This window comes from Dyella tabacisoli, from assembly GCF_003350925.1.
Taxonomy (GTDB): Bacteria; Pseudomonadota; Gammaproteobacteria; order Xanthomonadales; family Rhodanobacteraceae; genus Dyella_C; species Dyella_C tabacisoli.
In genome coordinates, this window is sequence record NZ_KZ857173.1 from 288,358 (window position 1) to 345,690 (window position 57,333).

Below are 57,333 nucleotides of genomic sequence, written 5' to 3' on the forward strand. Positions count from 1 at the left end.
GCATCAGCAGCAGCAATAGCGGTGCCAGCAAGCCGACCTGGTCGTAAACCGGCAGCAAGCCGATCGCCAAGGTCGGCAAAGCCATCAAAAATACGCTAAGCGTAAACATGCGCTTGCGCCCCAGCCGGTCGCCGAAATGGGCCATCACGATGCCGCCCAGGGGACGCGCCAGATAACCCGCGGCAAAGATGCCATAGGTCTGCAATTGAGCCAGCCATGGCGCCGTGGTGTGCGGAAAGAACAATGTACTCAGCGGTATCGCGAAAAACACGAACACCACGAAATCGTAAAACTCCAACGCACCGCCCAAGGCGGCCAACGACAGGGTTTTCACATCATGACGCGAAAGCGATCGGACAGAACTTGCAGGTGACGTTGTCAGCGTTGCGGCTTGCGTCATGCGTGAAACCTGAAGCATTAGCTGGAGGAACCACGAACATACACCAAGGCACCTCTTATACACAGGGCGTTTCAAAGCCTCGTGGTTTTGTTAGCCTAGCGACGCGCTTGGGACTGGATGCCCATACGTCGGGGGTACGTAAATCTTTTCCGGCATTCCATTTCATCCGTCTAAAGGAGACTTTCGATGAGCATGGGCAAGCGTTTCACGGCCGAATTCTTCGGTACGTTCTGGTTGGTCTTTGGTGGTTGCGGCAGTGCGGTCATCGCTGCCGGCTTCCCAACTCTGGGTATTGGCTTTGTAGGCGTCGCACTCGCCTTCGGCCTCACTGTCGTCACCATGGCTTATGCCGTCGGCCATATTTCCGGCGGACATTTCAACCCAGCCGTCACTGTGGGCCTATGCGCAGGCGGCCGTTTTCCGGCCAAAGACGTTCTGCCATACATCGTGGCCCAGGTCATTGGCGGCATCGCTGCCGGCGGCGTGTTGTATCTAATCGCCAGCGGCAAAGCGGGCTTCGACGCCAGCGCCGGCTTCGCCTCGAATGGCTATGGGGCACATTCACCGAGCGCAGTAAACGGCGTGGGTGGCTATTCGATGCACGCAGCGATCCTGATCGAACTGGTGCTCACCGCGTTTTTCCTGATTGTGATCCACGGTGCTACCGATAAGCGTGCACCAGCCGGTTTCGCACCGCTGGCCATCGGCCTTGCGCTTACCTTGATCCACTTAATCAGCATTCCAGTCACCAATACCTCGGTAAACCCGGCTCGCAGCACCGGCGTGGCGATATTCCAGGGCTCCTGGGCGCTAGAGCAGTTGTGGTTGTTCTGGCTGATTCCGCTGATCGGTGGCGTGGTGGGTGGTTTGATCTATCGTCATTTGCTCGAAAGCAAAGACTAGAGCCCCCCTCCCCAACCCTCCCCTGCGAGCAGGGGAGGGAGTTTGAATGAGGCGAGCTTTTGGCTCGGCTGGGAAGGGGTAAGGATTTGCGAAAGACGTGGCTCTCAGACAGCAACCGCAGCATCGCTTTCATACAATTCAATCGGCAAACCATCGGGGTCGGCAAAAAAAGTGAAGCGGCGACCGGTGTATTCATCGATACGCACCGCCTCACAGGCAACCCCGCGCTGCTGTAATACCCCCACCACGGCATCCACATCCGGCACGGCAAACGCCAGGTGCCGCAGGCCCTGCGCTTCCGGTCGTGACGGACGCGGCGGCGGATTCGGAAACGAGAACAGCTCCAATTGCACGCCGGGGCTTACTTCCAGGTCGCATTTCCACGACCCACGCGCCTCCCGATAAACCTCGCGTACCACGCGCAAACCCAACGTTTGCGTATAGAAGGCCTTCGAGCGCGGATAGTCCGAGCAGATCAACGCTACGTGATGAATCGCAGACAGCAAGGGCTTGCTCATAGACATCTCAGGTGCGGCAAATCAAGGCGTTGCAGCATAACCCCACCGCCACGGCCGATCGATACGGCCGCGCATGGATTTCACGTCGCCTGCTCAATCGGCTTGTTAGTGTCCGGCGGCCACAGACTCCACCAGGGGGAAGCACACGGACTGTCGGCATCATCGGTGCCGTCGCAGGACGGCGCCATCTGCAGGTGCATGGGCACCACGCCATGCACAACCACGGAGGATTACGGCATGCGACGTTTCATTTTAATGTTGGCATTAAGCGTGGCCACCAGTGTGGCCCAGGCAGCGACAGGGGTCGCGCTGGTGCATGGCACCGGCAATCAGACCGACGCGGCGAACAACTACTGGCAAGCGGACATGCTCGCCGGCGTCCGCAGCGGCCTCAGCGATAGCAACAATCTGCTGGTGGTCAATTGCGATTTCACCCAGTACATGTGGGACAACCGCGCCGCCGGCTGCCTGGCTCAGCAGTTAACCGATTTCATTGCCGCGCGCAACATCGACAAACTGATCGTCATCACCCATTCCAACGGCGGCAATGTCATGCGCTGGATTCTTTCCAATCCAACTTATGACGCGCGCTATCCCAACATCATCAGCCGCATCACCCGCGTCAATGCCATCGCGCCGTCCAGTGCCGGCACGCCATTGGCCGATGCCGTCATCAACGGCAATGTCTTTGAGACTTCGCTCGGCTGGCTGCTCGGCTATAAAAACGATGCCGTACGCCAGCAGCAAACCGGCTGGATGGCCACCTACAACCAGCAAAATCTACTCGGCACCAGCGGTCGGCCGGCCCTGCCTACGCCGTTTCGCGACGCCTACGGCAGCGACGTGGCCGCCGCCATCTGGAACGGCGACAGCTACTGCGGTGGCTATGCGCAAAGCGTGGGCCTGGCTATCACGCAAAACTGGCTCGATAGCTGCTCTGATGGCTTTATCAACTGCACCAGTGCATCGGCCGCCGGCAGCGTGTGGTTCCAAGATACTCAGCTCACCGATCACGGCGCCGTGTTGAATCACAACCAAAGCCGCCGCGCCTGCTTCGGGCTGCAATCCATTCTCGGCAACGACATCAAGAAGGGGTAAGCGCTATGCGTATCCGTACTCTCACCCTGGCGCTGCTCGCCGGCAGCGTGTCGATGTCCGCCCTGGCCGCCAGCGAAAACCTGTTGCCACCGCAATCCGATGACCTGGTCCCTACCCTGACCCGCCCACGCACGACAGCGATGGCTAGCGTAACCATCGCCGGCGCCGCGTCCGCGCCGCAGATTCATGTCGAGCATCAACCCATCCAGGTCAGTTGGGCGCTCGATTCCAACGCCACTCTCGAAGCCACGCCGCAACCCGCCAGCCAACGTAGCCGCGAATATTGGACCGATGTCACCAGCGGCGATCTGCAACGCGGCGTCGAACTACCCTTAAGTGCGCCTGGGGCCATCATTCGACTCAGCCCAGGCCAAGGCAGCGGCCAGGTTAACGCTGCCGATGTACAACTACAGCTCGGCGGTCAAACCTTGAACGGCAATGCCGCGGCCGGTCATATCGCCGATGCCGACGCACTCAAGGCCGCCGGCATGGATGTCGCCGACGCTTCGGTAGCGATGCAACTGCGCCCCGAACTCGGTGCCGGGCACGCCACCCTCAAAGCCGCCCATGCACGCGGACGCTACGTCGTGCAGGTATACGAGCCGCAAAGCACACTCAGCCTGGAGGCACATACCAATCGTGCCGAACTGCTGCTGGGCAACAGCATCCAGGTGACGCTGAGCCTGCAGGAGGGCGATACGCCAACTCGCTTGCATACCGCAGGCGGCTACCTACGCGCACCCAATGGCGACACCACGCTGCTGCGTTTTCAACAGCAGGCCGACGGTCGTTTTGTCGCGACCGCCACACCCAGCAAAGAGGTTGCCAACCCAGGGCTATGGGAGGTGCAAAGCTTCACCCTTGGCACCGATGCCAAGGGTCAGGACGTACGCCGCGATGTCACCAGCACATTCGCCGTAGCCGCGCCCAACGCGCGCTTTACCGGCGCAGCCGAACCACGGCGAGCCAGCGATGGCGGCGTAGAAATCGCCTTGGCGGTCGATGCTAAAAATGCCAGCCGTTACGCCGTATCCGGTGTGCTGTATGGACGCGGCGCCGACGGCCAAATGCATCCGGGCGCTTATGCACAATCCGCCGCGTGGCTGGCACCAGGTACCGGGCAGATAGGCTTGCATTTCGATGCCAAAAGTACCCGCAACCTGGCGCCGCCCTATGAACTGCATGACTTGCGCCTGCAAGACCAGCCAGCGATGGGCTTGGTCGAACGGCGTGCGATAGCCCTGCGCTTCACGCTGTAGACGCAACGATCTTGATGGGCCATGGATGGCCCATCAACCAGCATGCTTGTGCATCATGCCGTTACGAAGGGAAATGCCAATACATCGGCAATGGCATCTGTGCCAGCCAGACACATCAATAAACGCTCCACCCCCAGCGCTACCCCGGCGCAATCGGGCATGGCATCGAGCACGCTAAGCAGCGGCTCATCCATTGGAATCTCCCGCAGCCCGCGCGCACGGCGCAGCGTATTGTCGCGTTCGAAGCGTCGGCGCTGCTCGGCGGCATCGTTCAACTCGTGATAACCGTTGGCCAATTCGTAAGGCCCCAGATACAACTCGAAGCGCTCAGCCATGGGCGGCTCACCCGCACGGATTCGCGCCAGCGCACATTGGCTGGCCGGGTAGTCGTGAATCAGCGTGATGCGGTCGCGCGGAAATGCCGGCTGCAACTTATGCGTAATCAATAAATCCAGCCAATCGTCACGGCCAAGATCGCTGGCGTCGATCGCATATTCCGCCAATGGCGCACGCAATTCGTCGAGACTGGCATGCATCGGGTCCAAGCCCAGCTCATCAAGAAACAACTGGCGATAGCTTTCGATCACCACCTCGGCACGCCGCCCCATCATGGCCAGCGCAGCCTCGACCAAGGCGATGGTTTCCTCCATCAACTGACGGTGATCCCAGCCGACGCGATACCACTCAAGCATGCTGAATTCAGGATTGTGTCTGCCACCGGCCTCACCGTTACGGAACACTCGCCCCAACTCGTAGCAATCGCCAATACCTGCGGCGAGCAAACGCTTGAGCGGATATTCCGGCGACGTACGCAACCAGCGTTCGCGCGCACCCGCATCCACATGGCCGCTGAACACGGTGCTGAAACTCTCGATGTTCGGGTCGGTATTGCCCGATGCCGACAAGATCGGCGTCTCTACCTCAAGCACGTTGCGCTCGGCAAAAAATGCGCGGATAAGCGCGTAAAGGCGTGCGCGTAATTGCAATTGCCGCGGTAATGAGACGGGGTGTTGCATAACGATTGCATCCAATGACGCTAACGCGCTGGCTTGTCTCCCTCTCCCCCGGCTACGCCGGGGGAGAGGGCTGGGGTGAGGGGGAAGCTCTTCGCCGAGCTCTCGCACAATCGCTTCAAGCACATCATCTGTACGCAGCAAGACGTCATTGTTCCAGAAGCGCAGTACGCGAAGGCCTGCGGCCTGCAAACGATCTGTTCGTTGCTGATTATAATGGTGCTGCTCGACATGCTGGCTACCATCAAGCTCGACAATCAGCCGCTGAGCGACGCAACAAAAGTCAGCAATATAGCCCTCTACTCGATACTGACGGCGAAACTTGTGGCCCAGTTGATCGGCACGTAGGTACGACCAAAGCTTTGCTTCGGCGTCCGTCTGGTTTCTACGCAATTCCTTCGCGTATTCCGTCATACCTGCCCCCTCACCCAACCCTCTCCCCCGGCGTAGCCGGGGGAGAGGGAGTAACGTCATCGTTGCCTCTAGCCTTCATGCTCGGCCAACAGCTCAAGCAGGCGGGCTTCATCCCAGACTTCTACGCCCAGCTCTTGCGCCTTGTCCAACTTGGAGCCGGCGGCCTCGCCGGCAACGACGAAGCTGGTCTTTTTGGAGACCGACCCCGATACCTTGGCGCCTAATGCCTCCAAACGCTCCTTCGCCTCATCGCGGCTAAGCGTAGGCAAGGTGCCGGTCAACACAATCGTCTTGCCTTCCAGCGGCGCGCCGACGGCAGCGGCCGCCTGCGGAATCGCTGCCAACAATGTGTGCATGGCAGCCTCTGCCTCGCGCAATGGCCCAAGCGTGGATGCATCGGCGAGATAGGTGGCCAGATGCATCGCGGCGGCCTGCGGCAAGCCGGCCACAATCCATTGCGCCGAGCCGGCGTCGATCAGCGACTGCAGCGTCGGGTAATACTGGGCCAGCAACTGCGTGCTCTTGGGACCGAGCTTGCTGACCTTCACCATGTCCAGCAGTACCGCCAGATCCAGCTTGCCGCGCAATTTCGGCGAGGGCATGGTTTCATCGCTGAAGCTGATACCTGCCGCCAGCAGCGCATCGACTACTTGTTGATTGCCCGCCTGCGCAAAGAAACCGGCAATCGAACTGGCCACCTCGCCACCGATATCCGGCAGCACGCGCAAAATGGGCTCTGGCGTGTTCCGCACGAAGTCGAGTCCGCCCAACCATGCCGCCAGGGTTTTAGCGGTGCTCTCGCCGATATGCATGATGCCCAGCCCGAACAGAAAGCGCGGCAGCGTGGTGCGCTTGCTCGCCGTAATCGCCTCGATCAGGTTTTCCGCCCATTTGGTGGCGATTTTGCCGGCCTTGACCGTCTCCGGGGTGCTGCCATCGTGCTCATCGGCACGACGTTTCATTTCAAGAAAATCATCCAGGCTCAGTCGATACAAGTCGGCCGGCGTATGCACGTAACCGAAATCCACCAAGGCATCGACGAAGCGCTCGCCGAGGCCATCGATGTCCATCGCGCGCCGCGCGGCAAAGTGGATCAACGCTTCTTTGCGCTGGGCCGCGCAAACCAGGCCGCCGGAACAACGCCACGCCGCAGCTCCTTCTTCGCGCAGCAAGGCCGAGCCACAGACTGGACAATGTGTCGGCATCGTCCATGGTGTGGCATGGGCGGGGCGCTGTTCGGGCATGACCCGCACCACCTCGGGGATCACATCGCCGGCGCGCCGGACAATCACCGTATCGCCAATGCGCACATCCAGGCGGGCCACTTGATCGGCGTTGTGCAAGGTCGCGTTGGTCACGATGACCCCGGCCACTGGCACCGGCGCCAAACGCGCCACCGGTGTCGCCGCGCCGGTGCGGCCGATCTGAATTTCAATGGCCTCGACCGTGGTGGTCTGTTCTTGTGCCGGAAATTTATGCGCAATCGCCCAGCGTGGCGCGCGCGAGACAAAACCCAGTTCACGCTGGCCGGCATAGTCGTCCAGCTTGTAGACCACGCCGTCGATGTCATAAGGCAAGGCATCGCGCTTGGCCCCAATGCGCTGGTAATACGCGATCAGCCCCGCAAAACCGCTGGCCGTGCCGGCTTCCGGCGATACCGGAAAGCCCCAGTCACGCAACTGTTTAAGCGTTTGCGAATGGGTCGAAGGCAGCTCTCCGCCCTCCACCACCCCCACCGCGTAAGCGAAAAAGCTCAGCTTGCGCTTCGCGGTAATCGCCGGGTCCAGTTGCCGTAGCGAGCCGGCGGCGCCATTGCGTGGATTGGCCAAGGTCTTTTCATCGGCGGCACGGGCACGTGCATTGAACGCCTCAAAATCTTTGCGCAGCATGATGACTTCGCCACGCACTTCCAGCACCTGCGGCCAGCCTTTGCCACGCAGCCGTAACGGAATCGCGCGCACCGTGCGCAAGTTCGCGGTGACGTCTTCACCGGTTTCACCGTCGCCACGTGTTGCGCCTTGCACGAAGATTCCATCCTCATAGCGCAAGCTGATCGCCAGGCCGTCGAGTTTGGGCTCGACCGAAAACACCGGCTCGCGCCGGTCCAGCGTCTGCTCGACGCGCCGCTCAAACTCGGCGACCTCATGGAAGCGTTCGCGATCGGTGTCGCCGACTTGCTCAAAAGCATTGCCCAGCGACAGCATTGGCCGCGCGTGACGCACTTCGGCGAAACCGCCCTGCGCACGCGCGCCGACACGACGGGTCGGTGAATCGGCTGTCGCCAACTCGGGGTGCGCCTGCTCCAGCGCTTCGAGCTCACGCAGCAGGCGATCGTATTCGGCGTCGGTGATGTCCGGGTCATCGAGTACGTGATAGCGATAATTGGCATGTTCGATACTCGTACGCAGCGCAGCGGCGCGCTGGCTATCGGCATCGGTCGGGTGTGGGCTCATGCGATCTCCTCGTCTGCGCGAAGTTTAGCGATTCAGCCGCCGACTTGAGCGATTGTCGACCGGGGTTATCCGGGCAAGCAGCCAGGCATCGTGCTAGCTTTCGCGGCGGGGTTCGGTGCTTCCATCCAGAGGTGCGCTGCCATGTTTGCTCCGCCGAGCAGGGGGGCCACAGTTAAAAGTGGCTCTGATCGTGTCCAGACGGGTCGTCCCGCTGCCCGGCAACGCACGGTCTTGCGAACCGCGCCCGATGAGTACCGCACGCCTGAGATAAATCCTGAGGCTCGCCTGGCGCCTATTCTGTCCAGAGATCTCTCTGAAGTCCCGGCCTTCCCGCCCGACGATCCTCGGCAACCGCAAGCCTTTAAAAGAAGTCCGATCCATGCTCTTCAGGAGCCGCTGCGGATCGCCCCGCCGGACCATCCCGCCGAGCGCCAAGCCTCGCAAATCGCTCACTTGGTTTCGGGCAGTGCACCAGCGGCCGAAGTAATCGCGCCTACCCCTGCCATACCCGCTGGCGTCACCGCTGCCCTGGCCGGTAACGGCCGGCCACTGGACCCGGCCGCGCGGGCGTTCTTTGAGCCACGCTTGCAGCATGACTTTGCCCAGGTCCGCATTCACGACGATGCAAGCGCGGCACAATCGGCTGAAAGTCTTAACGCCAACGCCTATACCCTCGGCCATCGCATCGCCTTCGCTGCCGGCGCCTACGCGCCCCACACCACCCAAGGTCGTGCCTTACTGGCCCATGAGCTGGCCCACGTCACCCAATCGGCGCAGCTCGGCCCGCAGATGCTGATGCGCGATCCCACGCCCCCTATCGCTGTTGCCAACCGCTTTTGGGACGCCGGCAAAATCAAACAACGCGTACAGGCCCTAGACACCACGCCGAACAAGGAAATTTCCAAGTTGGCGCAAGGTAGCGATCTCTATGGCAACCAAACCCTGGCTTGGAGCTCGCGCCCTACGGGCGGCACCAAGACCGATTGGCAAATCAACATCTCGTTCGACAAGACACTCGACCCGAGCGGCTCGATACGCGGCAGTACCATCACCACCGATGTTTCGGCCGCCACCGCCACCGCGCCGGCGGTCAAGCTGATTACCATTCGACTCAATCCCGACGCGAAACCTACCCCCGAAGAAGTCACCCTCTTACAACCGCTCAAGGATGATAAAGAGAGACGTCATCGCACAGTCGCCGTAACCCTGCTACATGAGCTTATGCACGCACGCATCGCGATCGGTCGCGTGGCCGATGCCTCGGGTAGTACACCGGCCTCCGATACGCTGGACTCATTGGATAAAGCAAAACAGCAATCGATCACCACCGCTTCGGCCGAGCGCGCCACGATAGTCGGGCAAGTCGTGGCGCTGGTGAAGTTCGGCGATAAAACCCTGCGCGCAGCAGCGACAACAGCCAGCCCATACACCACGCCAACCATCATCGACACGGATGCAAAAATCCGCGCTTTCGCCAATGCCACGCCAGACGATATGGTCGAGGAAAAATTTGCCAAACAACGTTCCAGCACAGCCGAGGGTTTGAAAACGGTCACCAATAATGTGATCGCCGACGCCTATGGCGATAAGGTCGATCGAACCATTCGCAGTCTATTCCCGCAGCCCAACAGCCTGGGGACCATTCAACTTTTCACCAACGAGGTGCAAAACCTGAAAACCATGCTTGAGAAGTTCTTCGACGCCATCGACAAACCGGCCGGCACGCCTTCTACCCCGAGCACATCCGGTTCGGCCAATCCGCCACCGCCACCGACGGCCTCCGGTAGGAGCGCAACTCCACCCTGAACCCGACCCAGCCGGGCTGGCCTGGCGAACGACTCAAATTAGGTAGCTATGGTATCGAGCGGCACAACGGCGCAGAATCCTGCAGAGATGGGGAGGGCAAATCATGCGCAATCGACGATTCGCAGCGCTTCTGCTTCTAACTCTGGGCTCGACTGCAGCCTATGCCGGCGGCGGCCCATTCGGCATTGACCATCGCCTCCACTACGACAATAGCGGCATCTGGAAACGCAGCGATCAGCAGATCTTGCTGTATGGCACGGTGTTGTCAGTCGCCGGTGGCGCCCTGGCCTTGGGCGATAACGACAAGCTGGGCGATACCCTTTGGCGTTCAGTGGACTCGATAGTTATCGCCAGTGCGGGCGCGCAGGCCATGAAATGGACCTTCCAGCGTGAACGCCCGTCGCAAACCGACAACCCGAACAAGTTCTTCAAAGGCATCCACGCGCAAAGCTTCCCCAGTGGCGAGGTCGCCACCATCTCCGCGGCGGTCACACCGATCATGCTCGCCTATGGTGACGATCACCCGGTGGTCTATGCCCTGGCCCTGTTGCCAGCCTACGACGCCGTAGCACGCATGAAAACGCATGGTCACTGGCAAAGCGATGTCCTGGTCGGCGCAGCTATCGGTGTCGGGGTGGGTATATGGGCAGAACATCGCCAGTCGCCGTTGATTCTCAGTGTGCTGCCCGGCGGTTTCAAAATCGGCTTCGTGCACCGTTTCGATTGATTGAACCGCACGCCCTTAAAGGCGGAAACGCTGTGCCGCGCAAGCCGTGGCTAAAATGCGCGAATGGAAAACGACAGCTCATCGAACCTAAGCAATACAACTGACGGCGATATCGCCTTCGAACTCCCACTGACCTTGCGCACCAGTCGCGGCATATTCATCGGCGGCATCCTGATGTCCGCGATGTTTGCCGCGATATCGCTATGGATGTATATGCACAACAAGGAATGGCCGGCATTGGTCGGCACCCTGTTGTTTGCGCTGTTAACGCTGCTCTTTGTGCTCGGCTTGCTGTACCCGATAACACTGCAGATCGACGAGACCGGCTTTACGCTCAGCAGGCCCCTGAGCAAACGCAAAACCGTGGTTACCGTTTGGCAGCATATCGAACAGTTCGGCGTCGTGAATATCGGCCGCCCCTATGTCGCCTACCAAGTCACCGAATCGAGCGGCCGGCGCCGTATCCCGGGTGGGTACATGCTGCCGGCCTTCGCCGGCATGCCTACACCGGCCCTGGCGGCACTGCTTGAGACGTGCCGCGAGCACTTTACGGCCACGGCGCAGGTTCGCTCTTAAGCTCAGCGATGCGGATGCCCTGATGTCTCTGCCGGCAGGCTGATATCCAGTACATGCAAACGACGGTGCTTGCCGTCGGGGGTCGGCCAATCGATGTGCTTGCCTTTGCGCAAGCCCAGCAGCGCGCTGCCTACCGGCGCAAGAATGGATACCGTACCGGGCTTACCCGCGTTGGCCGGGTAAACCAGGGTCAGCGTGAGCCGCTCATTGTTGCTCTCGTCTTCAAAGGTAACCGTGGAATTCATCGTCACTACATTGCGCGGCATCTCTGCCGGCTCGACTACATCGGCTCGATCCAACTCCGCGCGCAGCGAGGCATAGCCATCGGCCTGGGCCGGCGGCATGCGCTCCAGCAGCGCCTCGATACTGTCCATATCGACGCTGGAAACAACGATGGTTGGCTTGATGCTCATGACGAATCCTGTCCCTTTGATGCGCGGACGCGCTTGCTGCAAAAAAGTGCGCGCCGAGACTATTGTCCCGGCGCGCCGATAGAAGTTGAAACCAAAAACGAAACAATACAGACTTTGGGGTCGTCGCCTCCGAAAAGCAAGCCGGACAAGCGTTGATTTGCGACCTTCGTGTCACTCGCGTTGCGCTGCAACGCATCACCGGATGATGACGGTAATTCCACACGGTGGACTGGGGCGCGCGACTTACATACAGCATGTAAACGGCTTTACGCGACGATCGTAAAACAGGTGTTAAGGCGTATGATATGTAGGCCATGCCTGAAGACACCGCCGCTATGGAGGTACCCGCCTCCGCTTCTGCCGACGCCAATCTTGGCCCCGCAGCCACACCGCCACTCACACCTCCTTCACACGAACGCCATAGCGGCTTGATCTGGCTGATCGCCGCGGCGTTTTTCATGCAGGCGCTGGACTCCACCATCGTCAATACCGCCATACCGGCGATGGCCGAAGCACTTCGCGTGACGCCGCTGGGCATGCGCACGGCACTCACCAGTTATGTGCTGACCCTGGCGATTTTTATCCCGGCCAGCCCCTGGCTATGCGACCGCTTCGGCACCCGCCGAGTGTTTGCCGCGGCCATTGCCGTCTTCACCATCGGTTCGCTGTTATGCGGCATGGCGCAAACGCTGCCGCAACTGGTCGGTGCGCGCGTACTGCAAGGCTTTGGCGGTGCCGCGCTCATGCCGGTGGGGCGGTACGTGCTGGTGCGCAGCATCGACAAGCGCGATTTTGTCTACTCGATGAGTACCGTGGCCACGGTCGGCTTGCTCGGCTCGGTGCTTGGCCCCTTACTCGGTGGCGCACTGGCTCAATTCACCTCATGGCGACTGATCTTTCTTATCAACGTGCCGTTCGGCATCATCGGCTTTTGGCTGAATCAGCGGCACATGCCCGATTACCGGCTTGAGCGCGCCAATCGCTTCGATCTTGTCGGCTTTTTGCTGTTCGCCGCCGCCTCGGCGATGCTGCTCACCGCCGCCGAGCTTGCCAGCGACGACCACGGCCAATGGTTGCAGATTGGCCTGAGCAGCCTGCTCGCCGTGCTTATAGGCGGCATCTATGTCTGGCACAGCCGCCGCACACCGCATCCCGTGGCCGACCTGAGCTTGCTGCGCATTCGCAATGTCTGGGTTGCCTTGGCCGGCAACCTGTTCACCCGGCTCGGTGTCTCCGGCATGTTTCTGTTGCTGGTGCTGTTTCTGCAGGTCGGCTGCGGCTGGTCGCCGCTGATGGCCGGCTTGATGATGGTGCCGCAGGCGGTGGGTTCGATCAGCGCCAAGTGGGCGATCAATAAGCTGCTGGGCCACTACGGTTATCGTCGCCTGCTGCTTGGCAACACGATGATTGTCGCCGTATTGCTAGCCTCGTTTGCCTTGCTCGGCAAGGGCTCGCCGATGTGGCTTATCTCGTTGATGATGTTTATCTACGGCAGCTTCATGGGCTTGCAGTACACCGCCATGAACACGTTGATCTACCACGATCTCGACATCAAGCACGCATCGATGGCCTCGTCGATGTCTTCGACCGCGCAGTATTTGTCGATGAGCTTCGGTATCGCGCTGGCCTCGCTATTGATGGGTGCGCTGCTGCACGGGCATGCGCATGAGGACTATGTGGCCGCCTTCCGTTGGACCGTACTGCTACTGGCCGTAGCGACTGCCGCGGCAAGCAGGGTGTTTGCGCAATTGCGGCCAGACCGGCCATAGCCCCTCGCATTTGAATCGCGTCGAGCGCAGGAAAGAGCTTGAGCATGTAGGATTCAAGGCATTGGCTCGCTTCCAAAGACTTTACACATGCATCACGCCAGCGACATCCTGCTTACCCTCTTCATTGTCTTCGTCGCCGCTCAAATCGGCGGCGAGATCGCCCAGCGATTGAAATTGCCCGGCGTGGTCGGCGAGATCGCCGCCGGCTGCGTCATCGGTCCCTCGGTGTTGGGCTGGATCACCCCCGAACAAGTCGCTACCGGCACGCCTCTGGACGTACTGGCCGAAATCGGTGTCGTGCTGCTGCTGTTCTCGGTGGGCTTGGAAACCCGCCTGGAAGATCTCAAGCGCGTCGGCAAAACCGCATTCCTGGTCGGCGTGCTAGGCGTATTGATACCGTTCGGCATGGGCAGTTTATGGGCGCATAGCGCGGGGTTCGATTGGGGTAAATCGCTCTTCGTCGCAGCGGCCTTTGTTGCCACCTCTGCCGGCATTACCGCGCGCGTGCTGCAAGAGCTGGGTGCCCTGCAGCGCACGGAAAGCAAAGTGATCCTAGGCGCGGCGGTCATCGACGATATCCTTGCCATGTTGCTGCTAGGCGTGGTGGTGGCCGTGCAAGGCGGCGAAGGCTTCAACCCGATGAGCCTGCTGATGGTGCTAGGCGGAGCGATCGGTTTTATCGCAGTGATCGGCCTTGGCGGCGCACGCGTGATGCGCTGGAACTCGACCTGGCTCGATCGCCCAAGCAATCCGCAATCGCCGCTGCTGATCGTGCTGGCACTGTGCCTGGGTTTGGCTTATGTCTCCACCTTGTTCGGCCTGGCCGCCATCATCGGTGCTTTTCTGGCCGGCATGATCGCCTCGGAAACACGCCAGCAGCACACGCTGGAAAAACAGACCATGCCCCTGCTTGCCCTGCTCACCCCGTTCTTCTTCGTTATCACCGGCAGCAAGATCGACCTGCAACAGCTCGCCAATGCCGATGCACTCATCATGCTGGCCGTGGTCACCGTGATCGCCATCATCTCCAAACTGCTCGGCGGCTTTCTTGGCGCCCTGTCGCTGGGCAAGCGTGGCGCGGCCATCGTCGGCTTCGGCATGGTTCCACGCGGTGAAGTCGGTGTCGTCATCGCCAGCCTCGGGCTTGCCGCAGGCGTATTCAACGACCGCATCTACGCCATCATCGTGGCCATGTCGCTGCTCACTGCGATGGTGACGCCACCGGTGTTGGCATGGCTGCTCAGGCGTAGCGGTAGCGATACAGCCGAGACTCCAAATGTAAGTGGTTGATGCGCGACAGGACAAAGTAAGCACGATTAATGCATCAAACGGTCACCACAAAACCCACGTTCTCAATCAAGGCTTTCAGCGTGGCGGCATTCAATCGCGCCTCATCGAAATGAATCTTGGCTCGCTTGGTTTCTATCGTAATCTCGGCAGACATCACGCCATCAGCCTGTTCCAGCGCGCGCTTCAGTCGGTTGGCACAACCGCCGCACGTCATGCCGCCGATGCTCCATTCAATCTGACTCATCTCTCTTTGTCCTTTGTGTAGAAAATTCTTCTCAACGCTGACGCCAGCGGTTAAGCAACAGCGAATTGCTCACCACCGAGATCGAACTCAACGCCATCGCCGCACCGGCAATCACTGGGCTAAGCAAGCCGAACGCAGCCAGCGGAATACCCAGCACGTTATAAAAAAAGGCGAAAAACAGGTTTTGACGGACCTTGCGCAATGTTGCCGCGGAAAGCTCGATCGCCGTGGCCACGCCGTTAAGATCGCCATGGATAAGCACGACATCGGCCGCACTCACCGCAATATCCGAGCCGGCCCCCATGGCAAAGCTGACATCGGCGGCAGCCAGCGCCGGCGCATCGTTAATGCCATCGCCCACCATGCCGACATGGCCACCCAACGTGGTTTGCAGTTGGCGCACTTGATCGGCCTTATGCTGCGGCAACACCTCAGCATGAAACTGCGTGATGCCCACTTGCTCGGCGATAGCCGCCGCGGTGTGGCGGTTATCGCCGGTCAGCATCAGTACCGCCAGGCCACTGGCCTTCAATCGCGCTACAGCCGCATGAGCCGTCTCGCGCAATGGATCGGTTATCGCCAGCCAGGCCTTTGCGCGGCCATTCACCGCCAGCCCGACCACTGTCTTGGCTTGCGCCAGCAATGCATCCAGCTTGCCATCCAGCTCCGTATCCACAACGACGCTGCACTCAGCCAACCAAGCCGGGGAGCCGAGGATGACCTCGCTATCGCCGACAAGGCCGCGAATGCCCTTGCCTGGCACCGTCTCCAACGTATCGACAGCAAGCAGTGTCACCGACTCATCTTGCGCGCGCCGAGTAATCGCACGCGCCAGGGGATGATCCGAACCACCCTCCAGCGTTGCCGCCCATTGCAGTACCTGCGGGATCGACGTGTCATCTGCGATCAGTACATCGGTCAATTCAGGGCGCCCGCGTGTAAGGGTGCCGGTCTTATCCAATACCAGGCTACGCAGCGAACGCGCACGCTCCAGCACTTCAGCGTTACGAATCAAAATACCGTGGCGCGCGCCCAGGCCCGTACCGACCATGATCGCGGTCGGCGTCGCCAGGCCCAACGCACAAGGGCAGGCAATGACCAGCACCGCCACGGCATGCACCAAGGCCGTAGCGAAAGCTCCGCTTACCCACCAGGTGATCGCAAATGTCAGCAACGCGATAGCGATCACCACTGGCACAAACACCGACGCGATCTTGTCGACCAGATGCTGGATCGGCGCCTTCGAACCCTGCGCCTCATCCACCATGCGGATGATTTGCGCCAGCAAAGTATCGGCGCCCACCCCGGTGGCCTTGGCGCGCAGCATGCCAAGCTGATTCACCGTGGCGGCATAGATACGACTGCCCGGCGCCTTGCTCACCGGCATGCTCTCACCCGACAGCATCGCCTCGTCCACCCGCGAATGGCCGCCAAGCACTTCACCATCCACCGGGATGCTTTCACCAGCGGCCACTACAAAAATATCGCCCATGCGCAGGCTGCCCGCATCCACCTCGATCAACTGCCCATCGCGCTCCAACTTCGCTCGCTTGGGGCGCAGCCGCAGCAGCGCACGGATAGCCGACGATGTTTTGCGCTTAGCGCGGGCCTCCAGCAATCGACCCAACAAGATCAGCGTGATAATCGCGGCGCTGGCTTCAAAATACACATGGCCTGTCCATGAAAACGCCGTAAGTACCGCGCTGTAGAGATAAGCCGCGCTAGTACCCAGCACTACCAGCACATCCATGTTGGCGCGGCCTGCGCGCAGCGATTTGAATGCCGCCCGATAAAAGCCTGCGCCGATCCATAACTGCACCGGCGTGGCCAACAGCCATTGCAGCCAGCGCGGCAACAAATCCATCGACATTTCACCGTGCTGCGTATCGCCCAACATAAAAAACATTTGCAGCAACAACGGCAACGTCAGTGCCGCCGCCACAGCAAACATGCCAAGTTGTTGCCTCCACGCCTTTTTCTCGCGTACCTCGCGAGCGGCCATCTCGGCGTCATCCACCTCACGCTGTTCCGTCGCGTCATAACCGGCCTGACGAATGCGTTCAATCAGCTTACGTACTTCCATCAAGCCTTCGGTATATGCCACGTGTGCCTTGGCCGAGGCGAAATTGACCGTAGCGGTTACACCGGGCAATTGATTCAGCGATGTCTCAATACTTACCGCGCAGGAGGCGCAACTCATCCCGGTGATCGCCAAGGTCACTGATGCCTGCGGCACGCTAAAACCGGCCTTGCCGATGCTTTCGATCAAGGTATCCGGCGAGACTTGGCTATGGTCATAGTCCACCTGCACCTGCTCGCTGGCGAAGTTCACACGGGCATGGACGCTCGGAAGCTTATTAAGCACACGCTCGATACTGCCCGCACATGCCGCGCAGGTCATGCCGAGCACTGAAAAGTTGGCGATCGTCGGACGCGCCTGAGCGGCCGGATGCCGTGTTGCTAAGGGGGAGATTGCTTGGGTCATGACCCATGCTAAGTCTTGGACATAGGTCCAGAGTCAAGTGTTTTCTTGACCAGACTGCCCCCCCCTGCAGGCAGGGGGAGGGGCATGTAACTAGCCCACAACCTCATACTCACTTTGCACAAGACCACTGGCGTACTGGCGCGTGGCGATGTGCCTGAGCGCGATGTCATGCGCAAGGGCGCCAAAAAGAGCGATCCCTGTGCCGATGAGTACGGGGACGCGCGTGATGATAAGCCGCTGGATAAGTCCTGCCCGGAGAAACCCTTGTATGGTGATTCCCCCATCCACGTAGGCATGCCCGATGCCGCGAGCGGCAAGATCGGAGGCGACATCCTCGGCAGGCCCGGACATCCGCTCCACCGTCGCCCCACTCGGGGCTGTTGCCAACGGATGCGTGCTGAGTACGAAAACGCGTTTTTCACCGTATGGCCAGGTATCAAAGCCCAAGACCGTCTCGTATGTCTTGCGCCCAATCACCAAGGCATCCACCGTGGCCATAAACTCTTCATAGCCATGCGGCTCGCCACCATCCGGCGGAAGAAAATCCAAAGCACCATTAGCCCGAGCCATAAAGCCATCGATGCTGATGCCGACAAATACGGATGCTTTCATTGCAGAACCTCTCGATGCTGCCACTGAAACCCATCGATAGACCGCGGCGCTCAAGCCGGCCCGATCAACCTAGGGGTGAAGCTTTTCGCCATTCGCCAACATCTGTATGAACGTCTGAATGCGACGCTCGCGCGTCTCAAGCTTTTTCGCGTTGTGAATCCTGAAAAGCATGGCGTATCTATTCGAGCTATTAAGGGCCGCGAAAAATGCCTTGGCTTGGGCGTTGCCATCGAGCGCAGCCTGGAAATCGACGGGTATCACGGCGGTTTTCGCCCCATCATAAGCCGCCTCCCAACGCCCGTCCTGCTTGGCACGCTCAATCTCCTTGAGCCCTGCTGCTCTCATTTGACGGCTCGCGATCAGCTTGGTGGCCTTGTCGCGGTTAATCTTCGACCAAATGCTTTTTGCCGACCGGGGTGTAAATCGCTGCAGCCAGAAATACTCGTTGTCCGCTTGCTTCTGGCCATCTATCCACCCGTAACACAGCGCAACGTCGATGGCTTCTGCATAGGTAACTGAGGGTGTATCCGCCCCTTTTTTGGCAAAGCGCAGCCAGATACCCTTCGAGGCTCGATGATTCTTGGCAAGCCACGCGGCCCAGACGGCCTTGGTCTCGCAAGATAATATGGGCTCGCGGGCTGTTGCAGTGGGCATAGGCTACTCAGGCGCTTGACCGATGTTGAAGACGATTCCATAGGGATCTCGGATATAGCAACGCGGCATGGAGGCGTCCTCTTCGACGACGATGCAGCCCGCGGCAATCAACCTCTGCTTTGCAGCTTGAACATCGGGAACGAGGTACTCAAAAACCGGCCCATGTGCTTTACCTTTTTCAACATAGAGACGAAAGGCACCGGTCTCAAAGCCGATTAAGGCGTCGCTGCGGCTCGCCACCGGCAAACCTAGAACCGACCCATAAAACGTCGTCGCCCCGGCCCAGTCTTCGGTTCGGATAATGACGTCGCGTGAGGATTCAAATGTACTGGCCATGCGCGATCTCCCGATAGGACAGCTTAATCAGATATCGAGTCTGAAGGGTTGTATCTTCATTGAAAATGGGCAAAACCGCCTCTTTCAGCGCCATATTGTCGTAGACTGACACCCGCCCTAACGAAGAGAACCACCATGGCCCTTAATCTCGATACCTTGTCACCGAAAGAACTTCAGGCTCTGATTGCCAATGCGCAGTCGCAAATGCACACCGCCCGCGCCGGCCAGGTCAAAGACGTTCGGAGCAAAATCGATGCCCTGCTGCACAGCAATGGGCTAACCCTCGCAGACGTCTATCCGACCCGTGGCGGCAAGGGCAGCAAGGGCGGCACGAAGAATCCAGTCGCCCCGAAATACCGCAACCCGGACGATGCCAGCCAGACCTGGTCCGGCCGTGGCAAGCGCCCGTTGTGGTTCATCGCCGCGCTGAAACGCCGTGGCGTCACCGCTGAAAACCTGCTGATTGCCGGTGCATCCAAGGCACCCGCGCCGGCCAAAAAGACGGCCGCAAAACCGACCAAGAAAGCCGTTAAAGCACCTGCCAAAAAGGCAGTCGCCAAGAAAAAGGCTGCCAAACGCTAATCTGAGCGGTCACCGGCAGCGCTTACCCAAGCCCCGCAAGAGCGATCTTGCGGGGCTTTTCTTTAGGGCGGCATCGCCATCCGATGTAGCGCCAATGGCCTCATCCGGGCAACGTAAATGGCCCTTCCGGCCTTCGCCGATTGAGTGCACCCTCCGGCGCATCATCCAGACGAAGGTATTTCGAATGCCCCCTTTCTTTTCGATCCCACGTCGCCGCGTATTCATAAGCACACTCGCAGGCCTCGCCGCCACGTGCGTGCTGGCCTTTACGGTCAACGCCGGGCCGGCCACTAAGATCACCGCCCAACCCACCGTCGCCGCGTTCGATCACGTCCACGACTTCGACAAGTTTTTCGGTACCTGGCATTCAAAGCAACGCCGCTTGAAAGAACGGCTTGCCGGCAATAACCAATGGATCGAATTCGAAGGCAGCCAAACGGTGCGGCCGGTTCTCAATGGTCACGGCAACATGACCGACAACGTCTTCACCATGCCAGACGGGGTGATTTATAGCGGTGTCACTTTGCGTGCCTTCGACCCCGCATCGCAGACATGGTCGATCTGGTGGCTCGACGGAAATCGTCCGACCCAGATCGACGTACCGGTCGTGGGTAGCTTTGAAAACGGCATCGGCACCTTTTATGCCAACGACACCTTTAACGGGAAACCGATCAAGGTGCGTTTCAGATGGCTAAACATCACAGCCACCACACTCCAATGGGAGCAGGCGTTCTCCCCCGACGGCGGCAAGACCTGGGAGACCAACTGGATCGCCTATTTCACCAAGACCGGTTGAGCCGATACCACGCCACCCTGCCCGATGTTTCTTCCAACCATCCGCTTGGTGAGACCATGACGACAGATAATCCAGACCGCCGCCGCCTCATGCAATGGTCCCTCGCGGCCGTTCCGGCCCTTATGACACTAGGCCATGCAAGCACACTGTTCGCCGAAGACCTTGCCAAGCCGAGTGCCGGCGGCACCGGCCCAGAGCACGACTTTGATTTCTTCCTCGGCAACTGGCACGTCAAGCATCGCCGACTGAAGCAGCGGCTCGTAGGTAACCATGATTGGGAGGAGTTCGACGGCACCAGCCATTGCCTGTCGCTGCTCGGTGGCATCGTCAACTTGAACGAGACCGTGGTAAACCGTGCCAACGGCACCTATCGCGGCATGGGCCTGCGGGCATTCGACGCGAAGACCGGCAACTGGGCCGACTGGTACCTCGACGGTCGCGACCCCACCCAAATCGATGCGCCGGGTACAGGCCGCTTCGCCAACGGCGTCGGCACCTTTCTTTCCGAAGAGACCTACGAAGGCAAACCGGTTACCTCGCGCGGCCTGTTTACGCCTATCACGCCCAGCACATGCCAATGGGAGCAGGCCTATTCAACCGACCACGGCAAGACCTGGGAGACCAACTGGGTGATGCGCTATACGCGAATGGCGTAAATGCCACTCAAAAAGCATGCCGTGGATAATATCCACGGCATGCCATAGCGATCAGTTGCAATATGTCATCTGGAAATTGTGATCGTAAAAGTACGACCACACACGACGCTGATAACCGCCGGTATTGACCACCCAATCGGTATCGTTCACGCCGGGATAGTACGGCGCACTCCAACTGCCGTTACCCCATTGGATGCTGTACGAAACCACATCGCAGCCAAACTGCCCACCGCACTGGCTGGGAAATTTCTGCTGCAGCAGGGCGTTATCTGTAAGCAGGGATGCGTCATCGCCGTCTGCTACGTTGTCCACGCCCAAATACCAGCGCGAGTCATAGGTGGGGCCCGACTGATAGCTCCAACACCCGGCCTGAGCCGAGCCAGCAAACAATAATGCGCCGGCGACGCAGACACGCAGTAAACCGCTCTTAATTATCATCGCTATCTTCCTTTCATTGAGTTGACCAGCCTAGAGACCTCGGCAAGCGTCCCTTTTCCGACTCGACAATTTAAGAGCAACCCCCGAGGTGCCCCGGTCTTTTATATTTTGCAATGCATACAGATTGTGAAGAAAACCATTTACCACGATTAGCAAGTAATAAATACGTGATTCACGATAAACTCACCTAAAATTCTTATTCATAACCGTATTTATTACTATATTTTTAAATTCAATGAAAAACAGAGTCATGTAAAAATGACTCCGCCCTCTTTACCTTGGGCGCTCTGCCTCGATGTAGGTTGGGGTGAGTGCAAACGAACCCCAACGTGCGCCATGCTGGGTATCACGGCAAACCTCAATGTTGCGCAACGTTGGGCATCACTTTGTTCAGCCCAACCTACCGACCGGAGGCACCTTGGTCGGCCCCTACGAAGCATCCCTCATAAGCCGGTAGCGTGCGGACCCTGCCGTAGGCGGGGTTCGTGTGGCCGGCTCGACGCAAAGACGCTTGGCCGAATCAGGCCAGTCGCACTATGTTTCGATTGCCTCGCGCGTATGGCTGTCATCTACGGACAGGAGCATAAAGCGGCTCAATGACGGGCGCTCACAGGTGATGACTCCATGAAGGCAACGTATGTTGCGGCATTGGCTGCCGTACTACTGACCGCTGCGTTGTACCCGACAAGCCCAGCGCTGGCCGCGGCATCCACTAGCGGGAACTTGCTCGTTGGCGCAGACGGCGAAGCCGCTGCATGCACCTCGGACTGGAACGCCGTGACTACCGTGCCGGGCTGGACTGTGCTGCAAGGCAACCCGAGTGTCGTGTGCTACACCGCCGCCAGTTTTGCCACGCCCAGCACGCCAGCACGCGGCAAGGCGTTTATCGCCGACGGCCCCTATGGTGATTCAGCACTGAGTCAACGCGTAGATGTATCGGCAGCCAGCGCCGTTATCGATGCCGGCACGGCAAGTTATACGCTGTCCGGCTGGCTGGGCGGCTACGGCGGTTACAGCGCACATACCGTGTTGAGCGCGACCTTTCTCGATGCCAACGGCAACCCGCTGGGCTCCTCGGCCACCGTACCCACCGTGACCGCGGCCGATCGCGGTTACAGCAATGCTTTTCTGGCGCGGGCGATCAGCAACCCGGTACCCGCCGGCACCCGTTCGATTTCAGTGCTTTTGCGTTTCGCTGACACCAGCGCCTCTTACAACATCGGCTATGCCGACAATCTGTCGCTTACGCTCTCCACGCCGGTGCCCGTACCCACGCTAACCGCCCCGGCAGCCAACGTGCCCGCCTTCGACCACGTGTTTGTGGTGATGATGGAGAACACCAGCTACGGGCAAGTCATCGGCGATACCACCGATGCGCCCTTTATCAACAGCCTGGCCAATCGCGGCACCTTGTTGTTGAATTCCAGTGGAACCTACCACCCCAGCGACGAGAATTACCTCGCCATCGCCGGCGGCGACAATTTCGTGCAGGGCGCGATCTACTATCCGAATATCCATGTCACCTCGCCGCATCTGGGTGACCGTCTGGAGGCCATCGGCAAGACCTGGAAAGCCTATGAGCAAGGCATGGGTACGCCGTGCAATACGAACAAAAACTACGATTCGTATTACGCACCCGATGATGCCCCCTTCATCAACTTCACCAATATCAGCACCAACCCCACCCGCTGCCAGGCGCATCTGGTCGATCTAAGCCAACTCAATAACGATTTGCAGAGCATCGCCAGCACGCCGAATTTCGCCTGGCTGGCCGCCGACGATTACTACGACGGCGAAGCCTCCGGCAACGGCTCGTCGGCCAGCCTGAAGGTACAAGATGGTTGGCTGAAACAAACCCTACAGCCGATTTTCAACTCCCCCGCCTGGACCGGCCAGCACTCGCTGCTGATTCTTACCTGGGATGAGTCTGCAGATAAATCCAACAGCTCCGGCAATCACATTGCAACCATCCTGGTCGATTCACAGGGCGCCGTCCGGGCTGGCTATGGCAGCGCCGCCAGCTACAACCACTTCAGCGTGGGTCGCACGATCGAGCAGGCCCTGGGCCTTTCCGCATTGACCGCCAACGATACCTACGCCACGCCGCTTAACGATGCGTTCGCAGCCGCCACACCGCCAGCATCGACGCCGACACTATCCACCAGCACGGCCACAGTGCCGCAAGGCGGCAACATCATGCTCGACTATGCGACCACCGACACCCAGTTGAGCGCAACCAATTGGGTGGGGATTTACAGCGCCGGCAATACACCAGGATCACAATCCTCCATCGTTTGGCAGTACGTTCCCACCGCGAATGGCAACGTGTCGTTCAACACATCGAATCTAGCGCCGGGAAGCTATACAGCGTGGTACCTGTATCAGGATGGCTATAGCGTGTTGAGTGGGCCGGTAAGTTTCAACGTATCGCCCTGATCGACTCACGGCGACACCTATGACACGTTGGGGGGAGCAAAGCGAACCCCAACGTGGGCCGACCGTGACATGTTGGAGTTCGCTCACACTCACCCCAACTCCCAACCGATGCGTATGTCGTTCGTCATGGTTGCGCAAAGCACCATACACCACTACCCTGCGCATCCCTTCCACTTCACCCGAGCGAGGTCAAGAAAACTATGAATGTTGAAGTCCTAATCCCCGCCGGGTCGACGCTGCTTCTGTCCTGATTGCTCTGCTGGCCTTCTGGCTGGCCCTCTGAGCGTTGAACCCTGGCACTCCGTTTGGCTTCCCACCTTGGGAGGTCGATACGTTCCGCTTTGCCTCAAGGGTTTTCATGTCTACTCAGATTTTTTCGCTACACCAGCTTGGCTGGCGGCCGGCCTATGCTCAACATCTGACGATCGACGATTTCGAAGCGGGTTATCCAGCTCGCGTCGTCGGCGTGCATCGCAATGGATTGGCCGTGTTGTCTTCACAAGGGGCAGCCTTGGTAGCGTTGCCACCGCAACGCGCCGCGATGGCCGAAACAGCGATCACTGTCGGCGACTGGGTGATGGTCGAACAAGATGCATCGAGGATGCTGCGCCTGATCGAGCGACAGTCGTTGATTGCCCGCGTGGCAGCGGGAAGCGATCACCGCCTGCAATCCATCGCGGCCAATCTCGACACTTTGTTCATCGTTACCTCTTGTAACGACGACTTTAATCCGTCGCGCCTGGAGCGTTATCTCGCGCTTGCATTCGAGGCAGCGGTGACACCGGTGGTCATTCTCACAAAACCGGATATGTGTGCCGATGCCAACCATTATGCCGATGCCGCGCGACAGGTCGCTCCATCCGTCACGCTATTGATGGTCAATGCCACCGATGCAACGTCTATCGCCCAACTGCGGCCTTGGCTGCAGAGCGGGCAAACGGTAGCTTTCATCGGCTCGTCCGGGGTTGGTAAATCGACACTGACGAACATGCTGGTCGGGGACACCACGCGGTTGACGGCAGCTATCCGTGAAGACGATGCCAAGGGTCGGCACACCACGACCTCACGCGAGATGTATGCGTTAGCCTCCGGCGCGTGGGTGATCGACACGCCGGGCATGCGTGAACTTCGCATCGGAGCGGCGAGTACCGGCATGAGCGCGGTATTTGACGACATCGAAACCCTGGCGGCGCAGTGCCGGTTTCGCGACTGCCGCCACGAGAGCGATGAAGGTTGCGCCATCGTAAGCGCCATGGCCGATGGCGAGCTGGATGGGCGGCGATTCGCCAACTACTTCAAGCTGCAACGTGAGGCCGTCAATGCGACGCTTAGCACTAAGGAACGCCATGAACGAGACCGTCAGTTCGGCACCATGTCGCGAACCGCGATGCGAGCCAAACGCGACAGACAAGGTCGTTGACGCGTTCTGAGGCACAAAAAAGGGCCGCGCCATTCTTAAATGACGCGGCCCCTTTCGAAGCACGTAGGTTGGGGTGAGCGCAAGCGAACCCCAACATGCCATTGCCTGCATCTGTTGGGGTTCGCTTGCGCTCACCCCAACCTACGCCGACCTCAATAGGCCATGAAGTCGCCACCGCAACTTTGCAGCTTGCAAGTCGCGGTCTGCATCTGCATCTGTATCTGTATCTGCGGAATGCTGATTGACTTCGTATTGATCGGTGCAACGACCGCTTGCACTTGCCACTGCACGCCACCGCTTTGCGGTGCCATCACGACCTTTACCGAGCTGTCGAGATAAACCGTTTCGCCAAGCGCGGCCGCACCGTTGAACGCAAGCGGCTGCTGTGGGGTGGACACTTGTTGTGCATCGCTGCCGATGGGCAGCACCAGATACAGTCCATTCCTTGTCGCAAACGCGGCCCGCACCTGATCTTGTTGATCGTTGATCTGTACGTACTTGATCCCGTCGCGGTGAAACACGTAGACGTGCCAGTTCGGGCTTACGCTGACGTCGGCGGCCTGGGGGTTAGTATTGCCGAGGTCGCTGACTTCGACCTGTGGTGTTGTCTGTGCATGGGCAGTCCATGCAGTAGCTGTAAGCAACCCGATCAATAGGGCGCTGCGGAGTTTGTATTCAAAACGGATCATGACGCGGCCCTCTATGTACTTACCTGGCAACATATCAATTCAAAGTGACGGGTCTAGTCGTATCGTGCAGCAATAACGCCAGACGAGCACCCTTAGGTATAGCGCGCGTATGTACTGCGCCACCATAAATGCGCGCCCGATCGCGAATTGCGTCCAGACCGAGACCGCCGACACCCAAACGATAGGTCAGCTCTTCCCTTTCATTCTGCTTCGGCTCGATGAGAGCCTTGGTACGATCGAACGTCACATCTATTCTCAGAACCACCCAGCGCCGGTCGCGCGTCTCGCCACCGCGCAGAACGATGCGCAGCTCGGTAATGGCCGGTGATGGTTCAAACAGTTGCACCACCGACTCGCAAGCAAGGCGGTAAAGCGCTATCTGTACACCGGGATCGAGCCGGCTCAAGCCACGCCCCGACAGCTCGCAATCAAACGCGATGCCCATATCGTCCATGGCCTTGGCGATGGGGCCATTTTTCAAGGTCGAGGGAAACCCGCGGCTCTGCCATGTACGCGGATAGAGGCTATCGGCCAAGCGAAAAACCTGTTGCTGCGTGGCGATGGCCTGCCGGTAGTAAGTGCGCTCTTCGGTAGCCGACAGCAAATTATGCAGACGGGCCAGGAAGCGACTGTGCGATTGTTGAATCGCGCTGCCGACCTGCTCCAAGGCATCAGCGGTCTGCCGCATACGAAGCTCGCCCAGGTATAGACCTTGCTGGGCCAGTTGAAGCGCCAGCCGGCCATCGACCCGCTCCCGATCATCACGCGCGTGAAGCGTTGCTATACGCGCACCCAGCATCAGCAGGGTCGTGATGGCGAAGGATATAAACACCTGTGACTGCATCGTCACGACATCGAATTCCGCAGGCGTAATCAGCGCAATACCAAGGCTGGCCACTGAGCCGCCCAGGGCCGCACCACTCCAACCATGCCGCAAAGCCATCCAAGCCACCGGCATAAACATGGCCATGCGCGCTACAAAGCTGAAGTCACCTTTCACATTGGCAGCCACCCACGTCAACAGGGTCAACGCCGGCAGCAGCAACCCTATGCTGTCGAGCACCAGGCGGTTGCTGGCCAAGCGTTTACCCAGGGTGCGAAGGCTACCCTCACGCCAAATATCCCTAAGCAGCAGGGCCAGCGGCACGATGGTAAGAATGCCCAGGTAGTTGCCCAAGAAGTACTGGCTACCCCACTGCCAGAACACCGGGTTATCGCCGGGCGCTTGCTCGCGGGCGGTGTATAAGAAACTGATGTCTCGCGCAGCAGTGGCCAGGGATACCAGCAGCGTGCACAACAGCAAGACACCGACTCGCACGGATCGTTGCCCGTCAAACAGCGACAAACGCGAGCGAGCCCAGTGAACGATAGGCATCGCCAGGGCGATCGGCGGAAAGAGCTTTATCAATGCGTACGTCGGCCCGAATTGGTCAAGGCAGTCGTAGCTGATCTGCGCCAACGGCAGCATCTCGCCAACAATCATTGCCGGCCAGTACCGATAGGGAACGAACAAAAGGCATAGCAGCCGCAATCCGGCTGGCAAAAACCAATGCGCGAATGAAACCTGCCGTAACAGCCCGTAGCTCAACGCATAAGCGGCAACCACCGCCACCTGGCGCAGCCATCCCTTACCTATCCCCATAGTCCCCTGGCTCCCATGCTCGGTTACTGTTTCCCCCTGCCTCTTGGGCATTCCTACTAGCAAAGCCTATGAGACATGAAATCTGCGTGAAATTTGTTGGAAACAGTATAGGAAGTCGGATGTGAAGAAGGAGTCAGGGTTAACTAAAAATGTTTTTGGCTTCTATTGATTTGAGCCCTTTGATCTGGCAGCAGGTAGAGAAAGCCGCCACGCAATCGATCGAGGACAACCGAGGAAACTCTTACGCAGGTTAGACCGCTAAGGATAAGCTGCATATGGCTGATCGAGTACCTGGAGTGCCCCAGCTTCGCAAACCAGAGGCTTTATGAGCCTTGCGAGCCACTCCATCAAGGACATTGATCGTACATAAGGGAATGAATGAAACCGCTAAGCACCCGCAGCTCATTGGCTGTACTGGCAGTAGTCATTGCCTGCGCCATGGGGGCATACCTGTACTTTGATCGACCAAGCAACAATGCGGTTGGTCTCAAAGCTGCCGAAACGATGCAGCACCGCCTCGACACCACTGCACCTATCAATCAGCTACATATGATTGTTGGACGCGTCTATGTTACGCATGCCAAAGGCAACAAGTACCAAGGGGTAGCTTTTGTCAATTTGAATGGGGACATCCATCAAGTGCCAGTCGATATAACTCTGGATGGGGAGCAGTTGCTGCTTCAAGTTCAACCAGGGTCGTTGATGTTTGCTACTCAGGAGCTATTAAAGATTAATCCTGGGGTGCCGTTAGCGGACGATCCTGTTAACGCCGGCAAGCCCTGACCTGTCTGTAACGATTTATTACTCGCCAAGGAAAAGCCCCGCGTTGGCGGGGCTTTTCCTTGGCGAACAAGATGTCAAAGACGCTATTAAATGACTCTGACACCTTACCTCCCACTCCCGTCTCGCCACGAATCCGGTCAGCGCTCGGCAACGGCGCTACGAGCGCGAGATGATCGCGTTGTTGACGGCAGCCAGGATGCGCGCAATGAAGCCACCATCCTGCGAACTGATCGCCCGTACCTCGCCTGATGAGCTATGCAGAATAAGATGGTGCGTTGCCTTCTGGGACTTGGCGACTAGGATGCCGGCCACCAAGGTGATCGCACCAAGAACGATACCCATCACCCACCCGTTCGATAACGCGATCAACAGAACGATCGCACCAAGAAATGCCCAACCCACTCCGGTTAATTTAGCTGGCTCCACAACCGCCTTAACCGAAGTAACCCCAGCGATAGCGTATGTGTGTCCGCTCGATACGAGCCTGGCGTTAGTGACCAGCACGTCGCCTTCTGAAAAAAACGTGCTCTCCGCGAGCGGCAGTGGCATTACATCTGACATATGACCCCCTGTGACATTCCATTGATCCCCTGATCCAGCATACGACAATGTACGGCACACGACATATTCAGAGCCAGTCGTTCCTATGCGTGGCGTTGAATACGTCAAATTGATCGCCGGGAAGTTATACGGCCTGGCACCTTTATCAGGATGGATTAAGGCGTCAGAGACACTTATTAAATGACTTTGACACCTTAGATTTTTCGGACCGTGTCGAAATGTGCACCCGCCGTTCGTCGTTGTTCTATGAGGAGGCCAAATCGACATTGACATCCTAGCTCTACCAACTAGCGCAAGACTAAGGAGGAATTGTGGCTGCCTCAACGGCAACAAAGAGAAAGCTGATATTGAAGATGTCCGTCTCCCTGGACGGCTTTGTCGGCGGACCTAACGGCGAGATTGACTGGATATTTAGGACAATGGGCGATCCCACCGCCGGGGAGTGGATTGTCAATACGCTTCGCGAAGCCGGCGCGCACATGATGGGGAGCCGCACCTATTACGACATGGCGGCGTTCTGGCCGTATTCGGACTCCCCGCTTGCCCCGGCGATGAACGACATTTCCAAGATCATTTTTTCGAGGAAAGGGATTAAGGACGGTACGCAGGTGGATCGGACGACACGTGCGCTCGCCGATGCAAAAGCGGATCGCATTGGGGGGCGGCCTGGCGTCACGCCAACAGCCGTGGTCCTGCAGTCCTGGGCCGAACCCACGGTGGCAAGCGGCGATCTCGCGGAGGAAGTTCTCCGACTGAAGGAACAGCCGGGCAATTTCATTCTTGCGCATGGAGGCGCTCAGTTCGCCCAAAGCCTCGTTGCATCCGGCCTCATTGATGAATATCGACTCGTCATTCATCCGATTGTACTAGGACGAGGCCAACCTCTGTTCTCCAGACTATACAGCCCAGTTGATCTGCGCCTAATCAGCACGACTCCCTTCGGCTCTGGCGTCGTGGCAACCGTTTACCAGCCGGCATGAACCGTCGCGCGTGGACGACGAGAAATAACCGTGGAATTAAGGTGTCAGAGACATTGTTAAATGGCCCGGTCACCTTTGATTTGACCAATGGCTATCGCCGCGTCGTAGCGTGCAACGCCTCCACTCCTTAATAAGAGTGGGGCGCGAAGCACTCGCTCGACGATGGCCAATACCCGACATACGCTACCTCATGCATCGCTTACGATATCCGAGCGCGCTCATCTTCGATCAGATGGGCGTCGCGGCTTGAAAACCTGTGGATACCTCAGGCTCCGACACCTTTGACTTGACAATGGCTTACGCAAACCCACCCAGTTCCTGCCACCGCCAGGAGACGTAATCTATGACGCTCAAATGCATCAATCCCAGTGATCTGCCGCCTCAGCAAACGTACACTCAGGTCGTCGTTGCGACGGGTAGCAAGTTGGTGTTTGTCTCGGGCCAGGAGCCCGAAGACATCAACGGCAATCTCGTTGGACATGGTGATCTTGCAGCTCAGGCGCGCCAGGTGTATGCCAATCTTGGCCGTGCACTTGCTGCTGCCGACGCCAGACCCGAGCAGGTCGCAAGAATCACAATCTACGTCGTCAATTACGAACGCGACGAATGCTTGCCAATTATCGAAGAAGCCCGCAAAACGCTGTTTGGAGATCACAAGCCAGCAGACGTGGTACTCGGCGTAACGTCGCTGTCCCCAGGCTATCTGATCGAGGTTGATGCGATCGCAGTCATTGATTGACCGCACCACCGAGAGCTCTCCAGGGACGCAGTGGACAAACCGTAGGCTACTGAGGAATAACGTGTCAGAGACATTATTAAATGACTCTGACACCTTTGATTCCGAGCGATACGCTTGCGGGTCGGCCGGCCAGAATTGCCGCTGAGATGCCTTTTCGCGCGGGAAATAAAGTGGCCTTGGCCAACGTAAAAGGGCACTCCACATGGCGAATCATGTAACGAGGCCGCTTCGGTGGGATCAAAGATCACATACGTGCTGAGCATGCCGGCAATGGCCTGTCGCTTCAGCGTGGTCACGTAAGACCGAATAGCCTGCTGCAACTCGTGCTGTGTCTTTCCCTTCATCGCCTACCTCTGTCCATAAATCAGCGAACCCCTACAAGAATTTGCGAATAATCCTATTCCGTAAGGTGGGGTCGTTAGATAACGCTGGTCACTTCTCGGGGGAGAACCTAAGGAGTTAGCTATGCGTAATACAATCAAAAGCTTGATCGTCTCGTGCGCTGCCATCACAGCTATCGCAATGAGCGGAAGTATCTTTGCTCAATCGAGCTCTGGCCAAATTTACGTCAATCGAATGTCTACAGGCTGGGGCACAGATAGCTTCGGTATTTCCACATCCGGTAACACTGCCGTCAATCCCGCCGGCTGCTCAAACACAGACCTATATTCGATTGATGGCACCGACCCCGGATACAAGACCTTCTACGCAGCGGCGCTAACTGCCTACACGAACGGGACTCCGGTCGAGGTCATCATCTCCAATCAAAATTGCCGCCAGGGCCGCCCGATGATTCTGGGCATCTCGCTACTCAAGTGACGCAACCCGTCAACACACTGGAGTGCATGCATGACACTGTTGCCGAAGCTTACGGCGGCATTACTGATTTGCCTTCTATCAGTAAGCACCGCTTTTGCGAGAAACGATACAACCACCACCCTGGCGGTCACAGGAAAGGCTATCCCAGGTAAACCCGTCACGGTCAGTGCGACCCTTAGCGGCGGCCCTTACTTGGTCATGGATCCCACCGGCCGCGGTGGTGGAACGCTCGTTTTCCGCGACGGATCTACCGTCATTCGCCAGATTCAAATCAACGGATCCACAGCGCAGAACGTCTTTGTCTATTACGACAATGTCCCTATCTGCTACTCGGATGGGTCATGTGGCGTCATCACTTACCGCTACTTCCTGAGCCGGCTTTCGACTGTCTCATTCGCCTACAACCTGCCCAATCAAACCGGGCCGCACAGCCTATCTGCTCAATTTGTCGTGGATGACAAATTTTCCAACGGCTCGACATCGGCTCCTGTAACGATCAATGCCAGGTATCCGAGCATCACCCCGATCATTGACACGATCCTCAACTAGGCGATACAGGTCGACATAACCACACGACTTGGACAATAGAATCAGCAAAGGAGTAAGCATTTGAAAACGTTGAAGAGTGCAATTCTCGTCATTCTTGTCACTTGCGTATCTACCGCCGCCATCGCTGGAAACGGTAGCGGGAAAGTGACCCAAATTGGTTCTGTCCAAGGGGGTATCGTGATTTTCAGCACCCCAACCCATACGGGCTCCCCAGTTTGCGCCAGCATTCCCACGGATTGGGCGGTCAATACGGGCACTGCCGAAGGCAAAGCGATCTACGCCATGCTTCTCACTGCAGTAAATGCAGATCGTGCCGTTGCCGTTAATGGGAACAACGCCTGCGATGCTTGGGGAGATCGCGAGACTGCCACGCAGGTCTGGTTGCAGTGAGGATATTTGCTTAGGTCGGAACGCAGCAACAAGGTGTCAGAGACATTATTAAATGACTCTGACACCTTTGATTTCAAGGTGGCCCGGAACTTCGCCATACGTGAACTCCCCCTACCTATTCAACGCACTGAACTTACCTGTGCTTCCTGCGGAATTTCCGCAGCGGCATTTGAGTGAGCTGTTTCGTTAAATTGACGCGAGTCACTCTAGGCCCACGAAACGACCGCAAGAGCGCGTAGATGAGCAAACCACCCACAACTGCCATAAGCAGAAACGCCGGCCCCCAAAGATCACCAGCTTGACCTGCCATCCAGTGGACTCGTGGTGCAGAGGTGATGAAAGCAGACATCCAGGTGCATCCGATGCTATGAGGATGCCGATGGTGATTGCGAATCGTGGCGTTCGCAAGTCGGCGAAATTCTTATGAGAGCTATTGAGAAATCGGAATAGGCGGGCAGTGTTATTTAAGAATTTATCTACCCTTCCGACTTCACATATGCAAAACGCCCCACTTGGAGGCGTTTTGCATATGTGGCGGAGGGAGTGGGATTCGAACCCACGGTAGGCTCACACCTACGGCAGTTTTCAAGACTGCTGCCTTAAACCACTCGGCCATCCCTCCGAATTTTCTCTGCGAACAGTCGTACTTCGTACGACGCTACGGCAGTTTGACTCCGGGCATCCTGCCCTCCGCCCCTTCGGGGCCATCGACCTTCGGTCGATGTTCGCTTCGGCTTCCTGCCTCCGCGTCAAGACTGCTGCCTTAAACCACTCGGCCATCTTCGCCAAGGGCTCTAGTGCAACGAGGCGCGTGATTCTATCAGGAATGCGCTATCAGGAATGCCGTGGCGTTCCTCTATCCCCACCCTTTTTCGACAACGCAATCAGCGCCCAAAGCGTAATCCCCACCGGAACCGCCGCACCCAGCAAGGGCAATAGCAGGACCGGCTGGCGGATCACCATCGGCACCAACTGGCTGGCGCTGGCGAAACCGACAACCCAAAAGCGCAGAGTGCGGCTGTGGCGGGCAAACCAGAAGCTGCCTAGCACGGCTAACAGCGCGGCCCAGGTGAAGATGAGATCGAACATGGGCAGGGCCCACACGCCGGCGAAACCGAGCCGGGTGATGATGATGCTGGCGAGTACCACCAGCAGGCTGTAGCTGGTGATGATCTCGACCTTGCTCCATGAGCTTGGCCCGCTCATGCGATGTGTTCGGCGCCGCGCATATAGGGGCGCAGCACCTCGGGCACGGTGATCGAGCCGTCGGCGTTTTGGTAGTTCTCCATCACGGCGATCAGGGTGCGGCCTACGGCCAGGCCGGAGCCGTTGAGGGTGTGTACCAGCTCGGGTTTGCCGGTTTCCGGGTTGCGTACGCGGGCTTGCATGCGACGGGCCTGGAAATCTTCGTCGTTGGAGCAACTGGAGATTTCGCGGTAGGTCTGCTGGCTGGGCAGCCATACTTCCAGGTCGTAGGTTTTGGTGGCGGCGAAGCCCATGTCGCCGGTGCACAGCAGCAGGTTACGGTAGGGCAAGCCGAGTAGCTGCAGCACTTTTTCGGCGTGGCCGACCATTTCTTCGAGCTGGGCGTAGGAGTCGCTGGCGCGGGCTATCTGCACCATCTCGACTTTCTCGAACTGGTGCTGACGGATCATGCCGCGCACGTCGCGGCCGTAGCTGCCGGCCTCGGCGCGAAAGCACAGGCTATGGCCGGTGAAGCGCAGCGGCAGTGCATGGGCGTCTTGAATGGTGTCGCGTACCAGGTTGGTCAGCGGCACTTCGGCGGTGGGGATCAAATAGCGCTTGGTGTCGCCGACCTGGGTGGAAAACAGGTCTTCTTCGAATTTCGGCAACTGACCGGTGCCTTGCATGCTGTCGGCATTGACCAGCAGCGGCACGTTGCATTCCAGGTAACCGTGCTCGCCGGTGTGCAGGTCGAGCATAAACTGGGCTAGCGCGCGGTGCAGGTTCGCCAGTTGGCCGCGCAGCACGGTGAAACGTGCGCCGGAGAGCTTGACGCCGGCTTCGCCGTCGAGCCAGCCGTGCCGCTCACCAAGCTCGACATGGTCTTTTACCGGGAAGTCGAAGGTGCGCGGGGTGCCCCAGCGGCTGACTTCGTGGTTGTCGTTTTCGTCTTTACCCAGTGGCACGGACTCGTGCGGGATATTGGGAATACCCAAGGCGATGACGGCGAGCTTGGCCTGTGCGTCGGCCAGAGCCTGTTCGTTGGCCTTGAGCTTATCGCCCAGACCGGCCACTTCGGCCATCAGCGCCGCAACATCTTCGCCTTTGGCCTTGGCCTGCCCTATCGCCTTGGAGCGGGTATTGCGCAGGTTCTGCAGTTCTTGGGTCTCGGTGGCTAGCTGTTTGCGCTCGCTTTCCAGCGCCTCGAAGGCGGCCACGTCGAGCGTATAGCCACGGGTTTCCTTCAGGCGTGCGGCGGTTTCGACCAGGCGCGAGCGCAGCAGTGCAGGATCCAGCATGAGGTGCAGTCCGTTCTTATGGCTTGAACGGGCGATTATCGCCGTGTGGCCTGCACTGCCGCAATGCGGCATAACGACGGCCGCCTGAGAGGGTGGCTAGCCCTCCCCCGCTGCGCGCAAGGGAGGGCATGATTTATTACGCCGATTTGGGTTCCGCGCGGCCAAGCCACCAGGCCATGGCGGCACCGGCAATCATCCAGCCGACTAATTGCTCGATCAGCGCCGCAAAGGTGAAGTCGAGTGGGAAGCGGTACCAGTTCCAGTACGGCACCATGGCGCTCAACCAGGTGAACACGGCTACGATGGCGGCAATGCCGACGCGGCGGGCAAACCCGAACGCCGCCAAGCCCATCACGAACGCCAAGGCCAGCGCGGCCAATGTGTCCGAAGCCCATTGACGGCCGAGTTGCGGCCCCATCTGGGTAAGGTCTTCGCCCTGCGGTAGATAGACCACCCACGCATAAGGCGAGGCCTTGGCTTTCTCGGCATAGGTATGGACGACGGCTGGGTCACTCATTTTCTTGGGGTCAAGCGATGGCAATACATAAACGCCGGCCTCCATCCCCAGCCCCTGATGCAGGCTGCTCAGTATCACGTCTTCAGCCGCCGGCAGTTTCATGCCCATGGAGCCCAACCCAAGCACCATATGGGCAACGGCACCCCAGATAAACATCACGATGCCGCCGATCAAACCTGCGATAAGCACGCGCATGATTCCACCCTCCCCGGTTCGAACCCTGTGTCGGTACAGCGAATCTATGCCTGCCGGTTGAGTGGTCGCAAGGGTGTTTGCAACAGTGCGCGCGGGTCAAGTACGCCGAGCGACGGCGATCGGCAAAGCGGCCACACGGCGCATTTCGGGCTCGTCCCATAGGGTGGGGTCGCGTAAGCAGGCCAGCGCGAATTCGTGGGCGTCCTCACCCCAGAACAAGCGGCCGTCCAGCGACAGCGTCGGCACGCCGAATACGCCTTCGGCCAAGGCCGCTTCAAAATTGGCTTTGAGCTGCGCTTTGACGTCCACGTCGGCAATCGCCGATGCCACGTCGGCGATGCCTAGCTGCGCCGCTACCGGCGCAAGTGTCTCGGCGCTGTCGCCGGCGCGGCCTTGCGCCCAGATCCAGTCGAAGATCGCATCGGTCGCCGCCACGTTACTACCCGCGGCGATGCACAGACGCAGTGCAGCCAGCGGGTTGAACGGATGCGCGGGCGGAAATCGCAACGGTTGTTGCGCCTGTTGCGCCCGCCACAGCACATGCCGATAGCTGAATTCGCGTTTGCCGGGAATTTCCGCTGGTCCTTTATTGCCGTAGTGATCGAGCAGGCCAGCGAACACGATGGGACGCAGGGTCACGGGCTGTGCTGCTGCGAGCGCTTTCAGCTTGGGCCACTGCAACCAGGCGAAGGGTGAAATAAAGTCGAAGTACCAGACGATGTGCATGGCATGCTCTCTAGAACGTCAACGAAGAATCCTGGTTTGACCACACCATTTTGAGCTACTTGCCGCGCGCTTGCCGCCGCGCCTCGCGCAGGTTCAACAGCTTTTCGCGCAGCTTGAGTTCCAACCCGCGCTCCACCGGCTCGTAGAACACGGTGCCATCGAGCGCATCAGGCAGACATTGCTGATCGAGCGCGACACCGCCTTCGGCATCGTGGTCGTATTGATAATTCTTGCCGTAACCGAGGCCTTCCATCAGCTTGGTGCGCGGATTACGCAAATGAATCGGCACATCCAACGTGCCGGTTTCGCGGATCACGGCTCGTGCCTGGTTGTAGGCCATGTAGGCGGCGTTGCTCTTGGGCGCGATGGCCAGCCAGATCGCCAGTTGTGCCAAGCCCAGCTCGCCCTCGGGGCTGCCCAGGCGCTCGTAGGTATCCCAGGCATCCAGCGCCATGCGCCATGCGCGTGGTTCGGCCAGGCCGATGTCTTCCACCGCCATGCGGGTCATGCGCCGTGCGAGATAGAGCGGATCGACGCCACCATCGAGCATGCGGCTCAGCCAGTACACCGCTGCATCGGGGTCGGACGAGCGCACGGATTTATGCAGCGCGGAGATCTGGTCGTAGAACTGTTCGCCGCCTTTGTCGAAGCGGCGGGTACGATCGGCCAGCACCTGAGTCAGGGTGGTGTCGTCGATAGTGTTGTTTTCGGCCAGCTCGGCGGCGATTTCCAACAAGGTCAGTGCGCGGCGCACGTCGCCATCGGCGGCTTGAGCGATCAGGCGTAGCGACGTATCGGCAACGTGCAGCTTCAGCTCGCCGAGCCCACGCAGGTCATCGGCCAATGCGCGTTGCAGCGCGGCGGTGATGTCATCGACCGACACCGATTCCAACACGTGTACGCGACAACGCGAGAGCAAGGCGGAGTTCAACTCAAACGATGGATTCTCGGTCGTCGCGCCGATAAAAATAATGATGCCCTTTTCGATGTGCGGCAAAAAGGCGTCTTGCTGGGTCTTGTTGAAACGATGCACCTCATCGACGAACAACACCGTGCGACGGCCTTGGGCAAAGTGGGCCTCTGCCTCGGCCAGGGCCTTGCGCACATCGGGCAGGCCGGACAGTACCGCCGACACCGCACGAAACTCGGCATCGGCATAACGTGCCACCAACAGCGCCAAGGTGGTTTTGCCGCAGCCTGGCGGCCCCCACAGCACCATCGAATGCACCCTGCCCGCCTCCAATGCACGGCGCAGAGCCTTATCCGGCGCCAGCACGCGGTGCTGACCGACGATTTCGTCGAAGCTGCGCGGGCGCATGCGCTCGGCTAACGGCTTGAGCTCGTCGGACTCGGTGGCGAATAAGCTCTGATTCTGGGAATTCATTGTGTCGCGGCGTGGCATCCGCCGATGATACGGCAGGCCGGTTCGCTGTGTCGCGGCGCGCGAGGAGTGCTGGTGCCCAGCGCCTCCTCGTTATAGACGTCCATCGGCACCCGCTTACGGGGCTGAATCGCCCCCTTTCGAGCCTCGACGCAGTAGGCTGAAAGCCATCGCGGCGACCATCGCCGCAGCGGCGACGAGCACCAGCCACAATAGCGGTCGAGTCCAGTTGAAAGGCACTTTGGGCGCAGTGAGTGCAGCGATACCGCCGGCCTCCACCGGCTCGCCGAGCGTGGCGGCGGGCGGTTGCCAATCGTCGCTTTGCGTCGCACGCAAGCGGTCGATAGCGACATCGACGGCGTAGTCTCCACGACGGGCGGCGTAACTGCCGGCCAGCAAGCGGTACGGTGCCGGGCCTTCGGCAAGAAACACGAACGTATCGGGATGCCAGCCCACTTGCAGGCTGGGCGGCTGCGACAACGGCGTATCGGTATGCAGGCGCAACATGGCGACGCGATGCGTCTCGAAACGGGCTACGTCGCCACCGGCTGCATCGCTCTGCACGCGCACGGCGGTTAACGTACCCAGCGCCGACCACGAGGTACCCTCACCTGTGCTGGCCGATACGCTGAACCGAGCTGCCGTATTGGCGTCGGCCATGGCCGCACGTACCGCCTCCACCGGCAAGACGCCCGGCAACCGGTAGTCGTAATCGACGCCACCGCCTTGTGCTTTGCTGGTTGCCGCGGGCTGCAGTGGCAGCCATTGCAGGGAGGCATAGCGATCTGCGGCGGCATCGGTATAGCTGCCGGTCAAGATAATTTCAGGCTCTTGCCCCGCACTCCAAGGCGCCTTGCCGTCGAGCAGACGCAGGCGGTAATAACGGGCGGTGCTACCGTCGATCGTGATCGTGCGCTGGTCGACGGCATCCTCGCCACGCGCGATCCGCGTCACAGTGCTGTTTGACTCACGCGTGCTCCAGGTTTGCAAATCGTCGCTGGCATCTACTGCCACGCTTAGCCGTACATCGCCCAGCGCCTCGGGCAGCACTAACTCCATGTGGTTGATCGCCACCGACTTGCGACCATCGATCAGCCATTGCGTGGGCTGGCTTTTTGATCCGTTTGCCGTGGGTTGCTCGATAACGATGTCGCCATTGGTATTGCGTTGCACACGCACGCCAGCAGTGGCATCGTCGCCACCGGGCACCGGCAACAAACGCGTTTTCAACTCATAGGGGTGTACCTGCGGCGATGCCTCGGGCATGGCTGCAAACGACACTTCGCGCCCTAGCGAATTGACGACGACCAGATCGTGCAGCCCGGCCGTAGCGAGTACGCGCGAATAAACCGACGGCGTCAGCACAACGCGATAAGCCTCAGCCTTGGCTTGCGTCTGCAAAGGGTAGGCATAGGCGTAGTCATTGCCGGGCGCGGCAACAACACCCATCGCAGCGGTCAGCAACACCGCCGATATCAAACAACGAAAATCAAAGCGCATCGGTGGGTTCCTTAGACGAAGCAAGCGACGGTCGGGGCGGCGCCGGCGCGAAATAACCGATGACCGTACATAGCAGGCCATAAGCGATAAAAGAGGCAATGCCGAACAGATTGCCCAGATGGCCGCGGTCGATCAGCATCAACTTGGCCAGTACCACGCCCATGGTGACGGCACCGGCCAGCCACAACATGCGCTGCCCGCGACGCGAGCCCCAGACCCAGGCCAGCACGCCAAGCACGCTCCACACCACGGTGAGCGACATCTGCGCCAGACTCGATGAGGCCATGGCCTCGCTCCACGGCACACCGCCAAGCTGATGCACCGCACGCAGGGTTGCGCTGGTGATAAACACCATGGCGGCGATACCGAACATGGCTGGACGCGAGCGCTTTACTTCGCTCGGCGTTGCTGCATCGGCGCACCAATACCCCACGCACGCCAGGATGGCTAACAGCAGTACTTCAAGCGGATTCAGCAGCGGGATATAACGCAATGGTGCGGCATCGCCGCCGAGCCACAGGCCAGACACAAACACCACCACCATCACCGCCAGCAAGGAATACAGCAGCAGGGGGCGTGTGCTTACCTGTTGCGCCGACAAAGGCGCGATCAGCCAGTGGGGGCGTTGCAAGGCAACGAACCACAACAGCAGCAACGGTATGGATACCAGCAACCAACGCCAGGCATCGGACAGCCAGAAACTCGTATTGAACGCCACCAGAATCGCCACGCCGAACAACAGCGCCCACCGCCACCACCAGGCCAACTGCGTCAAGGTCGCCGGCGCCGAGTCATCGCGCAGGCAAACCAGGGTGCGCCAACCCAGCGCCGCGCTCGCTACCGTCGCCAACAAAAGCCAGCCGCTCAACGGCTGCCAGCCCATCACAAAACAAGAAAACACCGGCAACAGCGACAGCCAGGTCAGCAGGGGGGCGCTGAACGCCACGACGTGAGCCAACTCTGCCGCTGGCTTGCGTCGCGCGACCTCGGCAACCATCCAGGCGGTAACGACCAGCAATAGCCAAACGGCAGCAAGCTCGCTGCGCCCGCTCAGTACGCGGTCGATTTCCAGACCGGCAGCGGCCAGCCACCACACCGTGCCCCAGACATACAGCGCGATCGAGGCCAGGCGCATACGCCATGTCGCTGCGGCTTCGCGTTGGTACAACCAACTGCTGACCAAGCCGCCGATAACAATCAGCAAGGCACCGATGAAATCGCGATTGAGTATCGGTGGGTTGATCGCGCCACTCGAACGCGAGTAAGCAAACAACCAGGCAAAGGCGGCAAAGAGCTGCAAGCCCAGGCCGCACCAGCGCGGAAACCAGCGGCCTTGACGCAAGCCAAGCCAGATCAGCCCGGCACCTTCAAAAGCGAACACACTGGCGGTAAGACTGGCATCCAAAGCCAACGGCACCGCCAGGGTCGCAAAAGCTATCGCCAACACGGCCCAGACATCGCGTAGCGCGCCAAGTCGTCGATGATCGCGCACGCTCCAGGCGACCACGATGTAAATCACCGCAGCGGCCAAAGCCGAAATGGCGAGATCTGTCCCATGCCAGCGCAGCAACGCACCCTGCAGCAAAAGACTTATCAGTGGATTGCCAAATAGCAGGCTGCCGTCGATCAAGGCTTCGCGATCGGTCGCGGCACGACGCAGGTAGAGCCACGGAATAACCAGGTAGAACAGGAAATTAAGGATCAGAAACGGCTCGGTACTGGCGAACAACTCCGGCCGATAGCTAAGAACGCCCCAGGCGGTGCCGATACCAAAAGTCGCGATAAAACCAAGCAGATTCAGCACACGCCATGCACGCACCCATGCAATGCCCAGCACGGCCAGATTGAGTACGGCGTAATAGCTGAACAAGGCGACGTGGTTGCCGCTGCCGGTGGAGATCAAGATCGGCGCGGCGAATCCGGCCAGCAGGCCAAGCACAGCCAGCGCCAGCGAATCTTGCAATACCGCCAGCACCCCCACCCCGGCAATCAAGATCACCAAGAGCGCGAATGCAGCCATCGGCGGCAGTAAATCGTACAAACGAAACGCCGCGAAAATGGTAATCAGCAACACGCCGATCGCACCGCCCTGCAAGGACAACGCGAATCCGCGCCGCTGCTCGCGTTGACGCCAGCCGAAAAACAATGCGCCCATCGCGGCCAGCGCCACGGCACAAACACGCACCTCGATCGGGATAGTCAGCATGCCGGCATCGGCGGCGTACTTGAGCAAGGCGGCGACGCCGGCGAACAACACCAGCATGCCGATTTTCACCGGCACATTGCCTTCGGTGAACCAGCCCCATGCGCGCTGCCACAGCAACTCGCCAAAGCCTGGGCCGTGTGGCGGCTGGCGGTTGCCAGGCTCGACCGCGCCCGGCTCGCTCAGGCTCGCTTGAACCGGTGACGATGCCATCGGCGCAGGCTCGACGTGTCTCGATGGCATCGGCGGCGGCACCGGCCATGCTTCGTCTTGCGGATCGTGAGCATGCTCATCATCGGCATATTCATCATGGGCAGGCAGGGGCGTAGACGTATCGAGCGGACGCCATGGCTGCGACTCAAGCTTGGGCTGTGCCGCAGCGGGTGCGCTGCCTGTCGTTAATTGGCCGAGTGCCGCCTTGACCTCGCCTAACGAGCGCGACACGCTCGATAGCCGCGCCCATAGCAAACCCAGCAAAGCGCCGACCGCCGCTGCGAACCAGCTTTGTTCGAGCCACGCGCAAAGCGCGACGCCGACGATCATCCATATCAGATACATGCCATCTCCATTCCCCTAGGTAGGCCATACGACATGCTGCTATCCGCTGTCGTTATCGCGCAAGGCCGGATCTTACAGTTTTGATACAAGCACAAGTGTTCAAATGGCGTTTTAACTAGCCTCAAGGTGCCGGGAAGCGAGCGATGGATAGCAAAACACCTAATGCATCCCTACCTGGCGATGGCGGTAGATCGCGTAAATCAGCCCGCTGGCTCCGGTCAATACGGCCGGAATCAGCAAGGTTCGTTCTTGCAGCACCCTGAAAATCAACGAACCAGCCGTGGCGCCGGCCAAAAAACCACCCGTCACGACCACGCAAACCTGGATACGCAGCGCATCCACCGCCAGCCCGCGCAGGCGTTGACCTATATAGATACCAAGGTCGGTAAACATGCCCGAAAGGTGGGTGGTGCGAAACGTGGCCCCGCTATAAGTGCTGGCCATCGCGTTCTGCAAGCCGCAGGCGATAGACGCCAGGTAGAGGCCGCCATCGTTGCCGTTGTGAATCAAGGGCACCGCCGCGAACAGCAATAGCGACTCGACCATCAAGGCAACACCGTAGCGGCGACCGAGCTTGAGCGTATGTTGCTGCACGATAAAGCCGCTGAGCACAGCACCGCCGACAAAAGACACGATAGCCAACACCCAATGCAAGGCTTCGCCGACATTGGCCTCGGCCAGAGCCGTGCCTAACAGTGTGGTGGTGCCGGTGAGATGGGTGATCGCCTGATGGCGAAAACCCATAAAACCGACCGCATTTATCATGCCGGCGATGAACGCCAGCAAGCCACCGCCAAACCAGGCCCAGCGCGGCAACTGACGTAACACAGTGGGGGATCAGTCCTTGATCGGCTGCGTGGTGAGGACCGGCGCGTCACCGATCACATCGGCACCTTTGGGGGGTACGAAATTGAAGGTCGATGGCGCAATCGAGGGGTTGCGCTGCCAGCCGGCGAAACGGATGTCGGTGGTTGCGCCAAGCTGATCGCGAAATACCATGCGCGCCAGGCCATTCGCATCGAAGCCGAGGTCGGCATAGTCGAACTGCGGGTCTTTGCCGTTGGAGGTAAGGCGCAGCCAGCTCAGGCCGTCGCGCTCGCCCTGCTCGACCACCTTGAAATCGCGATCCATCTGCTTGAGATCGGTAATCACGGTGAGCGGGCTATGCGCCTCTTCGGTGCTTTGAATGCGCACGGTGACCTGTTCCAGATCGGGGTCGTACATCCATACCCGGCTGCCGTCGGCGACGATGCTTTGTTTGTACGGCGCGGTGGTTTCCCAACGAAACTGCCGTGGCGCTTCCAGTGACAGTGTGCCGGAACTGCGCTTGCCGGCACCGCCGTTGGCGTCGGTCAACGACTGGGTGAAGCTGCCGGTCAGCGAATGCAGGCCGTTGGCGAAAGCGTCGAGTTTGGCACGCGCCGGGCCGACAGCCGCCTGGGCAACGCTGCTTAGCGACAACGTGAGTGCGACCACAAAACTGACTAGAGCAAGGCGTTTCATGAGGTTCCCTGTTTTCGTATCCACGATAGCGGCGCAGTGTGCGTCGCTATCGCTTAATGGAGCCGTTACCCCCTCCCTTCCTTCGGTCGCAAGGGAGGGGTAAATGCATCAGTTCTTCGGCGGGGGGGGAGCCAGCACTTCGCGGTTGCCGTTGTGCTGTGGCGCACTGACTACACCGTCTTGCTCCATCTGTTCGATCAGTCGCGCGGCGCGGTTGTAGCCGATGCGTAAATGACGCTGTACACCGGAGATCGAAGCACGGCGGCTCTCGGTGACGATGCGCACGGCCTTGTCGTAGAGCTGTGCCTCCACATCGCCGCCGCCTTCCTCACCATCCTGCGGCAGGCCCGAGTCATTGATGAATTTGCCGTCGCTGGTGGCTTGTACTTCTTCGAGCACGCCCTCGATGTAATTGGGTGAGCCTTGCGAGCGTAGCCAATTGACCACGTGATGCACCTCGTGATCGTCAACAAAGGCGCCATGCACGCGCTCCGGCGTAGCGGTACCCGGTGGCAGGTAAAGCATGTCGCCATGGCCGAGCAGCGTTTCGGCGCCGCTCTGGTCGAGAATGGTGCGCGAGTCGATCTTGGACGACACCTGAAATGCGATACGGGTCGGGATATTCGCCTTGATAAGACCGGTGATGACATCGACCGAGGGGCGCTGGGTGGCGAGAATCAAATGCACACCGGCAGCACGCGCCTTCTGCGCCAACCGCGCGATCAGCTCTTCAACCTTCTTGCCGACGATCATCATCATGTCGGCGAATTCGTCGATGATGACCACGATATACGGCAGCGGCTCCAGTGGTTCGGCCGCGAGATTGGGCATGTCAGGATTCGGTCGAAACAGTGGATCGAGCAGCGGCTGACCGGCGTTCTCGGCGTCACGCACTTTTTTGTTGAAGCCAGCCAGGTTACGCACGCCCACCGCGGCCATCAGTTTGTAGCGGCGCTCCATTTCGGCGACGCACCAGCGCAAGGCATTGGCGGCCTCTTTCATGTCGGTGACGACCGGCGCCAGCAGATGCGGAATTCTGTCGTATACCGACAGCTCCAGCATCTTCGGGTCGATCATTATCATGCGCACATCTTTCGGGCTGGACTTGTACAACAAGCTCAGCACCATCGCGTTGACCGCCACGGATTTGCCTGAGCCGGTGGTACCGGCGACCAGCAAATGCGGCATCTTGGCCAGATCCACCACTGTCGGCTTGCCGGCGATGTCCTTGCCCAGCGCCAACGCCAGCGGCGACTTCAACTGATCGTATTTGTCCGAGCGCAGAATCTCCGACAGATAGACGATCTGTTTCTTGGTATTGGGAATTTCCAGGCCGATCACGTTCTTGCCCGGAATCACATCGACCACACGCACGCTGACCACCGACAGGCCGCGAGCAATGTCTTTATCCAGGCTGGAAACTTGCGAGCCACGCACACCGGCTGCCGGCTCCAGCTCGAAACGGGTAATCACCGGGCCGGGATAGACGCCCACCACCTTGGCTTCGATCTTGAAGTCTTTGAGCTTCAGTTCGACCTGACGCGACAGTACTTCGAGGGTTTCCTCGGAATAGCCGGGGCCTTGCGGCGGCGCCTCGTCCAGCAGCGACAGCGGCGGCAACTCGCCCGGCAGGGCCGCACCGGTGAACAACGGAATCTGGGTCTCCAGCTTGGCGCGCTCGCTCTTGACCACCGGCGCTACCGGCGCCTCGATACGCACCGGCTCACGCTTGGCCTGCTTGATCGCATCGACCTTTTTGACCACCTCGCGCTCGGCGCGCGCCTGACGCGCGGCCAACACTTCTGGTGCTTCGCGCAGTTTGCCGCCAAACCAATGACCTAGCTTAAGCACGCCCTGCCCGGTCAGATCCATCAGCTTGAACCAGGACAAGCCGGTAGCCAGGGTGACCGCGATCAGAAACAGCGCCAGCAAAAACAGCGGTGCGCCCTTATCGCCGAGCGCATGCAACAAGCCATTGCCGACCCAGCGACCGACAATGCCACCGACGCCTTCCGGCAGCACCTGAGCTTCCGTGAAATTGAGCCAGGCCAGCGCCGGCGCGGTAATAAAGAAGAAGACAAAGCCGATCAGCCGCAGCGAGGGCTCCCACGGCTGTACTGTGCGGATACCGCGATGACGCAGTACCTGCACACCCAGCACCAGCAGCAACATGGGGAAGCAATAGGCGACCAGGCCAAAGATATAGCGCAGCAGGTTGGCGATATTGGCCCCCACTGAACCGCCAAAATTGCGTGCATGCTCAGTCGTACTGGCATGGCCCCAACTGGGGTCTTGGTCGTTGTAACTGAACAAACAGGTCAACAGATACAGGGCCAGAGGCAACAGCAACAATGCGCCAGCCTCGCGCAGACGGCGCTTGAGCTCCTCGCTGAGGCCTGCTTTCTCCACTACTTTTTTGACGTTCGCGCTACGCGCCACCGGGTGGGGTTTCCTCAACTTGAAGCTACTGATATGGCGAGGACCTGGAGCGTGTTTTCACACGCTCCAGGTGCCTTGTGCGTTTTAGAGCATACCCTTGAGCGCCGGATGCACCAGCTCGCCGCCATCGATGTTGATACCGCCATGCAGCGGTGCAAACTCGCGCCATTCTTTGCCGCCGGCCAGACGCTGGACGTAAGGCAGGATGGCCGCCGAAATCGCCACCGACGAGGTCTGCGGCACCGCACCCGGCATATTGGTGACGCAGAAGTGCGTCACGCCGTGCACGTCGTAGGTCGGCTCTTTCCAGGTGGTCGGCTTGGAGGTCTCGAAGCAACCGCCCTGGTCGATCGAGATATCCACCAGCACGCTGCCCTTCTCCATGGTCCGCACCATGGCATCGGTAACCACGCGCGGCGCCTTGGCGCTGGGGATCAGCACGGCACCGACCACGAGGTCGGCATTGGCCACTTCTTCGGCCACCGAGGACTCATAGGCGTAAAGCGCGGTGACGTTCGGACCCATCGCCATCATCTCGGCGAGGCGATCCTGGCGCTTATCGAATACCACCACATTGGCACCGGCGGCGGCGGCGAGCGCAGCAGCGTTGCCACCGGCAGCACCAGCGCCGAGCACGACCACCTTGCCGCGCGGCGTGGAAGCCATGCCGCCCAGCAACTTGCCCTTGCCGCCCTGCGGACGATGCAACAGGGTGGTGCCGATCTGGGTCGCGATACGGCCGGCGATAACCGACATCGGCAGCAGCAGCGGCAAGCCGCCGTTTTCTTCCACCGACTCAAACGCCACACCGGTCAGGCCGATGTCGAGCAGGCTGCGGGTCAGCGCCGGCTCGGCGGCCAGATGCAGATAGCAGAACAGCAAGTGATGCTTTTTGAGCAAGGCCAAGTCGCCGGCAACCGGCTCTTTCACCTTTACGATCAACTCGCCGGCTTCATACAGCGCCGCGGCATCGGGGACCAGCTTGACGCCGACTTTGGCATAGGCCTCATCAGCGAAGCCGCTCTTTTCGCCAGCACCCGCTTGAATAAACACTTCATGGCCACGCCGAACCAGATCGGCGGCAGCGGCGGGAATCAGGGCGACACGACCCTCAAGGGTCTTGGTTTCGGAGGGAATACCGATACGCATGGGGAATTTGGAATCCTGTGGGTCGTAGCAAGGGTGTGGTTGCAGTGGATCGTTAACAAACTTAAGCGGTGCCAGGCATCGAAACATCTCCAGGTCGGCCTATGCCTTGAATCAGATGCTTGTCTTCCCCATCCTTGCGGGTTCCAACGCTCTGCCATTCATTTTGAAGCGGCTTCAGGAAACCGCTGCTAAGGATTGGAAGCGATAGTGATTCAAGCTGCCAGCAAACCGAAGGATTATAACCATGAGTACCCCCAAGCACAGCCGCCTGCTGATCCTCGGCTCCGGCCCTGCCGGCTACACCGCCGCCGTGTATGCCGCCCGCGCCAACCTTAAGCCAACGATGATTACCGGCTTGCAACAGGGTGGGCAGCTAATGACCACTACCGACGTGGACAACTGGCCGGGTGACGTCGAAGGCTTGCAAGGGCCGGTACTGATGCAGCGCATGGCCGAACATGCCGAGCGCTTCAACACCGAAATGATTTTCGACCATATTCATACGGTGGACATCAAGCAGCGCCCGTTTCGCCTCAAGGGCGACTCCGGCGAGTACTCCTGCGACGCGTTGATTATCGCTACCGGCGCCACCGCCAAGTACCTGGGCATCGCCAGCGAGGAGAAATTCAAGGGACGCGGCGTGTCCGCCTGCGCCACCTGCGACGGCTTCTTCTTCCGCGATCAAGATGTGGTGGTGGTTGGCGGCGGCAACACCGCCGTTGAAGAGGCGCTGTATCTGGCCAATATCGGGCGCAAGGTCTATCTGGTACATCGTCGCGACAAACTGCGCGCCGAGAAAATCATGCAGGACAAGCTGTTCGAGAAGGCCGCCGCCGGCAAGATCGAGCTGGTCTGGAACCACGCCATCGACGAGGTGCTGGGCGATGACTCCGGCGTCACCGGCGTACGCGTGAAAGACGTCAACACCGGCGCCACCCGCGATCTGGAAGCCAGCGGCTTCTTTGTCGCTATCGGCCATACGCCCAATACCGGCATTTTCGAAAGCCAGCTCGACATGCGCGACGGCTATATCAAGATCCGCACCGGCCTGGAAGGTATGGCCACGATGACCTCGGTACCTGGCGTATTCGCCGCCGGCGACGTCGCCGACCATGTCTACCGCCAGGCGGTCACCTCGGCCGGCTTTGGCTGCATGGCCGCGCTGGATGCGGAGCGCTGGCTGGATCAGCAGACGCCAATGTCGGCCTGATGCGCTAGCTGCATCAATCGATCTGCTTTAAATAATGCGTGGCGTGAATCGTCAAAAGCGATTCACGCCACGCAGGTTTTTCGAAGTCGTCCCGGACAATCAACTTGCGCCAGCCATTCTTAGCGGCGTGCATTTAGTCACGGTGCAGTAGTAGTACGAACAGGCTCCACCCTGGCATACCTGCACCACGCATCCATTGGGGTCGCATATGCTGCCGCCACTTTCAGGGTTGACGGTATAGGTTTGACCGAAGCTATCTCTGTATTTATGCGCTTGCTCAAGCGGGGTCAACGTAAGCGTCTTACCGAGATCTGAAGCCTGCGCGTGAATCGTCCCGGTCAGCATGCAGCAACCAGCCAGCGCCAACATGCCAAATAGCGAATGAAATTTCATCAGCGTTTCCTCCATGAATTTGTTTCATATCAAGCCATTGAGTGAGTGCCGCCACTCGACGCAAGATCTTACGCAAGACTATTGTCATCGACAACAGCTCGTCTTGATGAGCCAGAGACCCCTCCGTGCTCCTGCCCCGCATCCATAACCACATCAACGACCTGCCCGCCACCGCCTGGGACGCACTGCGACCAGACGACAATCCGTTTCTTTCTCATCGTTTTTTAGCCGCGCTGGAATCCACCGGCTGCATCCGCGCCGACTGGGGCTGGCAGGCCCATCACCTGGGGTTGTACGAGCACGACACACTGGTCGCCGCCACGCCGCTGTATCTCAAAGGTAACTCGCACGGCGAATTCGTCTTCGACTGGAGTTGGGCCAGCGCCTGGGAGCGCGCCGGTGGCGACTACTACCCCAAGCTGCTCAATGCCGTGCCGTACTCGCCCGTGCCCGGAACGCGCCTATTGGTCGGCGACGGAGCGCAGGCTTCACGATATCGGCGGGCACTGGTCATCGCCATGCAAGCTCAAGTCGAGCAGTTGGGCTTGTCCTCGGCGCACGCCAACTTTCTGAGTGAAGACGATTTACCGGCTTTCGGCGACGACTGGCTGACCCGCTCGGATATTCAATTTCACTGGACCAACCGCAGCTACGGGGATTTCGCCGATTTTCTCGCCGCGCTCAGCCACAAAAAACGCAAAAACATTCGCCATGAACGCGCCCATGTGGCGCAGCGCGGGCTGCATATCGAGATGCGCGGCGGCGACACGCTTAGCCGAGCCGAATGGCAACGCGTGCACGCGCTATACGCATCGACCTTTGACGCCAAGGGCAACCATGCCGCCTTGACGCAGGCGTTCTTTATCGAACTGGGACAATCGTTTGGCGATGCCGTGCAACTGGCACTGGCGCATGATCGCGGGGAGATCATCGCGATGGCGCTGTCCCTGCAGAGCAGCAAGACGTTGTACGGCCGCTACTGGGGTGCCAGTGTCGAGATTCCCGGTCTGCATTTTGAGCTGTGCTATTACCAAGGCATCGAGCACGCGATTCGGCATGGATTACAACGCTTTGAACCCGGTGCCCAGGGCGAGCACAAAATGGCGCGCGGCTTTCTGCCTGTACGCACGCATTCGCGACACTATCTGGCCGACGAAGGGTTTCGTGCCGCGGTGCGTCAGGCGCTTACCCGCGAAGCATTGAGCATCGACGAATACGCCGATGAACTACTGACACATAGCCCCTACGCCGAGCGTTGACGTCGATGTAAGTCAACGCGGGCTTGCATCACAGTCACCTGCCCCGCTATGTATGGGTCTCCTCGCCGACCATCGAAACCAGGCCGCCGTGCTTACCCTGCCCTTGCTCGACTCATCGCAACCTGAGCATTTTCCCGATCCGCGTAACGCGTTGCGCGATCCCAATGGGCTGCTCGCCTTTGGTGGCGATCTCTCGCCGCAACGATTATTGGCAGCTTACGCGCAGGGCATCTTTCCCTGGTTCAACGAGGAAGATCCGCCGTTGTGGTGGTCGCCCGATCCGCGTTGTGTCTTTCATACTGCTGATCTTCAAGCGAACCGCAGCCTGCGCCGGCAGCTTGCCGGCAAGTCATGGCGACTCACTATCGATCATGCCTTTCGCCAAGTGGTGGAAGCCTGCGCCGCGCCGCGCCCAGGCCAGAGCGGCACCTGGATCGTGCCTGACATGATGGATGCTTACACCACGCTGTATAGCCTGGGCCATGCGCATAGCGTGGAGGTATGGGAGGGCGATCGCCTGGTAGGCGGCATCTATGGCGTCGCCATCGGCCGGCTGTTTTGCGGAGAGTCGATGTTCAGCCGGGAAAGCGGCGGCTCCAAGCTGGCCTTGATTGCCTTGGCCCAATTACTGCGAAGCTGGAATTTTCCGCTGATCGATGCCCAGGTCAGCAACCCGCATCTACTAAGCCTGGGCGCTGCTGAATACTCCCGTGCGCGATTTCTGCGCGCGGTCGCACAACTCACCCAACTGCCGGGTCAACCGGGCAGTTGGGTCGAGTTCACGCCGCTGCTATCAGGCCGCCTTGGCTGAGCGAAGTGCCAGCGCCTGGCGGTAAGACACCAGGATGTTCTCGCGCACGGGTGCTTCGCCGTTGGCAATACAGTGCAGCCACTCATCGGTGGTCAACACGGCCGCAAAACGCGACTGCTCGACCACGGCAAGCACGCGATGGATTTCTTCCGCAGTGGCAGAGCCTGCCCGATTCGAATACGGCACGGAGCCGGAAGCGTCATGCACAAACTCCACCGCCATGCCGCGATCGAAGGCATGTTTGATTGTGGTGTCGTTGCAGTTATGGGTCATGTAGCCGCTGACCGTCAACGTGTCGATGCCCTGCTCGACCAGCCAGTCGGACAACCCGGTATCGGAGAAAGCACTGGGTAGCGGTTTGCCGAAATAAGCATCGCGATGGCGACGACCGACCTCATCGTGCAACTGCCAGCCGTTACTGCCCTGGGCAAAGGCCGGCGCGTCGGCGGGGGAGTTCTGCTGGATGACAATGACCGGGATCTTCGCTGCCGTGGCCGCGTCCATCAAGCGGCCGATATTGGCCAGGCTTTCCGCAGGCGGCGGGTATTCGATCTGCAAATTGCCGGTGAAGTATTCGTTCTGCACATCGATCACGATCAACGCACGGCGTGGGGTGGTTGCAGTCATGGCACAGCTCCTGATGGATGAGAAAGTGTGTCTATGCTGCCCGCGCCGACACTTGCGGACGAGTGGCCTGAAGGACAATCATCGATGTCATTGGGCCATGCACTGCCCCGCCATCGTGGAGTGGTTATGCCGCCGATCAAAACCGTGTCGAAAAGCACATCTATAAAGATTGCCGTCGTGGCGTTCGAGCACATTCTGCCGTTCCACCTTTCGGTGCCATGTGCGGCGTTTCAGACCACATGGAACGAGGGTCCATCGCCCTTTCGATTGCGGATCTGCTCGGCGGAAGGGCGCCGACTACGCAGCGCCGCCGGTTTTGTGATCGAAGCGGAATATGGGCTGGAGGAACTGAGCCGGGCCGACATCATCATCGTGCCGTCCTGGCGCGACTGCTATGAAACCCCGCCGCAGGCACTGCTCGATGCTTTGCGTCGTGCGGCAAAAAACGGAAAGCGCATCGTCGGCCTGTGTCTTGGCGCCTTTGTCTTGGCCCACGCCGGCCTGCTCGATGGGTGCAAGGCCACGACACATTGGATTGCCACCGACGAACTCGCGCGACGCTTTCCCAAGGTTTCGGTCGACCCCGATGTGCTTTATGTCGACGAGGGCCAGGTGCTCACGTCGGCCGGTGCCGCCGCGGGTATCGACTGCTGCCTGCATTTAGTGCGCCAATTACTCGGCACCGAGCAAGCCAACCACATTGCGCGGCGCATGGTGGTATCGCCTTTTCGTCACGGCGGGCAGGCGCAATTCATCGAACAAGCCGTAACTACGGCACCTCGCGACAAACGCATGGCCCACCTGCTTGAAAACGTGCAGCGAAAACTGCACCTGCCGCATAGCTTGGACGAGATCGCCCAACACGCCGTCATGAGTCGCCGCAGCTTCACTCGTCATTTTCGCCAGCTCACCGGCAGTAGTTTCGGCGACTGGCTGCTCGCGCAGCGGCTGAGCGAAGCTCAACGGCTGCTGGAGACTACGGATCTGTCGTTGGAGCGCATCGCCACGGCGATCGGCCTGGGCTCACCGATAACATTGCGCCAACACTTCCAGCGCGCTTATCGCACCTCGCCAACGCATTACCGCCGCAGCTTCAATGCGGACCGCGCCGATGCTTAGCTGCGGTGCATCATCCACCGCATCAGGTTTAGCAAAACCTTGGGCCGCAATGAAGAAACCCGGCACTAGGCCGGGTTTCTAGGGGGATCAACGACCGTGATGACCGCCATGACCGCCGCCGGCGGGAGCACCGCCTTCAGGCACGATGTTCGATGCCTGCTTGCCCTTGGGGCCCTGGGTGATATCGAAGCTCACTTTCTGTCCTTCAGCGAGGCTCTTGAAGCCGCCACCCTGAATCGCCGAGAAGTGTGCGAAGAGGTCTTCACCGCCAGCATCTGGCGTGATGAACCCAAAACCTTTCGCGTCGTTGAACCACTTGACCGTACCAGTTGCCATTACCAATTCCTCTAGAAATTCATACCACCATAACGAGCACGCTTGAAAAGCGAAACAGCTAAGAATGCAGCCGCCCCTCTCGCAAACCCAGCACAGCGCTTTTCGTATCGGTACCCCGTTAAAAACGAACCCGTCAAAAGCGCCGGCGTAATTGTGACTCGCTTTAACGAATAAGTGTCAAGAAAATTTCGTACTTCGAACATTTCTATGTGAAGGTTTTGTCAACGCTGAGTACGCGTCAGGCGCCTACAGCCCAAGAACAGGCGGCAATACCACACTGACCAGTACTTCCACTGCGCGTCAGATAAAGCCGGGGAAACACGATAGCGTTGTGGTTTATAACGATCTGACCCAGGCTATTTGGCCGCCATGCCACCCCTTATTCGCCTGCGCGTGCGACGCATGCAGGCGCACGCAGCTCAATCCATCGAGTAACTGGACTCACTCGGCTTCTGGCCAATGGAAGTGTCGTCAGACACATGATTCGATTCGCCGCCATCGACACTGTGCACGAGCTTCAGTGGCTTTGGCTTGGCGATACGAAACGCTGCAAACACCCGGCGCATAAAACTGACAACGAACGTAAGGCAAACGTAAGTCAACGCAAAATCGCATCCGTGATGCAGATCTCTAATACCCGCGCTTTAGCCGTTTCGTCCAATGCATAGCCTGGCACTCAATGGCTAGTCGCCGCGCGCATGGTAATGACTGGCGACATAGTTATCGAGAATGCCGACGAACTCGTTGGCGATGTTGTCGCCACGCAAGGTCATCGCCTTTTCGCCATCGATAAAGACCGGAGCGGAAGGCGCCTCGCCATTGCCCGGCAGCGAAATACCGATATTGGCGTGTTTGGATTCACCCGGCCCATTGACCACGCAACCCATCACGGCAAGCGTGAGGTTCTCCACGCCGTCGTACTTCACTCGCCATAGCGGCATTTGCTCGCGCACGTGCTCTTGCACGGTTTTGGCCAGCTCCTGGAAAAACTCACTGGTGGTGCGGCCGCAACCGGGGCAAGCGGTGACCAAGGGGGTGAACGCGCGCAAGCCCATCGTCTGCAAAAGCTCTTGCGCGACGATCACCTCGCCGGTGCGCGATGCGCCAGGCTCGGGGGTGAGCGAAATACGAATGGTGTCGCCAATGCCTTCCTGCAGCAGCACCGCCAATGCGGCACTTGAAGCAGTGATGCCTTTGGAGCCCATGCCGGCCTCGGTAAGGCCTAAATGCAATGCGTAGTCGCAACGCGCAGCGAGGTCGCGATACACGGCGATCAACTCCTGCACGCCAGAGACCTTGCACGACAGAATGATGCGATCGCGCGCGAGGCCGATTTCTTCGGCCCGCTGGGCTGAATCCAGTGCGGAGCGAATCAACGCTTCTCGCGCCACATGCGAGGCATCCCAAGGTACAGCCCGCGTGTGATTTTCATCCATCAAGGTGGCGACCATGCTCTGATCGAGCGAACCCCAATTGGCACCGATGCGCACCGGTTTGTCGTAGCGCAAAGCCATCTCGATGATCGCGGCGAATTGGCTGTCTTTCTTTTTACCGAAGCCGACGTTACCCGGATTGATACGGTACTTGGCCAATGCCTCGGCACAGGCCGGCTCGGATTCCAATAACTGATGGCCGTTGTAGTGGAAGTCGCCGATGATCGGCACATCCACGCCCATCATTTCCAGCCGCTCGCGAATACGCGGCACCGCCGCCGCGGCAGCCGGCGTGTTTACCGTGATGCGTACCAGCTCGGAGCCGGCACGGGCCAGTTCGGCAATTTGCTTGGCTGTACTGGAGGCATCCTCGGTATCGGTATTGGTCATCGACTGCACCACGATCGGTGCGCCGCTGCCTACGATCACCTTGCCAATTTGCACACCGACGCTGGGCCGGCGCTTGCCGGACTCGGCCGGACGCGGGTTAGGGGAAGACTTGTCGCTCATGAATCTATCAACCGGAAACGAAGGCCACGGCACGAGCGCGGCAATGGGCATAAGGATACCCGAAGCGGCCATGCCACCCTATGACAACCGCCTCCCGTGCCAGCTCTGGCAGGCCGATGAATAGCCTTGCAGCCCCCCGGAAGGATCGCGGCGGCCCCTGACGCGCTTTATTCAAGCAATAATTTCAACGCGATGCTCCACATGGTCAGGCCGACCAGTACCTCAAGTACACGCCATGCGACCGGTTTGGCGAACACTGGACGCAGCAACCTGGCGCCATAACCCAGCGCAAAAAAGAAGCACAGCGATGCCGACATCGCGCCGGCAGCGAACCACCAGCGAGCCTCGTGGAACTGGGTGGAGATCGAGCCGATCAGCAGCACCGTGTCCAGATAGACGTGCGGGTTGAGCCAGGTCAGCGCGGCACAGGTCAGCAGGGTCGGCAGCAAGGGGCTCGTCATGCCCTCGACCGGCATGAGGGTATCGGACGATTTCCATGCGGCGATAAAACTCTTGGCGCCGTAAAGAACCAAAAAAGCCACACCGCCATAACGCATCAACGGCCCCAACCACGGCGCTTTCGTCAGCACGATGGATAAGCCAGTGACGCCAAACAGAATCAGTACGGCATCGGAAAGTGCACACAGCAGACACGTCCAGAACACATGTTCACGGCGCAAACCTTGTTTCAACACAAATGCATTTTGCGCACCGATCGCCAGAATCAACGAAAGGCTCAAGGTAAATCCCGCCAGGGCGGCGTGAGTGGAATCCATGATGATCCTTATTATTGTGGTGTGGGCGCTAGCTGTGAAAACGCACCCTGCGCGATCACGGTATCGTCGCCATGTTGTTTTTTGCTCGCCGAGTGAGCCGTTACAAAGCGTTTCTAGGGGCCAGACCGATGAGCACCGTCTGGTGGCGCGCGGCGCAACGCCGTCAACAGCAAACGCCGTTGTAAACGATCGGCCAGTGTCGTTGGCTGCATCAGCCCCATGCGTTGCAAGGCATCGGCTTCGCCTGGCACTTCGGGTCCAGGCCGTACGACCGCGCGTAGCAGCGCCCACTTGCCTCGCCAAGTCGCACTACTCGATTTCAACTCGTTCAAGGCAGTGAACAATTGAAGCTCGATATCGGTGAAATCGCTACCGAATGGAAACATCGGCAGGAGTCCTTTCTGCTCAAACGGCGCCAACGCTTCACGCAGGCATTCGGGGCGGTGGCGGCGCCATTTCTCGGGTATTTGAAAATCAGCAGCCAACTTGCCCTGCGATTTCGCCTCGGCGCAAAGCGCATCGAGGAAACGTGCATCGCAGATCGCCAGCATCGCCTCGATACATTCGCTATCGGTCTTGCCGCGCAAATCAGCGACACCGTATTCGGTGACGTACAGATCGCGCAGATGACGCGGAATGGTGGTGTGGCCGTAGTTCCAGCGGATATTGGAATGCACGCCGTTTCGATCGCGCCGGGTCGCACGCATCAATAATACGGAACGCCCGTCGGGCAACTCATGCGCCATCGCAACAAAATTGTATTGACCGCCGACCCCGCTCACCACGTGACCATCATCCAAACCATCGGATACGGCCGAACCCAGCAGCGTGGCCATCATGCACGTGTTGAAAAAACGCGCGCCGCGCCGCTGCAAGGTAGCCAGCGCCTGATGGTCGCCGTAGAGCTGATTGACGTTGGAGACACGACACATGTCGATGGCATCGGGGTCAGCCGCCTCGGTGGCGTCAAGCCATTCGTAAAGTTCGCGCGAACCGAGGAAGAAGGCACCGCGCAGGTAATGCCCGCCGGGTGTTGCCGGATTGAGCTGACCACTCGCAGAGGCACGCTCCAAAGCCAGGTTGTCCCAGCAGCGACGCTTGAGAATGCCTGCCTTGGCCAAATGCATAAAACCATCCATCACCATTTCGCTTGCGCCGTACAAACCTTTTACCAAGGGCGCCAGGCCACCGCTGCGTGCGGCGAGCATATGGGTGGAGTGGCTTGGGTCCAGCGCAACGAGAGCCCGGCGCCAGTTCAGATTGTCCCGTTGACGCAAAAGCAAAGCCTTGACCAAGGCATCGGACAAGGCGCCAATACCGATCTGCAGGCAGCCACCATCTTTTACCAAGGCGCTGGCGTGTATACCGAGCGCGTATTCGGCCACATCCACCGGCTGCCGCGGCAAGGCGAACAATTGGGGAGAATGCGCCGGCGTCAGCTCGATGTCGAAGAAGTCCTCCGACACTTCGGCGTGGCCGCTTAGATACGGTAACTGCGGATGTACCACCGCAATGCACAGCGGCCGCGGCTTGCCGGCGGCCTGCAAGCGATCTAAAAAATCCAGGGTGAGATCGGGATTGCATGACAGGCTGTAGCGCACACCGCCAGGCCCCTCGCGGCGTGCCACCAATTGCACCAGCAGATTGATCTCTTGCTCGACCAGATCCCGCGCAACATGGGTGTAGTTCTGGCTGATGTATTCGCGCTGCGCGCTACCGGAGTGCAGCAACGCACCCGATTGCAAATAGAACTCA

At 59.4% G+C, this 57,333-nt stretch carries 54 protein-coding genes, 1 tRNA gene and 1 pseudogene (2 of these 56 cut by a window edge); 23 read left to right on the forward strand and 33 right to left on the reverse strand.

The window, feature by feature from the left end; translation table 11 throughout:
- Positions 1–400 carry the beginning of an MFS transporter gene (locus DVJ77_RS00975; RefSeq protein WP_114843599.1) on the reverse strand. The gene continues 917 nt to the left of window position 1, outside the view, so only the first 400 of its 1,317 coding nucleotides appear in the window; it begins with the start codon at positions 398–400; the stop codon falls past the left edge of the window.
- A 186-nt stretch (positions 401–586) separates the two neighbouring features.
- On the opposite strand from DVJ77_RS00975, the gene aqpZ reads away from it, so the two are divergent.
- A complete protein-coding gene (gene aqpZ / locus DVJ77_RS00980) occupies positions 587–1,303 on the forward strand; it encodes an aquaporin Z (RefSeq protein ID WP_225427701.1) in 717 nt (238 codons plus the stop codon).
- Between the two features lie 104 nt (positions 1,304–1,407).
- Here the strand turns inward: aqpZ and gloA2 are convergent, their stop codons facing one another.
- The gene (gene gloA2 / locus DVJ77_RS00985; RefSeq protein WP_225427703.1) at positions 1,408–1,827 is read right to left on the reverse strand and encodes an SMU1112c/YaeR family gloxylase I-like metalloprotein; all 420 of its coding nucleotides are present in this window, start codon (positions 1,825–1,827) and stop codon (positions 1,408–1,410) included.
- Positions 1,828–2,058: 231 nt separating this feature from the next.
- Here gloA2 and DVJ77_RS00990 point away from each other — a divergent pair, with 231 nt between their 5' ends.
- Together DVJ77_RS00990 and DVJ77_RS00995 are read left to right on the forward strand one after the other, a co-directional pair.
- Positions 2,059–2,919 carry an alpha/beta hydrolase family protein gene (locus DVJ77_RS00990; protein WP_114843601.1) on the forward strand — a complete coding sequence of 287 codons (861 nt, stop codon included), beginning with the start codon at positions 2,059–2,061 and terminating at the stop codon, positions 2,917–2,919.
- A gap of 5 nt (positions 2,920–2,924) precedes the next feature.
- Positions 2,925–4,178: a DUF4785 domain-containing protein gene (locus DVJ77_RS00995; RefSeq protein WP_225427704.1), complete on the forward strand. Its 1,254-nt coding sequence runs from the start codon at positions 2,925–2,927 to the stop codon at positions 4,176–4,178.
- Positions 4,179–4,231: 53 nt separating this feature from the next.
- On the opposite strand, the gene epmA is transcribed toward DVJ77_RS00995, so the two are convergent.
- The 3 genes and pseudogenes from epmA to ligA form a co-directional block, all read right to left on the reverse strand.
- Positions 4,232–5,194 (reverse strand): EF-P lysine aminoacylase EpmA, encoded by a 963-nt coding sequence (gene epmA, locus DVJ77_RS01000; RefSeq protein WP_225427791.1) that lies wholly within the window; start codon positions 5,192–5,194, stop codon positions 4,232–4,234.
- A 156-nt stretch (positions 5,195–5,350) separates the two neighbouring features.
- Positions 5,351–5,665: pseudogene (locus tag DVJ77_RS21355) on the reverse strand (endonuclease domain-containing protein); the annotation flags it as partial.
- Between the two features lie 8 nt (positions 5,666–5,673).
- Positions 5,674–8,058, reverse strand: coding sequence for an NAD-dependent DNA ligase LigA (gene ligA / locus DVJ77_RS01005; RefSeq protein WP_114843603.1), 2,385 nt, complete (start codon positions 8,056–8,058; stop codon positions 5,674–5,676).
- A gap of 453 nt (positions 8,059–8,511) precedes the next feature.
- On the opposite strand from ligA, the gene DVJ77_RS01010 reads away from it, so the two are divergent.
- From DVJ77_RS01010 to DVJ77_RS01020, 3 genes are all read left to right on the forward strand, one after another.
- On the forward strand, positions 8,512–9,864 hold the full coding sequence (locus DVJ77_RS01010; protein ID WP_225427705.1) for an eCIS core domain-containing protein: 1,353 nt from the start codon (positions 8,512–8,514) through the stop codon (positions 9,862–9,864).
- A gap of 103 nt (positions 9,865–9,967) precedes the next feature.
- Entirely contained in the window at positions 9,968–10,591 is a 624-nt protein-coding gene (locus DVJ77_RS01015; protein ID WP_114843605.1) for a phosphatase PAP2 family protein, read from the forward strand.
- 63 nt (positions 10,592–10,654) lie between these two features.
- Positions 10,655–11,167 carry a hypothetical protein gene (locus tag DVJ77_RS01020; protein WP_114843606.1) on the forward strand — a complete coding sequence of 171 codons (513 nt, stop codon included), beginning with the start codon at positions 10,655–10,657 and terminating at the stop codon, positions 11,165–11,167.
- Between the two features lie 2 nt (positions 11,168–11,169).
- On the opposite strand, the gene rnk is transcribed toward DVJ77_RS01020, so the two are convergent.
- Positions 11,170–11,580 carry a nucleoside diphosphate kinase regulator gene (gene rnk / locus DVJ77_RS01025; protein WP_114843607.1) on the reverse strand — a complete coding sequence of 137 codons (411 nt, stop codon included), beginning with the start codon at positions 11,578–11,580 and terminating at the stop codon, positions 11,170–11,172.
- Positions 11,581–11,894: 314 nt separating this feature from the next.
- Between rnk and DVJ77_RS01030 the strand changes: the two genes are divergently transcribed.
- Both DVJ77_RS01030 and DVJ77_RS01035 read left to right on the forward strand, forming a co-directional pair.
- The gene (locus DVJ77_RS01030) at positions 11,895–13,349 is read left to right on the forward strand and encodes an MFS transporter (RefSeq protein ID WP_114843608.1); all 1,455 of its coding nucleotides are present in this window, start codon (positions 11,895–11,897) and stop codon (positions 13,347–13,349) included.
- Positions 13,350–13,436: 87 nt separating this feature from the next.
- Positions 13,437–14,639, forward strand: coding sequence for a cation:proton antiporter (locus DVJ77_RS01035; protein WP_114843609.1), 1,203 nt, complete (start codon positions 13,437–13,439; stop codon positions 14,637–14,639).
- A 34-nt stretch (positions 14,640–14,673) separates the two neighbouring features.
- Here the strand turns inward: DVJ77_RS01035 and DVJ77_RS01040 are convergent, their stop codons facing one another.
- From DVJ77_RS01040 to DVJ77_RS01060, 5 genes are all read right to left on the reverse strand, one after another.
- Complete coding sequence (locus DVJ77_RS01040; protein ID WP_114843610.1) at positions 14,674–14,883, reverse strand: heavy-metal-associated domain-containing protein; 210 nt, start codon at positions 14,881–14,883, stop codon at positions 14,674–14,676.
- Positions 14,884–14,914: 31 nt separating this feature from the next.
- Positions 14,915–17,368, reverse strand: coding sequence for a heavy metal translocating P-type ATPase (locus DVJ77_RS01045; RefSeq protein WP_225427707.1), 2,454 nt, complete (start codon positions 17,366–17,368; stop codon positions 14,915–14,917).
- 90 nt (positions 17,369–17,458) lie between these two features.
- Positions 17,459–17,980, reverse strand: coding sequence for a dihydrofolate reductase family protein (locus DVJ77_RS01050; protein WP_114843612.1), 522 nt, complete (start codon positions 17,978–17,980; stop codon positions 17,459–17,461).
- Between the two features lie 69 nt (positions 17,981–18,049).
- A complete protein-coding gene (locus DVJ77_RS01055) occupies positions 18,050–18,634 on the reverse strand; it encodes a YdeI/OmpD-associated family protein (protein WP_114843613.1) in 585 nt (194 codons plus the stop codon).
- Positions 18,635–18,637: 3 nt separating this feature from the next.
- A complete protein-coding gene (locus tag DVJ77_RS01060; RefSeq protein ID WP_114843614.1) occupies positions 18,638–18,970 on the reverse strand; it encodes a VOC family protein in 333 nt (110 codons plus the stop codon).
- Between the two features lie 135 nt (positions 18,971–19,105).
- Here DVJ77_RS01060 and DVJ77_RS01065 point away from each other — a divergent pair, with 135 nt between their 5' ends.
- The 3 genes from DVJ77_RS01065 to DVJ77_RS01075 all read left to right on the forward strand — a co-directional run bounded on the left by DVJ77_RS01065 (position 19,106) and on the right by DVJ77_RS01075 (position 21,004).
- Complete coding sequence (locus tag DVJ77_RS01065; RefSeq protein ID WP_114843615.1) at positions 19,106–19,552, forward strand: H-NS histone family protein; 447 nt, start codon at positions 19,106–19,108, stop codon at positions 19,550–19,552.
- 184 nt (positions 19,553–19,736) lie between these two features.
- Positions 19,737–20,348: a DUF1579 family protein gene (locus tag DVJ77_RS01070; protein WP_114843616.1), complete on the forward strand. Its 612-nt coding sequence runs from the start codon at positions 19,737–19,739 to the stop codon at positions 20,346–20,348.
- 56 nt (positions 20,349–20,404) lie between these two features.
- The gene (locus DVJ77_RS01075; RefSeq protein WP_162791315.1) at positions 20,405–21,004 is read left to right on the forward strand and encodes a DUF1579 domain-containing protein; all 600 of its coding nucleotides are present in this window, start codon (positions 20,405–20,407) and stop codon (positions 21,002–21,004) included.
- Positions 21,005–21,055: 51 nt separating this feature from the next.
- Here the strand turns inward: DVJ77_RS01075 and DVJ77_RS01080 are convergent, their stop codons facing one another.
- Positions 21,056–21,442: a hypothetical protein gene (locus DVJ77_RS01080; RefSeq protein WP_114843618.1), complete on the reverse strand. Its 387-nt coding sequence runs from the start codon at positions 21,440–21,442 to the stop codon at positions 21,056–21,058.
- 624 nt (positions 21,443–22,066) lie between these two features.
- On the opposite strand from DVJ77_RS01080, the gene DVJ77_RS01085 reads away from it, so the two are divergent.
- Positions 22,067–23,878, forward strand: a complete 1,812-nt coding sequence (locus DVJ77_RS01085; protein ID WP_114843619.1) for an alkaline phosphatase family protein — start codon at positions 22,067–22,069, stop codon at positions 23,876–23,878.
- A 358-nt stretch (positions 23,879–24,236) separates the two neighbouring features.
- Positions 24,237–25,298 carry a ribosome small subunit-dependent GTPase A gene (rsgA, locus tag DVJ77_RS01090; protein WP_114843620.1) on the forward strand — a complete coding sequence of 354 codons (1,062 nt, stop codon included), beginning with the start codon at positions 24,237–24,239 and terminating at the stop codon, positions 25,296–25,298.
- A 152-nt stretch (positions 25,299–25,450) separates the two neighbouring features.
- Here rsgA and DVJ77_RS01095 read toward each other — a convergent pair whose 3' ends face one another.
- Positions 25,451–25,987, reverse strand: coding sequence for a hypothetical protein (locus DVJ77_RS01095; RefSeq protein ID WP_162791316.1), 537 nt, complete (start codon positions 25,985–25,987; stop codon positions 25,451–25,453).
- Positions 25,988–26,021: 34 nt separating this feature from the next.
- On the reverse strand, positions 26,022–27,629 hold the full coding sequence (locus DVJ77_RS01100; RefSeq protein ID WP_162791317.1) for an MASE1 domain-containing protein: 1,608 nt from the start codon (positions 27,627–27,629) through the stop codon (positions 26,022–26,024).
- Positions 27,630–28,007: 378 nt separating this feature from the next.
- On the opposite strand from DVJ77_RS01100, the gene DVJ77_RS01105 reads away from it, so the two are divergent.
- Complete coding sequence (locus tag DVJ77_RS01105; protein ID WP_114843623.1) at positions 28,008–28,412, forward strand: hypothetical protein; 405 nt, start codon at positions 28,008–28,010, stop codon at positions 28,410–28,412.
- Between the two features lie 156 nt (positions 28,413–28,568).
- Here the strand turns inward: DVJ77_RS01105 and DVJ77_RS20980 are convergent, their stop codons facing one another.
- Positions 28,569–28,973, reverse strand: a complete 405-nt coding sequence (locus DVJ77_RS20980) for a DUF6232 family protein (RefSeq protein WP_162791318.1) — start codon at positions 28,971–28,973, stop codon at positions 28,569–28,571.
- 311 nt (positions 28,974–29,284) lie between these two features.
- On the opposite strand from DVJ77_RS20980, the gene DVJ77_RS01115 reads away from it, so the two are divergent.
- From DVJ77_RS01115 to DVJ77_RS01135, 5 genes are all read left to right on the forward strand, one after another.
- Positions 29,285–29,953: a dihydrofolate reductase family protein gene (locus DVJ77_RS01115; protein ID WP_225427709.1), complete on the forward strand. Its 669-nt coding sequence runs from the start codon at positions 29,285–29,287 to the stop codon at positions 29,951–29,953.
- Positions 29,954–30,296: 343 nt separating this feature from the next.
- Positions 30,297–30,692, forward strand: a complete 396-nt coding sequence (locus tag DVJ77_RS01120) for a RidA family protein (protein WP_114843625.1) — start codon at positions 30,297–30,299, stop codon at positions 30,690–30,692.
- 465 nt (positions 30,693–31,157) lie between these two features.
- Positions 31,158–31,511 carry a hypothetical protein gene (locus tag DVJ77_RS01125; protein ID WP_114843626.1) on the forward strand — a complete coding sequence of 118 codons (354 nt, stop codon included), beginning with the start codon at positions 31,158–31,160 and terminating at the stop codon, positions 31,509–31,511.
- Positions 31,512–31,541: 30 nt separating this feature from the next.
- Positions 31,542–32,060, forward strand: coding sequence for a hypothetical protein (locus DVJ77_RS01130; protein WP_114843627.1), 519 nt, complete (start codon positions 31,542–31,544; stop codon positions 32,058–32,060).
- Between the two features lie 60 nt (positions 32,061–32,120).
- Complete coding sequence (locus tag DVJ77_RS01135) at positions 32,121–32,450, forward strand: hypothetical protein (RefSeq protein WP_114843628.1); 330 nt, start codon at positions 32,121–32,123, stop codon at positions 32,448–32,450.
- 532 nt (positions 32,451–32,982) lie between these two features.
- Here the strand turns inward: DVJ77_RS01135 and DVJ77_RS01140 are convergent.
- The 12 genes from DVJ77_RS01140 to DVJ77_RS01195 form a co-directional block, all read right to left on the reverse strand.
- Positions 32,983–33,072, reverse strand: a tRNA-Ser gene (locus DVJ77_RS01140).
- Positions 33,073–33,284: 212 nt separating this feature from the next.
- On the reverse strand, positions 33,285–33,656 hold the full coding sequence (locus DVJ77_RS01145) for an LrgA (RefSeq protein ID WP_114843629.1): 372 nt from the start codon (positions 33,654–33,656) through the stop codon (positions 33,285–33,287).
- A complete protein-coding gene (gene serS / locus DVJ77_RS01150) occupies positions 33,653–34,933 on the reverse strand; it encodes a serine--tRNA ligase (protein ID WP_114844184.1) in 1,281 nt (426 codons plus the stop codon). Before serS ends, DVJ77_RS01145 begins: the two co-directional genes overlap by 4 nt.
- A 136-nt stretch (positions 34,934–35,069) precedes the next feature.
- Positions 35,070–35,645: a hypothetical protein gene (locus tag DVJ77_RS01155; RefSeq protein ID WP_114843630.1), complete on the reverse strand. Its 576-nt coding sequence runs from the start codon at positions 35,643–35,645 to the stop codon at positions 35,070–35,072.
- Positions 35,646–35,741: 96 nt separating this feature from the next.
- Positions 35,742–36,371, reverse strand: coding sequence for a 2-hydroxychromene-2-carboxylate isomerase (locus tag DVJ77_RS01160; protein ID WP_114843631.1), 630 nt, complete (start codon positions 36,369–36,371; stop codon positions 35,742–35,744).
- A gap of 55 nt (positions 36,372–36,426) precedes the next feature.
- Positions 36,427–37,755 carry a replication-associated recombination protein A gene (locus DVJ77_RS01165; RefSeq protein WP_114843632.1) on the reverse strand — a complete coding sequence of 443 codons (1,329 nt, stop codon included), beginning with the start codon at positions 37,753–37,755 and terminating at the stop codon, positions 36,427–36,429.
- A 114-nt stretch (positions 37,756–37,869) separates the two neighbouring features.
- The gene (locus tag DVJ77_RS01170) at positions 37,870–39,252 is read right to left on the reverse strand and encodes a DUF3999 family protein (protein WP_162791319.1); all 1,383 of its coding nucleotides are present in this window, start codon (positions 39,250–39,252) and stop codon (positions 37,870–37,872) included.
- Positions 39,242–42,013 carry a DUF2339 domain-containing protein gene (locus DVJ77_RS01175; RefSeq protein ID WP_114843634.1) on the reverse strand — a complete coding sequence of 924 codons (2,772 nt, stop codon included), beginning with the start codon at positions 42,011–42,013 and terminating at the stop codon, positions 39,242–39,244. The genes DVJ77_RS01170 and DVJ77_RS01175 overlap by 11 nt, the downstream gene beginning before the upstream one ends.
- 159 nt (positions 42,014–42,172) lie before the next feature.
- Entirely contained in the window at positions 42,173–42,841 is a 669-nt protein-coding gene (locus DVJ77_RS01180; protein ID WP_114843635.1) for a YoaK family protein, read from the reverse strand.
- Positions 42,842–42,850: 9 nt separating this feature from the next.
- On the reverse strand, positions 42,851–43,516 hold the full coding sequence (lolA, locus tag DVJ77_RS01185; protein ID WP_114843636.1) for an outer membrane lipoprotein periplasmic chaperone LolA: 666 nt from the start codon (positions 43,514–43,516) through the stop codon (positions 42,851–42,853).
- A gap of 108 nt (positions 43,517–43,624) precedes the next feature.
- Positions 43,625–45,955 (reverse strand): DNA translocase FtsK, encoded by a 2,331-nt coding sequence (locus DVJ77_RS01190; protein ID WP_114843637.1) that lies wholly within the window; start codon positions 45,953–45,955, stop codon positions 43,625–43,627.
- 84 nt (positions 45,956–46,039) lie between these two features.
- Positions 46,040–47,104, reverse strand: coding sequence for an alanine dehydrogenase (locus tag DVJ77_RS01195; RefSeq protein ID WP_114843638.1), 1,065 nt, complete (start codon positions 47,102–47,104; stop codon positions 46,040–46,042).
- 244 nt (positions 47,105–47,348) lie between these two features.
- Here DVJ77_RS01195 and trxB point away from each other — a divergent pair, with 244 nt between their 5' ends.
- Positions 47,349–48,314, forward strand: a complete 966-nt coding sequence (trxB, locus tag DVJ77_RS01200) for a thioredoxin-disulfide reductase (protein ID WP_114843639.1) — start codon at positions 47,349–47,351, stop codon at positions 48,312–48,314.
- 99 nt (positions 48,315–48,413) lie between these two features.
- Here trxB and DVJ77_RS20985 read toward each other — a convergent pair whose 3' ends face one another.
- Positions 48,414–48,722 carry a hypothetical protein gene (locus DVJ77_RS20985; RefSeq protein WP_225427710.1) on the reverse strand — a complete coding sequence of 103 codons (309 nt, stop codon included), beginning with the start codon at positions 48,720–48,722 and terminating at the stop codon, positions 48,414–48,416.
- A 110-nt stretch (positions 48,723–48,832) separates the two neighbouring features.
- On the opposite strand from DVJ77_RS20985, the gene DVJ77_RS01205 reads away from it, so the two are divergent.
- The gene (locus tag DVJ77_RS01205; RefSeq protein ID WP_114843640.1) at positions 48,833–49,966 is read left to right on the forward strand and encodes a GNAT family N-acetyltransferase; all 1,134 of its coding nucleotides are present in this window, start codon (positions 48,833–48,835) and stop codon (positions 49,964–49,966) included.
- A gap of 88 nt (positions 49,967–50,054) precedes the next feature.
- Positions 50,055–50,777 carry a leucyl/phenylalanyl-tRNA--protein transferase gene (aat, locus tag DVJ77_RS01210; RefSeq protein ID WP_114844185.1) on the forward strand — a complete coding sequence of 241 codons (723 nt, stop codon included), beginning with the start codon at positions 50,055–50,057 and terminating at the stop codon, positions 50,775–50,777.
- Here the strand turns inward: aat and DVJ77_RS01215 are convergent.
- Positions 50,760–51,404 (reverse strand): cysteine hydrolase family protein, encoded by a 645-nt coding sequence (locus DVJ77_RS01215; protein ID WP_114843641.1) that lies wholly within the window; start codon positions 51,402–51,404, stop codon positions 50,760–50,762. The two genes, aat and DVJ77_RS01215, sit on opposite strands and share 18 nt — an antisense overlap.
- Before the next feature lie 126 nt (positions 51,405–51,530).
- Between DVJ77_RS01215 and DVJ77_RS01220 the strand changes: the two genes are divergently transcribed.
- A complete protein-coding gene (locus tag DVJ77_RS01220) occupies positions 51,531–52,523 on the forward strand; it encodes a GlxA family transcriptional regulator (RefSeq protein WP_114843642.1) in 993 nt (330 codons plus the stop codon).
- 87 nt (positions 52,524–52,610) lie between these two features.
- Here DVJ77_RS01220 and DVJ77_RS01225 read toward each other — a convergent pair whose 3' ends face one another.
- From DVJ77_RS01225 to DVJ77_RS01245, 4 genes are all read right to left on the reverse strand, one after another.
- Positions 52,611–52,859, reverse strand: a complete 249-nt coding sequence (locus DVJ77_RS01225) for a cold-shock protein (RefSeq protein WP_114843643.1) — start codon at positions 52,857–52,859, stop codon at positions 52,611–52,613.
- Between the two features lie 683 nt (positions 52,860–53,542).
- Positions 53,543–54,802 carry a flavodoxin-dependent (E)-4-hydroxy-3-methylbut-2-enyl-diphosphate synthase gene (ispG, locus tag DVJ77_RS01235; RefSeq protein ID WP_114843645.1) on the reverse strand — a complete coding sequence of 420 codons (1,260 nt, stop codon included), beginning with the start codon at positions 54,800–54,802 and terminating at the stop codon, positions 53,543–53,545.
- A 167-nt stretch (positions 54,803–54,969) separates the two neighbouring features.
- Positions 54,970–55,578, reverse strand: a complete 609-nt coding sequence (locus tag DVJ77_RS01240; RefSeq protein ID WP_114843646.1) for a LysE/ArgO family amino acid transporter — start codon at positions 55,576–55,578, stop codon at positions 54,970–54,972.
- A gap of 113 nt (positions 55,579–55,691) precedes the next feature.
- Positions 55,692–57,333, reverse strand: the 3' portion of a protein-coding gene (locus DVJ77_RS01245) for an acetyl-CoA hydrolase/transferase C-terminal domain-containing protein (RefSeq protein WP_114843647.1). Its footprint extends 329 nt past the window's final position; 1,642 of the gene's 1,971 nt are visible here — the last part of the coding sequence; its start codon lies beyond the right edge, outside the window; the stop codon is at positions 55,692–55,694.

Coding starts and splice junctions, on each gene's coding strand:
- rnk (WP_114843607.1), bottom strand. CDS start 11,580: ATGAGCATCAAGCCAACCATCGTTGTTTCCAGCGTCGATATGGACAGT.
- serS (WP_114844184.1), bottom strand. CDS start 34,933: ATGCTGGATCCTGCACTGCTGCGCTCGCGCCTGGTCGAAACCGCCGCA.
- DVJ77_RS01105 (WP_114843623.1), top strand. CDS start 28,008: ATGAAACCGCTAAGCACCCGCAGCTCATTGGCTGTACTGGCAGTAGTC.
- DVJ77_RS01220 (WP_114843642.1), top strand. CDS start 51,531: ATGCCGCCGATCAAAACCGTGTCGAAAAGCACATCTATAAAGATTGCC.
- ispG (WP_114843645.1), bottom strand. CDS start 54,802: ATGAGCGACAAGTCTTCCCCTAACCCGCGTCCGGCCGAGTCCGGCAAG.
- DVJ77_RS20980 (WP_162791318.1), bottom strand. CDS start 28,973: ATGTCAGATGTAATGCCACTGCCGCTCGCGGAGAGCACGTTTTTTTCA.
- lolA (WP_114843636.1), bottom strand. CDS start 43,516: ATGAAACGCCTTGCTCTAGTCAGTTTTGTGGTCGCACTCACGTTGTCG.
- DVJ77_RS01170 (WP_162791319.1), bottom strand. CDS start 39,252: ATGCGCTTTGATTTTCGTTGTTTGATATCGGCGGTGTTGCTGACCGCT.
- DVJ77_RS01040 (WP_114843610.1), bottom strand. CDS start 14,883: ATGAGTCAGATTGAATGGAGCATCGGCGGCATGACGTGCGGCGGTTGT.
- DVJ77_RS01015 (WP_114843605.1), top strand. CDS start 9,968: ATGCGCAATCGACGATTCGCAGCGCTTCTGCTTCTAACTCTGGGCTCG.
- DVJ77_RS01085 (WP_114843619.1), top strand. CDS start 22,067: ATGAAGGCAACGTATGTTGCGGCATTGGCTGCCGTACTACTGACCGCT.
- DVJ77_RS01225 (WP_114843643.1), bottom strand. CDS start 52,859: ATGGCAACTGGTACGGTCAAGTGGTTCAACGACGCGAAAGGTTTTGGG.
- DVJ77_RS20985 (WP_225427710.1), bottom strand. CDS start 48,722: ATGGAGGAAACGCTGATGAAATTTCATTCGCTATTTGGCATGTTGGCG.
- DVJ77_RS01155 (WP_114843630.1), bottom strand. CDS start 35,645: ATGCGCGTGCTTATCGCAGGTTTGATCGGCGGCATCGTGATGTTTATC.
- DVJ77_RS01055 (WP_114843613.1), bottom strand. CDS start 18,634: ATGCCCACTGCAACAGCCCGCGAGCCCATATTATCTTGCGAGACCAAG.
- DVJ77_RS00995 (WP_225427704.1), top strand. CDS start 2,925: ATGCGTATCCGTACTCTCACCCTGGCGCTGCTCGCCGGCAGCGTGTCG.
- DVJ77_RS01060 (WP_114843614.1), bottom strand. CDS start 18,970: ATGGCCAGTACATTTGAATCCTCACGCGACGTCATTATCCGAACCGAA.
- DVJ77_RS01035 (WP_114843609.1), top strand. CDS start 13,437: ATGCATCACGCCAGCGACATCCTGCTTACCCTCTTCATTGTCTTCGTC.
- DVJ77_RS01070 (WP_114843616.1), top strand. CDS start 19,737: ATGCCCCCTTTCTTTTCGATCCCACGTCGCCGCGTATTCATAAGCACA.
- aqpZ (WP_225427701.1), top strand. CDS start 587: ATGAGCATGGGCAAGCGTTTCACGGCCGAATTCTTCGGTACGTTCTGG.
- DVJ77_RS01160 (WP_114843631.1), bottom strand. CDS start 36,371: ATGCACATCGTCTGGTACTTCGACTTTATTTCACCCTTCGCCTGGTTG.
- DVJ77_RS01065 (WP_114843615.1), top strand. CDS start 19,106: ATGGCCCTTAATCTCGATACCTTGTCACCGAAAGAACTTCAGGCTCTG.
- trxB (WP_114843639.1), top strand. CDS start 47,349: ATGAGTACCCCCAAGCACAGCCGCCTGCTGATCCTCGGCTCCGGCCCT.
- ligA (WP_114843603.1), bottom strand. CDS start 8,058: ATGAGCCCACACCCGACCGATGCCGATAGCCAGCGCGCCGCTGCGCTG.
- DVJ77_RS01130 (WP_114843627.1), top strand. CDS start 31,542: ATGACACTGTTGCCGAAGCTTACGGCGGCATTACTGATTTGCCTTCTA.
- DVJ77_RS01100 (WP_162791317.1), bottom strand. CDS start 27,629: ATGGGGATAGGTAAGGGATGGCTGCGCCAGGTGGCGGTGGTTGCCGCT.
- DVJ77_RS01125 (WP_114843626.1), top strand. CDS start 31,158: ATGCGTAATACAATCAAAAGCTTGATCGTCTCGTGCGCTGCCATCACA.
- DVJ77_RS00990 (WP_114843601.1), top strand. CDS start 2,059: ATGCGACGTTTCATTTTAATGTTGGCATTAAGCGTGGCCACCAGTGTG.
- DVJ77_RS01215 (WP_114843641.1), bottom strand. CDS start 51,404: ATGACTGCAACCACCCCACGCCGTGCGTTGATCGTGATCGATGTGCAG.
- DVJ77_RS01020 (WP_114843606.1), top strand. CDS start 10,655: ATGGAAAACGACAGCTCATCGAACCTAAGCAATACAACTGACGGCGAT.
- rsgA (WP_114843620.1), top strand. CDS start 24,237: ATGTCTACTCAGATTTTTTCGCTACACCAGCTTGGCTGGCGGCCGGCC.
- DVJ77_RS01175 (WP_114843634.1), bottom strand. CDS start 42,013: ATGTATCTGATATGGATGATCGTCGGCGTCGCGCTTTGCGCGTGGCTC.
- DVJ77_RS01145 (WP_114843629.1), bottom strand. CDS start 33,656: ATGAGCGGGCCAAGCTCATGGAGCAAGGTCGAGATCATCACCAGCTAC.
- gloA2 (WP_225427703.1), bottom strand. CDS start 1,827: ATGTCTATGAGCAAGCCCTTGCTGTCTGCGATTCATCACGTAGCGTTG.
- DVJ77_RS01095 (WP_162791316.1), bottom strand. CDS start 25,987: ATGATCCGTTTTGAATACAAACTCCGCAGCGCCCTATTGATCGGGTTG.
- DVJ77_RS01195 (WP_114843638.1), bottom strand. CDS start 47,104: ATGCGTATCGGTATTCCCTCCGAAACCAAGACCCTTGAGGGTCGTGTC.
- DVJ77_RS01075 (WP_162791315.1), top strand. CDS start 20,405: ATGACGACAGATAATCCAGACCGCCGCCGCCTCATGCAATGGTCCCTC.
- DVJ77_RS01240 (WP_114843646.1), bottom strand. CDS start 55,578: ATGGATTCCACTCACGCCGCCCTGGCGGGATTTACCTTGAGCCTTTCG.
- epmA (WP_225427791.1), bottom strand. CDS start 5,194: ATGCAACACCCCGTCTCATTACCGCGGCAATTGCAATTACGCGCACGC.
- DVJ77_RS01080 (WP_114843618.1), bottom strand. CDS start 21,442: ATGATAATTAAGAGCGGTTTACTGCGTGTCTGCGTCGCCGGCGCATTA.
- DVJ77_RS01050 (WP_114843612.1), bottom strand. CDS start 17,980: ATGAAAGCATCCGTATTTGTCGGCATCAGCATCGATGGCTTTATGGCT.
- DVJ77_RS01045 (WP_225427707.1), bottom strand. CDS start 17,368: ATGACCCAAGCAATCTCCCCCTTAGCAACACGGCATCCGGCCGCTCAG.
- DVJ77_RS01165 (WP_114843632.1), bottom strand. CDS start 37,755: ATGAATTCCCAGAATCAGAGCTTATTCGCCACCGAGTCCGACGAGCTC.
- DVJ77_RS01030 (WP_114843608.1), top strand. CDS start 11,895: ATGCCTGAAGACACCGCCGCTATGGAGGTACCCGCCTCCGCTTCTGCC.
- DVJ77_RS01120 (WP_114843625.1), top strand. CDS start 30,297: ATGACGCTCAAATGCATCAATCCCAGTGATCTGCCGCCTCAGCAAACG.